Source organism: Thalassotalea sp. ND16A (assembly GCF_000764205.1).
GTDB lineage: Bacteria > Pseudomonadota > Gammaproteobacteria > Enterobacterales > Alteromonadaceae > Thalassotalea_A.
This window is the reverse complement of the sequence record NZ_JQDZ01000012.1, coordinates 1-57,671: the sequence shown is the minus strand read 5'-3', so window position 1 is coordinate 57,671 and position 57,671 is coordinate 1. Positions and strand designations below refer to the sequence as shown.

Sequence of the window (57,671 nt, the reverse complement as noted above, 5' to 3'; positions counted from 1 at the left end):
AGCCAACTGGGAAAATCTGGACGCTAAGTTGCCCAGGTACGACTCTTTTGAACCTAATCGTAAATAGCCTAAATTTAAATACGATCTCGCTAAGCACTAATGCGAAGAAAACCTTTATCATGCTGAATCCAGGTCTAGCCCTTCGCTAACAAAGCATCTAGCCAACGGGTTGGTAATATCCGTTTTAACCAGGTAAATAGCTTAGTTGGGGTAGTAATGCGATACCTTGCCTTTGGTGAGTTACTTTCTAATGCATGAATTAGTGCTTTGGTAACAGCTTTTGGCTCAAGGGTAAAACCACTGGCAGGATTGGTACTGGCTAAACGCTCAATTTGTTTTTGATATTTGCTAACATGAATACTGTTTTGCCAGTCGATGTTTTGCTTAAATGCAGTCAGAGCATTTTTCCTGAAGTTGGTGTTAATTGGCCCAGGTTGTAATAAGCTCACTTGAATATTACTGCCAGCTAACTCTAACCGTAAAGTGTCAGTGAGTCCTTCAATGGCAAACTTTGATGCATTATAGGCACCTCTATAGGGCATACAAACAAAACCTAATACCGAGCTGTTTTGCACAATTCGGCCATGGCCTTGCTGGCGCATTATTTTTATTACTTGTGTGGTTAAATCATGCCAGCCAAAGACGTTGGCTTCAAATTGCTGGCGTAATACCTGAGTGGGTAAATCTTCTATCGCTCCCGGCTGTCCGTAAGCACCATTATTAAATAAATAATCCAATGTGCCGCCAGTCATTGTTAGTACTTTTTTCAGGGTCTCAGTAATCGATTGACTATCGCTAAGATCCAATCGAAACGCGTTAAACCCTTTGCTGTTCAGAGCCTCAACATCGACTTGCTTTCTCGCCGTAGCAAATACCTGGTAGCCTTTTGTCTGCAATGTCAAAGCCGCATCCAAGCCAATGCCAGATGAACAACCAGTAATAAGAATAGATTTTTGACTCATCTTTACTCCACTGTATTTATACCACTGTGTATTGAACCACTGTGCATAAGTATACGGTCACCTCGATGCTTATGCAGATTGACATAATCCTATAGCAACCAAAATGCCAGTTTCATTGGCTTTTAAAAATCAAAACAGGGAGCTTTGCTCCCTGTTTCTATTAAGCTTGGTCTAATACCAATTCCGACAATTTATTGGTCAATTTAGAGCTTGAAAGAGGCGGGAGAACAATCGAAATTTGTTTTGATATAGTCATTCTATATAAAACATATTTTGAGCAGTTATCTCGTCTCTTTCAAGCTCCCGAAGGGCGAGTTTAAAAGGCTTATCTACTGCGTTATTGATTTTAATAAGGGAACAACCCTTCTTTGCAATCAATGCCTTGTACATAAACCTTTTAACTCTCGCTAAATGGTCAATAAATTATCGGACTTGGTATAGGCTTAATCTAGCTTATCAGATGCCACATGATACTGTGGATCTTCAATGTAGTTCACTTCTACCAGGTCACCGGCTTTGGTTAACAAGGTTTTACAATCCGGGCTTAAGTGCCGTAAGTGTAAGGTTTTGCCACGGCTTTTAAAGCGTTCTGCTAAGGTATCAATCGCTTCTAGCGCCGAGTGATCGGCAACCCGAGAGTTTTTAAACTCAACAATGACATCTTTACTGTCGTTGTCAAAATCAAACTGCTCAAGGAAGCTTGAAATAGCGCCAAAGAATAATGGTCCGTTAACCTCGTATACGGTCCAGCCATTTTCATCGGTTGAGCGATTCACAATAACGTGCTTCGCATGCTGCCAGGCAAATACCAGCGCCGATACAATCACACCAACAATTACCGCTATGGCTAAATCAGAGATAACGGTAACCCCTGAAACCAGTACAATAACAAAAGCATCGGCTTTTGGAATTTTGCGCATAATTCTTAGGCTTGACCACTCAAAGGTACCAATAACCACAATAAACATGACCCCAACTAACGCCGCCAGAGGGATAATTTCGATCAGGCCCGAAGCAAATAAGATGAAGCCTAAAAGCGCCAATGCGGCAGTAATACCAGAAGCACGACCGCGACCGCCAGAGTTAACGTTAATCATTGACTGACCGATCATCGCACACCCCCCCATACCGCCAAAGAAGCCATTAACTGTGTTAGCAGCACCCTGCGCCACACACTCACGGTTTGCTTGTCCGTGGGTCTCGGTTAATTCATCAATCAGGCTTAAGGTTAATAGTGACTCGATTAAACCAATTGCTGCCAATACTAGCGCAAATGGCAAAATAATCATTAACGTCTCCAGGGTAAATGGCACTGCTGGAATAGCGAAGCTAGGCAAACCACCGGCTAAGGTGCTGCTGGCATCGCCAGTCATATCTCGCACATAATCAATAACCGTACGCGCTTCTAAATCGGTAAATAACACAATCACGGTAACCACAATAATGGCAACCAGTGACGATGGTACGGCCTTAGTCAATTTAGGTAAAAAGTGGATTATCGCCATAGTTAACACGATTAAACCGGCCATGGTATATAGTGCACTGCCCGTCATCCATTCGAGTTCACCGGCAGCGTTGGTGACTTTAAACTGACCCAATTGTGCCAAGAAGATAACAATAGCCAAACCGTTGACAAAGCCAAGCATTACCGGATGTGGCACCAAGCGGATAAATTTACCTAACTTAAAGATACCGGCGAGTATTTGAATAATACCGGTGAGCAGCACCGCCGCAAATAGATACTGCACTCCGTGCAGAGCAACAAGGCTGACCATAACCACAGCCATGGCACCGGTTGCGCCAGAGATCATGCCCGGACGACCACCAAAAGCAGAGGTGATTAAACCCACCATAAAGGCGGCATATAAACCCACTAAAGGATCAACACCAGCAACAAAGGCAAACGCCACAGCTTCTGGTACCAATGCTAAAGCAACGGTCAAACCTGATAATACATCGTTTTTCAGGCTAGTAACTTTACTTGCATGTAATTCAAACATTTTTTACTCACGGTTGTGATTGTGGGTTTAGCAGCTATATATACACTGCAGTAAATATAGCTGTTAAACGAAAATAGTTCTGAAAAACTCAAACTTTGCGGTAACGTAGAACAAGTTAAAGTTTTTACTCAAATTTCAGGGGCGAGATGTTAAAGATTAATGAGGTTATTGTCAATCTGCTTGAACAATAAGCTAACGATTTACTTATCGTTAATTGGACTATGAGGTTGAACGTTGCGACTGAATTTGGCAGAGATATATCAACACCTCTGCCAATGACTTATATATGTGGAATCACTAATTTAACAATGGCGTTAATGTGATCGTCTCGGTCATTGAGTGCGGCAATATATTGAAATTTTTCACCACCGGCATCGATGAATACTTTTCGGCTTTCCACTTCCAACTCTTCAAGCGTTTCTAAACAATCAACACTGAACGCCGGGCTTATTACCGCCACGTGTTTAATGCCCTGTTCGGCAAAATCACTTAAGCATGGATCGGTGTATGGTTTTAGCCATTCCGCCTTACCAAAACGGGACTGGAAACTAATTTGATACTCATCATCAGACAAGCCTAACCTTTCAGTCACCAGACGCGTGGTTTTTTGACAGAAACAATAATACGGGTCGCCATTGGTGTGAAACAGCTTGGGCATACCATGATAAGAAAACAGCAACTTTTCCGGCTTACCATGTTGTTTAAAGTGATCAGTAATACTATTGGCCAACGCCTCGATATAACCACCATTATCATGATAACTGGCAATAAAATGCAACGAAGGTACCCATCGCCACGACTGGATTTCTTTGCTAATCGCATCAAACGTTGAGCCGGTAGTTGGGCCGGCATATTGTGGATATAGCGGCAGCACCACTATTTTGTTGATACCCTGTTGTTGAAAGCCACGCAGCGCTTCGGTAATTCCCGGGTTGCCATAGCGCATCGCAATGGCAACTTCAACTTCATCACCGTATTGTTGCTGAATTTGTTTTGCTACTTTTAGCCGTTGTGCTTTACTGATTGCCAATAAAGGCGAACCATTTTCGGTCCAAATGCTTTCGTACAATTTTGCTGACTTTGCCGGGCGAATTCTTAAAATAATACCGTGTAAAATAATCATCCAAATAAATTTGGGGATCTCCACCACTCGCGGATCGCTTAAGAACTCACGCAAATAACTGCGTAAAGCGGATGCGGTAGGTGCATCCGGGGTACCTAAATTACACAACAACACTGCGGTTTTTACCTTACCGGTATCTGCTGGGCCATGTTTAATTTTATCGGTATGTAATTTTTTATTATGGGCAACAAAACGCGACATTAATTTTCTCTATTGTTAGTTTCATCTATTATTAGTTTTATCACATTCAACATTACTAAATGCTGATGCCGGGTAATGCTGTTATATTTAGTTGCTGTTCTATTGCCTTAGTTAATTGTTCAGACTGAGGTTTAGTTCTTGAATTAAAGCGTTGGATGGTTTTGCCATCAGCACTCACTAAATATTTATAAAAATTCCAATAAGGCGAAGCCGTTTGTTCTCCTAAGTGAGCAAAAATGGGATGGGCATCACTGCCTCTGACTTCAATAGTGGCAAACATTGGAAATGTTACCCCATAATTGACAAAGCATACCTTTGCCGTGTCTTGTTCTTCGTCTTCTTCCTGGAAGAAGTTATCGGAAGGAAAGCCTAACACCACTAAACCGTGGTCTTTGTACTCCTGGTATAAAGCTTCCAGCGCTTTAAATTGTGGGGTAAAGCCGCAATTACTGGCAGTATTGACGATAAGAAATGTTTTACCGGCAAACTCTTTACAAAGATCCAAACTCTGTTTCGAATTTAATTTACGCACTGTGTGCTGCAAAAAGTCTGGGCACTGCTCAGCGTCTGCTAATACCACCGGCACCGGCATCGGCACAACAGAATGTTGAAGCTGTTCTTCGGCGTTAACACTAAAGCTGGTGATTAACGCCAGTAGCACGGTGAAGATAAATTTCATAAGTCGCCTTTTACGATAATCAATTGTCACTAAAAACATCAATACCTATCTATTCGACAATGGTATCTATGGTTAAGTTTAACACTTCGTTAGCGCTTACTTTAACATTCGCCACTTCACCTTTATAGTCACCCGCTTTCGTCCCTGGTGTACCGGCATGTGAAATCACCGCAAGAACATTAACCATGTCTACAGTCGATATTGTCATTTGCGGACTCATCGCTTTGCTGTCATCTAAAGTGACGGTCATTGGTAAATCACTGGCTTTCGCTTTTACCGCCGCTAACGGCATTCTCGAACCGTTACTGGCAATGGCATAGATAAATAATGTTTTATCACTGCCTTGATTAAGTGCGCTAATAATTTTCGCAGAGACATCCACTCTAACTTGAATGCTGGCGGTAACCGCTGTTGCTGCAACCGTATTTCCTGACGGCTGCGGATTTACAACAGCACTGTCCTGGTTTACTTGTCTTGCACTATTACCTGCACTGCCGCCTTCACTGGCGAGTTTACGCGCCTGTGCGATACCATCGAGTAATGGGCCTTGATTTGCCCCGGCACCGCCAGTATCAATAATTTGTTGCCATACCGATGCCGCTTGTAGATATTGTTCATTAAAGTAATGATCCATACCAATTAACATCAAGGTCGTTGGGTCATTTGGGTCCAGCATTAATGCTCGGTCTAACAAGGCATTAATTTCATCATTGCGTTGTTGCTTATTTTTGTAGTATTTTGCTTGCGCCTGCAGGGCAATCACATCGGCTTGTTCACCTTCAATCTCTAACACTTTACCAAAAGCAATAAAGGCACTGTCGAACTCAGCAACGCTGGTTAACAATTGTCCTAACTGGAACCAGGCATCCGCATTTTGTGGATTATCTTGCACTTCTTTATGCAAGTTTTGCATCTGGGCAATCACAACTTGTGCTTGTGACTGCTCACCTTGAGGGTGATTGGCTGGTTGGCTGGCCGCCAATTCAACGTCAGCATAGGCGCCATGTTGATGATAATATGCCGCAGAAAAGGCAACGATAAATAGCGTCATCATAGCTGGCCAAAGCAGCGAGGTCTGCTTATCTTTGGCCTGCTGTTCTTTTGCCGTGGCACTCATGTCCAATAATAAACTTTGATCTAACTCTTCTTTTAAAAACTCAAAATTCTCTTCATCAATACCGCCCTCACGGTAATCTTTTTCTAACTCTTTTAAGTGTTCATGATAAAGATCTTTATTGGTTTGGCCACGCATATTGCTTTGATCAGCACTGTACAAACTGCTTTTGAAAAAATGATGCCAAAGTATTAAACAAGCCAGGAGCAAGAATAGCCCGGTAAAAATCCAAAGTGTTGTCATGATATGTTTATCTTTCCTGTATTTCTAGGGTCTGTTGACCTTTCGAGTTCAAATTTTGTTCAACTAAGCGTCTTCTGATCGCGGCACTTGTTATGTAGCTTAGTTGTTCTAAGTAAATCACTAGTAACAAAGAGCAGGAGTCGCTTAGTTGGACCCGAAGGGCAACGGTTTCTTTGGCATTTCTACCGCGTTGTCACAAGTTCAAGTAGACATAACTACGTCACACTTGCTCCGCCTTGTATAAATGCCAAATAAATCGTTGCAAAAATGAACTCCAAAGGTCAGCAGACCCTGGTCACTGCCAGCAATGACTAGTCTTTTAAAATTGATTTTAATTGTTGTTTTTGTTCAGCGCTTAAATGCTCTGGTTCGGTATCTTTACGACGGGTAAATAAGAACACCACATAAGCACCAATTAAAATGAAGACAATCGGCCCAAACCACAAAATATAGGTGATTGAGCTCACTCTTGGCCGATATAACACAAACTCACCGTAGCGCTGCACCATAAAGTCCATAATTTCCGTATCGGTTCGACCGTCAATTAGCATGTCGTAAACTTCTTTACGCAAATCCTGGGAAATTGGTGAATTGGAATCGGCTAAATTTTGGTTTTGACATTTCGGACAACGCAGCTCATAGGTTAATGAGGCAAAACGTTTTTTCGTCACTTCATCGGGAAATGTGTACGTATCAATGGGACCGGCACTAATGCTAAAAGTAGCAAAAAAAATCATGGCGGAGCTTAACAGCACCATCAATGCTTTTGAATTTTTCGTCAATATATTCACCAGATTATTCGTTTTCATCCGCTTATTCTCCTTTCGCCATTTCATCTTCAATGGTATTGATTAATGGTAAAAACTGGCGTTGCCATACTCTCGGCTCTAGCACTCCGGCAAAGCGTTTTCTGATCACCCCATGGTGGTCAATCACAAACGTTTCCGGGGCGCCATACACGCCTAAGTCGAGTCCAAGTTTGCCAATATCATCAAAAATGGAAAACTGATATGGGTTTTGATAATACTTAAGCCATTGATTGGCATCCACACGGTCATCTTTATAATTGATGCCATATAAACTAAAGCGATCATCTTTTGCCAATTTCACCAAAAATGGGTGCTCCACTTTACAAGATGGACACCAGGTAGCCCAGACGTTTACCAGTTTAATGCCCGGATTAAAATCAGCATTGGTTACCTGTTGTGACTCATTTTCTAATCGCGTTAAGGTAAATTGTGGAAACGATTTACCGATTAATGCCGACGGCATGCTTTGCGGGTCTAGTGACAAACCGCGATATAACAGCAGCCCCAACAATAAAAATAAAATTAATGGAATTAAACGAATGATTATTTTCATCGATTATGCGCTCGCTTGTGTGGCGGCAGCAGCAACGGTTGCACCGTCGGTGGCGACAGGGGCTGCTGACTTATCCCCCAACGCTACTTTTTTCTTGCGACGGTAGCGTTTGTCTAACATGGCAAACACACCACCTAGCGCCATAAATATTGAGCCCAACCAGATCCAGCGGACAAACGGTTTGTAATGCACACGTACTGCCCAGGCATCACCACCAAGAGGATCGCCCAAGGCTACATAAACATCTCTAAATAAACCGGGATCAATTGCCGCTTCCGTCATGCCCATAGTTTGCACCCGATAACTTCTTCGTTCCGGTTGCAGTAAGGCGATATGTTCATTACCATCAAACAAATTTATTTGCCCTTGTTCCGCAGAATAATTGGGGCCTTCAACGTGGGTAACGCCATTAAACTCAAGAGTATAGCCGGCGACAGCAACTTTGGTGCCCGGTTGCATTTTCACATTGGTTTCCGACTCATAAGTCGACACTAACGTGACACCTACGATAGTTACGGCAATACCGGTGTGCGCTACCGCCATACCTAAATGACTTAAGCTTAATTTTCTTGGTTGCCAACCACCGTTTGGCAGTTTAATTTGGTTTTTCACATCTTTTGCGGCGACCAAAGCTACCCAGCACGCCAGTGTCATACCAAAAGCAACCCAGCCATCGAACGCACCCGCATACAACAATGGAAATGCCAGACCAAAGACAATTGAGAAAATGGTGATCATCCCTAACTGGTTTGACAGTTCGCCTTTTTTCGCTTTCTTCCAGCGGATCAGCGGGCCTATCCCCATAAACACAAACAAGATGCTCATAATTGGCACAAACACCGCATTGAAATATGGCGGGCCAACAGAAATTTTGCCCATGCCCAGGGCATCAATTAATAACGGGTAGAGAGTCCCCATTAATACGGTTACGCAGGCGGCAACCAAAATCACATTACATATTAAAATTGCCGTTTCACGCGAGACTAAATTAAAGCGAGAGAAACTGCCGACATTTGAGCCACGTATGGCGTAAAGCAATAATGAGCAACCTACGGCTAAGGCCAGTAACACCAGGATAAAAGAACCACGCTCCGGGTCTGCCGCAAATGAATGCACAGAAGTAAGCACACCAGAGCGTACCAGGAAGGTACCCAGTAAACTTAAACTGAAAGTAAATATCGACAACAACACGGTCCAGTTTCTAAACGCGCCGCGTTTTTCGGTAACGGCCAACGAATGAATTAATGCCGTGCCCACTAACCAGGGCATAAATGACGCATTTTCTACTGGATCCCAAAACCACCAGCCGCCCCAGCCAAGTTCGTAATAAGCCCACCAGCTGCCTAAAGAGATGCCTAAGGTTAAAAACATCCAGGCACCTATGGTCCAGGGACGAGACCAACGAGCCCAGGCGGCATCCATTTTGCCACACATAAGCGCCGCAATGGCAAAAGCAAAAGCCACTGAAAAACCAACGTAGCCCATATAAAGCATGGGTGGATGAATAATTAAACCAACATCTTGCAGCAGTGGGTTAAGATCTCTGCCTTCCATCGGCATATTGGGTAATAATCTCTCAAACGGGTTTGACGTTAATAACGTAAAGGCGATAAAACCTACCGCTATCATCCCCATGATCGCTAACACGCGAGAAACAAACGCTTGATCTACATGTTTCGAGAATGAGGCTACCGCCATGGTCCAGGCCGTTAATGAAAACACCCATAGTAACAGTGAACCTTCATGCCCGCCCCATACGGCACTTATTTTAAAATAATACGGAAGATGGGAGTTGGAGTGACTGGCGACATATTTAACCGAAAAATCATCTAACACAAAGCTGTAGGCAAGCAGCACAATACTTATTGAGGTGAAGGCAAACATACCAAAGGTAAGAGGTTTGGCGTAAGTGATTAACCGCTGGTTTTGTTGGTATACACCAACGAGTGGCACTATTGATAAACAAATGGCAAATGCCATGGCAATAATCAGTGCAAAGTGGCCTAGTTCTGGGATCATGTAAAACTCCAATCTTAATACCTTCAGCAAGCATTAAGAAAGCTATCAGATAAACCTGCCACATAATTCAAGAAACTGTGCGGACACGGCTATATTCATTCAAAAGTGCCTCATTATACCCAGTTATAGGGGATTAAAAAAGACAAATTGGTTCGTTCTAAATGCCGGAGAATTAAAATATTGCAAGAATTTGTTTCAAATCAAAATTAACTTCGTTAACAGCACGAATTAGCACCTATGCCCGAATTTTTTACTCTGCTATCTTCTTATTCATCGCGCAAACAAGTAGAATCGACTGCAATAATTAAAATTATCTTTTAGGCGCAATATTGGCAACTCAGCACAGCGTATTATTAGCTGCAGATAAATTAACTTGCATACGCGAGGACCGACTGTTATTCGATCAATTATCGTTTGACGTAAACACCGGTGATATCATCCAGGTTGAAGGCGCTAATGGCACCGGCAAAACCAGCTTGCTGCGCATACTCGCTGGTTTGTCACAGCCTTATGATGGTAAAGTCCTCTATAAAGCAGAAAACATTCATCACTGTCAGGAAGACTATAATAGTGACTTGATCTTTCTCGGCCATTTGCCTGGGGTAAAAGGCGAGATGACCAGCGAAGAAAATTTACAGTTTTATCTAAAATTGCATGGCTTAGATCACTCATTAGCGGAACAAACGTTGGCAGAAGTGAACCTGTTTGGCTTTGAAGACGCCCTCGCCTCCCATTTAAGTGCCGGCCAACATCGTCGTATCGCATTAGCACGATTGTGGCAAAGCAACAGCAAAATCTGGATTTTAGATGAGCCATTTACCGCTATCGATAAAGCCGGAGTAGAGAAACTCGAACAGCTGTTTTTACGGCACGCAAAAAATGGTGGTGCGGTAATTTTAACTACCCATCAAGACTTATCCATTCATAGCAATGATTTCAAAAAAATCATTCTAGAACATCAGTTTATCTAGAGGCGAAGATGCAAACATCCTACAGCAGTGCCTTTGTTAATATTTTAAAGCGTGATTTAACCATTGCCTTGCGCCATCGTGACGACATCATTAATCCGTTATTATTCTTCATCATTGTGGTATCGCTATTTCCTCTCGGCATTGGTCCGGTCAGTAATACCTTAATGAAAATAGCCCCAGGAGTTATTTGGGTGGCGGCGTTGTTAGCAACCTTGTTATCGCTGGAGCGCTTATTTAAAAATGATCATAGCGACGGTTCGTTAGAACAATTGCTGCTCAGTCCCTGTCCGACCTTTATTTTGGTGTTGGCAAAGATATTCGCCCATTGGTTGATCACCGGCTTGCCGTTAATCATTATCGCGCCACTTTTGGGGGTGTTACTTAATCTGCATCAAGATAGTTACACCGCCTTAATGTTAACCTTATTACTAGGCACTCCAGTGTTGAGTTTACTTGGCGCAATTGGTGTGGCGTTAACGGTAGGGTTAAAGAAAGGTGGCGTGTTACTAAGTTTACTGGTGCTGCCGTTATATATACCAGTATTAATTTTTGCCACCAGTGCCATCGATGCCGCAAGTATGAATTTACCTTATAACGGACAACTTGCTATAATAGCGGCGATATTTTTCGGGTCATTAACCTTGGCCCCTTTTGCAGTAGGTTCTGCCTTAAAAGTGAGTACCAATTAAAATGTGGAAATGGTTACACCCTTACGCGAACCCAGAAGTGTCTTATCACTTTACCGGTAAGTTGATCCCCTGGTTCAGCGCCATTAGTGTTATTTTATTAGTGTTTGGCCTTGGCTTGGCATTAGCATTTTCGCCAGCAGATTATCAGCAAGGCGAAAGTGTTCGTATTTTTTATCTGCATGTACCTGCAGCAATGCTTTCGATGGGCATCTACCTGGGTATGGCGATTGCCGCCTTAACTGCCCTGGTTTGGCAAATGAAACTGGCAGAAGCCTCTATTGCCGCACTGGCACCAATTGGTGCAACGTTTACCGCGATAGCCCTGTTAACCGGTGCTGCCTGGGGTAAACCTATGTGGGGCACCTGGTGGATTTGGGATGCACGTTTGACCTCAGAGCTGATTCTGTTGTTCTTATATTTAGGGGTAATTGCGCTGCAAAATGCCTTTGAAGATAAATCTCTGGCGGGAAAAGCCGCGAGTGTATTAGCGATTGTTGGTGTGGTAAACTTACCAATAATTCATTATTCAGTAGAATGGTGGAACACCCTTCATCAAGGTGCCACGGTTTCTAAATTTGAAAAGCCATCGATGTCTACAGACATGTTTATTCCGTTTATCGTCTGCTTTTTTGGTTTTTCGTTTTTAGTAGCGCGTATTTTTGGCGAACGATTTCGTGCCGAAATTATTGCTCGCAACTCGATGCGTCCCTGGGTTAAAACCCTGGTGTTAGAACAGGAGAAAACTAATGGCGTTTGACTCATTGAGGGAGTTTTTCAATATGGGTGGTTACGCGTTTTACGTGTGGTTATCCTACGGTTTTTCGGCTCTGGTACTGATTATTTTAGCAATCAATAGCAATGGCATGGAAAAACAGATATTTCAACAAATTAAGCAACGCTTAAAACGCGAAGAAAAGCTTAAACAAGCAGCGCTTCGTCGCAAAGAAGGTAAGTAGTATGAATCCTCGTCGTAAGAAAAGGCTAACCATAGTCACCAGTATTCTCGTAGGTGTTGCCGCTGTAGCGGGCTTTACTTTGTACGCGCTTAGTCAAAATATTGATTTATTTTATACCCCAACTGAAATTGTCCAGGGTAAAGCAGATAGCGGCATTAAACCCACCGTTGGTCAGCGTATTCGCGTTGGTGGTTTAGTGGTAAATGGCACGGTAAAGCGTGACCCAGAAAGCCTGCATGTTGAATTTAAGCTCATTGATACCGGGCCGATGATCACCGTGACATACGATGCAATTTTGCCGGACCTATTCCGTGAAGGCCAGGGCATTGTTGCTCAAGGTATTCTGATCAGCCCCACAGTACTGGAAGCCAGTGAAGTTCTTGCCAAGCATGATGAAGAATACATGCCTAAAGAAATTGCAGATGCGGTAGGTAAAAATCATAAAAAACTTGAGTACAATAATAATTAACCCTGTTTTTAATTGAGTATATCCACAAAACCTGCATTGCTTATTTCATCATAAGTTTTGCAGTTTTTTCGTTTTATTATTCTAAATATATCTTAAAAACATCCACACTATAATCAATTGAAAGGTGGTCGTGTTCACTACCGCCGATATAGTTCAATAAAAATGTCTCGATATTGCAAAATGGCTTAGTTAACTTCGCTACGAGCAAAGTTAGCACCAAGACAAAACAACATAAAATCAATAACTTACCCTTGATGTCAGAGCATAATTTAACACCTTTATGACACTCCTTGCGTAACTGTTACAAGCTATTCTCTTCCGTAACAAAATCACCATAAGATGTATTCGAATCTTATCGAACAGATAAAAAATATATTTCGATATCAAAAAAATACTTCCCCTAGGAGTTACAATGTTTAAGAAAAACCCAATCGCCACAGCGATGATGTTAAGTGCTACAGCGACTGCTTTAGTATCAATTAGTGCACAAGCCGAAAATGCGGCAACAGAAACTGCTGACGTAGAGCGTATTGAAGTTACCGGTTCACGTATCAACCGCACAGATATGGAAACGGCATCACCCGTTACCGTAATTACCGCAGATGCGATTGCTAAAGGTGGGTTTAACTCGGTACAAGAAATTTTAGCGGTTCAGCCTACCGCTGCCGGCATGAGCTTAGGCGCTTCATCAAACAATGGCTCTGGTGGTAAAGCGACAGTGAACCTTCGTGGTATGGGGGTGCAAAGAACATTAGTACTGCTAAATGGCCGCCGCATGGTTGCCTCGGGAACAGGTGCTGATTCATCAGTGGATTTAAACACCATCCCGGTATCAATGATCAAATCGATTGAAATCTTAAAAGATGGTGCCTCTGCCGTATATGGTTCAGATGCTATCGCTGGTGTTGTTAACATCATCACTAAGAAAGATTATGAAGGTACAGAAGTAAGTGCCGACTTGAGCTCAACCGATAAAGGTGATGGCGAATCTGGTGGTTTCAGTATTTTACATGGTCGTGAACTTGGTAATGGTAACTTAGTAGTAGGTTTCCAATACTCACAACGTGGTGAAGTAATTCAATCGGATCGCGATTTTGTTCCTGAAGGCAACTCTTCATTTGTTCCAGAAGGTTCTTTAGACGGCAAAGTACCTGATGGTGAAGGTGGCTTTAACGATCGTGAAGAAGGCTACGATTATACCACATCGAGTTACGCACAGACTCCAAATGATTTATATAGCTTATTTGCAAGCTATAACTCAGAAATTGCTTCAGATACCGAACTATCCATTGATGCTATGTACACTCGTCGTGAGTCGAATCAGCAAATGGCGCCACAGCCGGCGAACATCGACTTGGATACAGATAAGTTAGATGACAAGTACACAGATCAATTTAAAGACCCAGACACTGGCGAAGTTCCAGATGAGTTAAACTACAGACGTCGTATGACTGATGCTGGTCCTCGTATCTATGGTCAAGAAACCGACACTTACCGTTTATCTGTAGCTCTTGAAGGCTACCTTGATAACGATGATACCTGGAATATGTCGGCGACCTACGGCCGTAATGAGTCGAAAGATGTGGTAGAAAACTCTATCCACGCCGGTAACATGGAAGAAAGCATCTATAACAATCAAGACGATTGGTTCAGCGGTGATGAGATGGACCGAGATTTCTTGGTTGATGACGGCATTATCTACACCGAAAATAATGAAGGTGGTAACGAACAATTCACTTTAGCAGCGGGTTATAGCGGTATTAGTGAAACTGACATCGGTTACGCCTTTGGTGTTGAGAGTCGCTTTGAAAGTGGCTATTACACTCCGGATGAAGTGACACAAGCGGGTGAAAGTACTGCTGCACAACAAGATCCTACTGAAGGTGATTACACGGTAAACTCAGCCTATGCCGAAGTCTCAGTACCAGTTACCGAGCAATTTGCTGTAGAAGCTGCTACTCGTTACGACCGTTATTCAACTTTTGGTGGTGCAACAACATGGAAACTAGGTGCGACTTATCGCTTTACTGAACAATTCATGATCCGCTCAGTTGCTGCAACAGGGTTTAGAGCACCTAGTGTTAGCGAATTATACGCCGGCAACTCCGGTTCATTCGATTACTTAGCTGACCCTTGGGGCCATGCTCAAGATGCGCAAATTCTAGTGAACTACACTGGTGATGAAAACTTATCTCCAGAAGAAAGTGAATCATTCACATTTGGTGCGGTTTGGGAAATCACCGAAGGTGTTTCTACCACGCTTGATTACTGGAAATTTGACATTACTGATGCGATCAGTCGGGTTGATGTACAAGCAAAACTAAATGAATGTGCTGCTGGCGATCAAGCAGCTTGTGATGCTATCAATATTACCGGTGATGGCAGGGCGAATGACTTAGATACGTTAACATCGCCACTGACTAACATTGGTGAGCAAAATACATCAGGTATCGATTTAAATGTCAGCTTTAATTATGACATCTTTAAGGTAATGCTAGACACAACTTACTTATTAGATTTCACCCAGGACGATATTGATTACACCGGAAAAATTGATGGTAACATCGGTGGTTATTCTGAACTGAAATCAACGCTAACGCTGGGTGCTGAGTTCACTGAAGACTTCAGTGTGCAGTATAGCGCGCAATACATTCAAGGAATGGACGGTGAATACTACGGTGATGCATTCTCAACCGATGATGTGGTCTATCACAACGCTTCATCATCGTACTTCTTAAATGATAGCTGGTTAGTGAATGGTGGGGTGAAAAACATCCTGGATACCGAGCCAGAAGAAGTTCCTGGTGGTAATGATATGGAAACAGTGCCAAGCATTTATGACGTAGTCGGTCGTACGTTCTTTGTAAGCACTTCGTACAAATTCTAAGTATTAAGTTAAATTAAAGTTCACTAAATAATAACAGAAGAGAGCAAGCGTTTTAATGACTCACCTTATGTGTACGCTTGCTCTTTATTCTTAATGGTTTTTGGTGTCACCATATCTACCTGGAGCATTCTTGGTCTACTATACCAAAGCGAAAAAAAACCTTTCTAATCTGTAATTAATTAGTAAAATTTTTAAAGTAATTAACCGGTAATTTAGTGCTCATCGGCAGAAAGTAAGTAACCTTTACCCCAAATGGTTTTCACTTGCGTTTTGACCACCCCCTGACTGATCAACTTATCTCTAAGACGCGACAAACGCACATCGACAGAGCGCTCCGAGCCATCATACTCACGGCCAAGCAATAATTTATAAATATCATCTCTGGTCAACACTTTGCCCGCATTAAACATCAGCAGTGAAAGCAGTTCAAATTCAAATACGCTAAGCAATATATCATTACCATTTACTTCACATTTTTGTTCACCTGGCGTTAAGGTAATTTCACCGACGGTCAGTTTCTGTCGATTCTTGCCATGATGTTTGTCTCTAAGACGACGTAGCAAGGCGTCCATATTTGCCGAGAGCAGTTGTGGGCTGACTGGCTTGCTAAGATAGGCGTCGGCACCGACATTAAATGCCGCTAAATGTTCGGCCTCACTATTATTGGAAGTTAAAAATAATATCGGGCCAGTATAAGTTGCCCGTAACTCGTGACAGACTTTATAACCGTCTTTACCGGGTAAGCCGACATCTAAAATAATCAAATCTGGCTGAATTTTTATTTGGCTGCGGGCCGCTTGATCACCACGAAATACCTGATGTACCACATAGGATGATTGTTCTAGGTACGATTTTAACAACGATGACAACACTTTATCATCTTCAACGAGCATCACCGTTGAAAATTCAGTGATTGTGCCTGACTCTGCATTCATGGAAGGTGTAAACCTCAATATTATTAGAAATTTTAAGTACTAAAAACTGGACCGTACTCTGCCTGACCAGACTTTATATGAATTAATTTCTAATAACTGTTTACAATTGTAACTCGAAATAACAGACAGTCCCCCTCAACAGGCGTCCTGCCTGTCAGGTATAAACACTTCCACACACAAAATATTAGCCGCTTCTGGCTACGAGCTACGGGCAGAGTTGATATTGTTACACGATAGGTGAATTCATCAAATACACAGCCCGAGGCCAGTAGCTAGTTGCTAGAAGCCTGCCAAGTATAAGCACTTCCACATACAAACCTACTCTAAAGGCTTTCCTGCCTGTCGTGGATAAGTACGTATATGTACAAAATATTAATCGCTTCTGGCTACGTGCTACGGGCAGAGTTGATATTGTTACGCGATAGGTGAATTCATCAAATACGCAGCCCGTGGCCAGTAGCTCGTTGCTAGAGGCTAGTTGCTAGAGGCTAGTTGCTAGAAGCCTGCCAGGTATAAGCACTTCCACATACAAACCCACTCTAAAGGCTTTCCTGCCTGTCGTGGATAAGTACGTATATGTACAAAATATTATCGCTTCTGGCTACGAGCTACGGGCAGAGTTGATATTGTTACGCGATAGGTGAATTCATCAAATACGCAGCCCGTAGCCAGTAGCTAGTTGCTAGAAGCCCTCCCCCCAAAAAAACTAGTGCCTGCCGGATATAAGCAATTTAATAAGGCCACACCAGCGGGAGTTTAGAACAGCTCATCTTCAATATTGTATAAGTGCTCTGCGCCACTTAACGCCGATGCGGTTAATGATAAACGACGTGGCAGTATACGAGCAAAGTAATGACGAGCGGTTAATACTTTCGCTTGGTAAAAATCATCACTGCTGGCTTTTGCTAATGACGCTTCAGCCATTTTTGCCCACATGTAAGCCAAAGCGGTATAACCGAATACATGCAGATAGTCGGTCGCCGCCGAGCCCAATTCATTTTTATCTTGTGCAGCTGCCGCTAACACCCCTTTGGTTAACGTATCTAAATCTTCGATGGCTGCAGCCAATGGTTTGATAAATTCAGCCATTTCAGCGGATGCATTCGCGGCAATGTAGTCACGAACCTCATTGACGAAAACGTCCATGAATTGGCCGTTGTTACTGGCAACTTTACGACCAATTAAATCCATTGCCTGGATGCCATTAGTGCCTTCATAAATTTGGGCGATACGAGTGTCACGAACTAATTGCTCTTGCCCCCACTCACGGATAAAACCGTGGCCACCAAAAACTTGCTGACCAGCAACGGTATTTTCCAAACCAATATCGGTAAAGAATGCTTTCGCCAGTGGTGTCATCAACGCGGTTAAGGCATCGCCCTTTTGTTGGACTTCACCGGTCGCATATTTGCTTAAATCCAGTTGCATTGAAATGTAAGCGGCCAATGCCCGGTTGCCTTCATTCAAGGCTTTCATATTTAGTAACATACGACGAACATCGGCATGAACCATGATTGAGTCCGCGTCTTTAGTCGGGTTTTTCGCACCAGTTGCGCTGCGGCCTTGTAAACGATCTTTGGCGTACTCTAACGCATTTTGGTACGAACGCTCACCGGCACCTAACCCTTGAATACCCACACCGATACGTTCGTAATTCATCATCGTGAACATACATGCCAGGCCTTTATTGAGTTCACCCACCAGATAACCTTCGGCACCATCAAAGTTGATCACACAGGTAGAAGAAGCATGAATACCCATTTTGTGCTCAATCGAGCCACAAGTAACGTTATTCGCTTCGCCTAACGTGTCATCGTTATTTACCTTGAACTTAGGCACGACAAATAATGAGATACCGCGCGGGCCTGCTGGCGCATCGGGTAATTTAGCCAGGACTAAATGAATGATGTTTTCGGTGAGATCGTGCTCACCACCGGTGATAAATATTTTGCTGCCAGTTATTTCGTAGCTGCCATTGTCTTTCGGTACGGCTTTGGTTTTGATAATGCCAAGGTCGGTTCCGGCATGTGCTTCAGTTAAACACATTGAACCGGCCCATTCCCCCGAATACATACGGGTTAAATAGCGCTGTTTGATCTCTTCGCTCGCGTGTTTCGCTAACGATAAACCCGCACCAGCACTTAAACCCGGGTACAAGGAAAATGAAATATCTGCCGCACATAGCATTTCTTCATGCAGAGCAGTTATCATCTTCGGCATACCCATACCACCATATTCTGGGTCACCACCAAGAGCAGTCCAACCACCTTCAGCATAAGTATTCCAGGCTTCCGTATAACCAGGAGCGGTAGTGACCACGCCATTATCAAAACTGACACCAACTTCATCACCTTCACGAGAAATAGGAGCAATCACTTGCTCTGCAATTTTTGCACATTCTTGTAAAATGGCATCTGCCGTTTCTTTGTCTACAGTTTCCGCTAAGGCAGGAATGTCTTGCCATAACTGCTCAGCTTTTAACACATCAAATAAGACAAAGCTCATATCTCTTAACGGTACTTGAAATTCTGCCACGTGGCCTCCAATTATTTACATTACGTTTAAAGGTATAGATGAATATAAATAGCATTCCAGAGAATAATTCAAACCATCAATTAAAACACCTGTTTTAATGTTGCATTATTAAATCCCCGCTGTAAAGTGTAAAAGTTGGCAATCAGGGAATATTTGTTAAAGAACAATTAAAACTGTGATCGATAAAGGACTAGTTGATGCTATTTTTACGTTTCAAATTAAGCTCTGCCGGTGATAGCACATACAAATCTTGCGCATAAAAGCTTGCACTATTGGCTTGTTGCCACCAATCTGTCCATGGTTTATTGATTTCAGCGTCATTGAGTAAGCTGTTCTCGCTAATGGCTTCAATCAGACTGCCGGTAGACATTAACAACCCATATGGCGTGCGACGTTTGACCATTTGCGGCATTAACTTGGCCGGGTCATCTAATCCCATACTGCCCACCAGTTCAAAGAAACTTTCCAGCGTATTATGGTGGAAATTTTTCACTCGTTCACTTTTATTGGGAATATTTATCGCTTTGCTGCGGGTAGGATCTTGGGTGGCAATACCGGTTGGGCACATGTTGGTATTGCAATGACGAGTTTGAATACAACCAACAGCCATCATCATGGTACGAGCGGCATTAACGGTATCGGCGCCCATGGCAATTTTTGCTAGCAAATCAAAACTGGATGCGGTTATGCCCGAACCAATTATTTTTATCTTTTGCCTCAGCCCACAGCCAATCAGGGCATTGTGAACAAAACTCACGCCTTCGAGGCAGACCATGCCCAGCCGATTGGAATATTCAATAGGCGCGGCCCCGGTACCGCCTTCAGCGCCATCGACGGTAATAAAGTCTGGGCAGATTCCCGTCTCGACCATCGCTTTACACAAGCTAAGAAACTCAACCGGATTACCAACGCAAAGTTTAATACCAATCGGTTTGCCGCCACTCAGTTCCCTTAATTTGACAATAAAGTTCAACAGCTGTTTTGGGGTTTTACATTGCGGATTTATTGCTGGAGAAATACAATCTTTGTCTTTGGCAATATGACGAATCGCCGCAATTTCATCAGTAATTTTGGCTGCCGGTAACACACCACCATGACCGGGCTTTGCCCCTTGCGATAATTTAATCTCAATCATTTTTACTTGTGGCATGTTTGCCGTTTTGGCAAAACTGTCGGGGTTAAAGTTACCTTCATCGTCCCGGCAACCAAAAAATCCTGAACCAATTTGCCAAACAATGTCGCCGCCATGTTTTAAATGGTACGGGCTGGCGCCCCCTTCGCCGGTATTATGAAAGCAGCTGGCTTTAGAAGCACCCAAATTCAGTGCTTCGATGGCATTAGCGCTTAGCGAGCCAAAACTCATCGCCGAGATATTTAAATACGATGCGTCATAAGGCTGGCTGCAATCAGGACCGCCAAAACGCACGCGCTTTGCCTCTTCATTAACCTCTCTGGGGTGTAATGAATGCCACAAACTCAGGTAGTTTCGTTCCAGTAAATTTCTTTGACTACCAAAGGCGATGGTATCGCGGACATTTTTCGCCCGTTGATAGACCAATGAACGCTGTTCTCGATTGAACGGCCGCTCTTCAGTATCGTTGGCAATAAAGTATTGCTGAATTTCAACCCGATAAGATTCAAGAAAATAGCGAATGTAAGCGACAACAGGGTATAAGCGATTTAACGTGTGTTTACTGAAATAGATGTCATGAAAGCCAATGGCAGAATAGCCTAGCGTGATTAACAAAAATACAATTGACCAAACGTTCCCCAGGGTAAAAAGCAAATAAAAGGCGAACAGATTTCCTATCGTTGCTATCAACCAATATATTTTTTGCATTATGGTCATACGCTATCCCTTGGTTTATACATTTTAACTTTTATAAGTATGTTCAGATCCAAAAAAAACTCCACTAGATAAGTGGAGTTTTTATTATTAAGTCGAACTAAACAAGTAAGAGGCTCGGTGTTATAAGTTCTCTTCGGCAAACTGGGCCAGGGAGCTACGCATCACGCCATTGAGGTTTATCGTTGCACTGCCGGGATAATTCTTAAATCGTTCAACGATATAGGTTAAGCCCGAGGTTAATGCCGTTAAATAGTTACTGTCAATTTGCGCGAGGTTACCAGAACAAATTAACTTAGTGCCTTCACCACAACGGGTGATAATGGTTTTCAGTTGTGCGGCGGTTAAATTTTGACATTCATCCAGTAAGACCACGGCATTTTGAATGCTGCGACCACGCATAAAGTTTACTGACTTAAACTGAATATTGGCTTTCTCCATGATGTAGTTCATGCTACCACTCATGCTCTCATCTTGTTTGTGCAGTACCTCAAGAGAGTCGGTAATTGCCGCTAGCCACGGTGCCATTTTCTCTTCTTCGGTGCCCGGTAGAAAACCAATAGATTCCGCAATTTCCGGGGTCGAACGAGTGACAATAATTTTATCGTATAATCCTCTTTCAACCACCATTTCCAGCGCCGTAGCTAAAGCTAACAAGGTTTTACCACAACCGGCAGGACCAGTTAATATTGCCAAGTCTATGTCGGGGTCTAACAAGGCGTCCATCGCCATGCCTTGATAAATATTTTTTGGATGGATACCCCAGGCATTACGTCCCATTAAGCGTTCATGACCTAAATCCATTACTGCCATTTTTTCATCATCAAGGCTAACAATTTTACCAGCAAACGTTTCCGCTTCATCAATCAAATATTCATTAACAAATGCGGCCGGGACCAAATTTTTATCCAGTATATGCTGGGTATAACGGCCATTAGTTTCACTTTCGCAGTTATCAATTTGCGGCCAGAAATCGCCTTCAAACTTATGATAGCCCTTAGTTAAAAACTTAATATCATCAACCAGCTGATCGGTACGATAATCTTCAACATAAGCTAAGCCTGCGCCCTTGCCTTTTAATCGCATGTTGATGTCTTTAGTGACTAAGACAACCCGTTTATCTTTACGGTTTTCTTGTAAGTACAAGGCGGTATTAATGATGCGATTATCATTTTCATTGGGGGATAGATCGCCCGCTTTTTGCTCCAAATTAAAATCATTAAAAATAGCGAGGTGACCCGGGGTTTGTTGGGTTTCACTTTGGGTGGCTATGGGCACGCCGGCGAGCACTTCTTCGGGAGTGGCGTCTGCGAGTGTGTCTTCTAATGCTCTGATGGCGACTCGGGCATCGCGGCTAACGTCTTTATTCCTGTCTTTGATGCTGTCCAGTTCTTCTAAGACAGTCATAGGAATTACCACGTCATGCTCTTGGAACGATAAAAAAGCAAACGGTTCGTGGAGGAGAATATTGGTGTCTAGTACATAGATGGTGCTTTCGTCATTCATAATATATCCTACAGTAGCTTTAATATTAACTGAATGATGTTGCTGGTTACCGAAATTTAACCCGGCGATTTACATAGCATCACTCGCTAAATTTGTTGTTTTGCGTCTGTAAAGCAGCTCCCTTGATTAACCTATCCATAACACCACCATGACATTTTATTTTGTTTGATTCAATATAGATTGATGAAATATCGGTGAATTTTTTTCATTTAATTCTATCCTTATATACGGCGTTGTTGTTTAGCAATGGTATTACCTTGCTCTGCTGGCAACAAACAAAGTGAAATCGATAAAATAAATAATGAAATAACACCGATAAATCGTTAACATAGCGGCCTTTTTGACCATACCCCGTTATTTTGGAGAGTTTTTTTATGTCATTTTTTCTCGGTCAGCGTTGGATCAGCGATACAGAATCAGACCAGGGCTTAGGTACCGTAGTAGATGTTGCCGGTCGTTTTGTCTCAATTTTGTTTACCGCCACCGGCGAATCTCGTCAATATGCCATAAAAGAAGCGCCATTAACGCGAGTGATTTTCAACGTCGGCGATGTGGTGCCATCACACGAAGGCTTTTCTATCACCATCAAGGATGTCATCGAAGACAACAATTTATGCACCTACGTTGGTAACCGCCTCGATACTGGCGAGGAGGTAAAGTTAAAAGAAATGATGCTGGATCATTTCATCAAGTTTAACAAACCACATGACCGTCTTTTAAACGGCCAGTTTGATCGTCTCGACCGCTATCAGTTGCGTAAATCGTCGTTAAACATTCGCTGTGAGCAACAGCAATCGGAATTAACCGGTTTAACCGGCGGCAAGGTCAGTTTGATCCCGCATCAACTCTACATTGCCGAAGAAGTCGGTAAACGATTTGCACCACGCGTGTTATTGGCAGATGAAGTCGGCTTAGGGAAAACCATAGAAGCCGGTTTAATACTGCATCAACAACTGGTATCTGGCCGAGCTGAGCGCGCAATCATTGTCGTGCCTGAATCATTGATGCATCAATGGCTGGTGGAAATGCTACGCCGCTTTAATTTGAAATTCAGCATTTTTGATGAAGAACGTTGTCAGCAATATGCGGAAGATGAAAATCCGTTCAGTAGTGAACAACTGGTATTGGTAAATCTGGACTTCCTGGTCAACAACCCGGAGCAATTTGAAAACATCGCCAATGAAGATTGGGACTTGATGATCGTCGATGAAGCCCATCACCTAGCCTGGTCGGCAGAGTCTCCTTCGATTGAGTATCAATGTATTGAGATTTTGGCCGAGAGCATTCCTGGCGTGCTGTTACTCACGGCAACGCCTGATCAACTTGGCCATGAAAGTCATTTTGCCCGGTTACGCCTGCTCGATCCAAATCGTTTCTATAACTATCAGGAATTCATCAAAGAAGAAGAACAATACGGTGCAGTTGCCGATGCCGCCAATGCCATTCTGGATGATGAATTACTCAGTACTGAACAACAAAATACGCTGACTAGCTTATTGCAAGAAAGCGATGTCAGTTCAGCCATTAATGCATTGAGCACTGAAGTGGATGATGCGAGTAAAACCGCAGCACAACAAACCTTATTGGCACAGTTACTCGACCGGCACGGCACCGGCCGAATTCTGTTTAGAAATTCGCGCAATACCATAAAGGGATTCCCTCAAAGACAGCTGCTTGCTACTGAATTGGAATTGCCTGAGCAATATTTTCAGGCGCTACAAGAATATATTGTCAGTGATGACGATGACGTGCTATTGACTAGCGCCGTGAGCAAACAAATATTTACCCCGGAAGCGCTATACCATTTAAACCATCAACAACAGCATTGGTGTGATTTTGATCCACGGGTCGAGTTCTTAATCGACTTGCTAAATCAGGACAGGCAGCAAAAAATACTGGTGATATGTGCGCATGCACAAACGGCAAAAGATTTAGAAGAAGCACTGCGCGTCAAGGAAGGCATTCGCGCCGCAGTATTCCACGAAGGCATGAGCATTTTTGAGCGCGATAAAGCCGCCGCTTATTTTGCTCAGGAAGAAGACAGTGCGCAAGTATTATTGTGTTCTGAGATTGGCTCAGAAGGTCGTAATTTCCAATTTTCCCATCATTTGGTGTTGTTTGATTTACCGCGTAACCCCGACTTATTGGAACAGCGCATTGGTCGTTTAGACCGGATTGGTCAAACTCAAACCATACGTTTGCACGTGCCTTATTTTGCCGATTCACCACAAGCATTATTATTGAACTGGTACCATCAGGGGCTTAATGCGTTCGAGCATACCTGTATTACCGCCCGTGCCGTGTTTGATAAGTTTGGCCGAGCGATGATGCAAACGGCCTTACAAGGAAGTTGGACAGAGGATGCAATTGCCAACATCATCAATGCCAGTCATGAACTGCATTTACAAATCAAAGCCGAGCTTGAATCAGGGCGTGACAAGCTATTGGAGCTGAACTCTTCTGGCCAAGGTAAAGCCGAGCAATTGGTTGTTGATATCGAAAAACAAGACAATCAGCATGAACTGGCCCAGTATATGTTTTCAGTCTTTGATGTTTTTGGTCTGGAGCAAGACGATAAGGCCGATAACGCCATTGCCCTGCAACCAAGCGAACACATGCTCAGTGCAAACTTTCCTTGCTTACCTGAAGGTGGTGCCACAGTTACTTTCGATCGCCAGTCGGCGTTAAGTTGTGAAGATTATCAGTTTTTAACCTGGGATCATCCTATGGTCAGTGGCGCGATGGATTTGGTGTTAAGCGATGAAATTGGCAATGCCAGCATCGGCATTTTAAAAAATCCGGCGATCCCGGTCGGTACCTTCTTCATCGAATGTATTTTCACTCTGGAAGCCATGGCGCCAAGCCAATTACAATTAGGCCGATATTTGCCAACTACGCCGGTACGAATTTTACTGGATAAAAATGGCAACAATTTATCGGATAAAGTGGGCGAAAGTGTCCTCGATAACCAACTGAGTCCGGTGAAAAAACAAACGGGGTTACAATTGGTGAAAGCATTAAAAGGGCAAATTCCACTGCTGGTTGAGAAAGCCGAAAGCTTTAGTCAGTTAAAAGTTGCTGACCTGCAACAACAGGCCTTAGCCGCAATGAACCAAACATTAGACGAAGAGCACCAAAGACTAACAGCACTGTCGGCAATCAACCCGAACGTGCGTCAGTCTGAGCTCGATTTTATTCGCCATCAACAAACCGAACTGACGCATTTTATCAATAATGCGCAGTTAAAATTTGAAGCTATACGTCTGATCATTGTTAGCCATTAGTTGTAGCGAGTGGAGCAATGAATTGCTCCACTTTGCATGACACAATAAAGAGCAAGTAGTAGTTTATGAGTGCCAATCCTGATTTTGTCTACAAACCGCCAATGGATCCGTATCTTGATATTATCTATCTCGATGAAGACATCGTGGTGTTAAATAAACCGAGCGAATTATTAACGGTTACCGGGCGCTTGCCTGAACATCAGGATTGCTTACAAACCCGGGTAAACCGGGTGTTGCCAACGGCGACCATAGTGCATCGTTTAGACATGGCAACCTCCGGCATTATCATCATGGCCTTGAACAAACCCAGCCATGTCGCCATTAGTCGTCAATTTCAGCAACGACAAACCGAAAAGTATTATATCGCCAGAATCTATGGACACTTGCCGGAAAAAACCGGGGAAATCAATTTGCCACTGATATGTGACTGGCCCAATCGGCCAAAACAAATGGTGTGTTATGAGCGGGGTAAACAGGCGATCACACAATACAAGGTATTGAGTGAAGATGAGAAGACCACTCTGGTTGAGCTCAAGCCGATAACCGGACGTTCCCATCAGTTGCGGGTGCATATGTTATCGCTCGACACGCCCATCCTTGGTGATCGACTGTATGCGACAGGTGAAGCGATCAGCATGAGTAACCGTTTGCAACTGCACTCTCAATATTACGCAATTTTCCACCCGGTGAGCGGCGAGAAAATTGAATTTACCGTGGATTGTCCGTTCGTTTAATTAACCTGAGTTCAGTTTACTTAACCTGAATTCTGGACGATGAGTACTGCTTATCCTCATTTCAGGTTAGCTTTGGTTACTGATCAGCTCGTATGCCGCTTGTATGTCTTGCGCTTTTTGTTTGGCATCTTCCATTAATTCTGGCGGTAAACCTTTGGCAACCAACTTATCAGGATGATGTTGCGACATTAACTTGCGGTATGCTTTTTTCACTTCCTTTTGTTCAGTATTGGCATCCACCCCTAATACTCGATAAGCATTGTGTAAATGTTGTTTGGCCTGCTGTGGCGAATGCGCATGCCCCTGTTGATGAAACTGCTCTCCGGCAACAATGCGATCGAGTAAGGCATCCAATTGTTGCGCCGAAACACCAAGACTTTTGGCTATTTTATGTAAAATTTTCCGTTCTTCCGGGTGCAAGTCACCATCGGCAAACGCGGCCTGAATTTGGATTTCGATAAACATTTGCAGCAGATCATGGCGGCCAAAACAGGCACTTTTTAACTGTCTTAACTGCGCACTTAAATCAAAAAACTCTTTTTTGCCTTCGACAAATGCATTTTGGGCAATTTGGGTGGTCTCTTTATTCAAGCCCCAACGCTTCATTGCGCCGCTGGCAAAAGCAATTTCATCCTCGCTGACGCGACCACTGGCTTTGGTAATGTTACCCATCACCGCAAACGTCGCCTTAAAAAAGGCATTTTGCCGTTCATTTTCATTTTGTTTATTAAAAGAGTTGAAGTCCATACTCAACCCTTTATCAAATTGGTGGCCTAACCATAAGCCAAAAATTGCGCCAATAAATCGACCGGCCATAAAGCCGAGCGCAAAACCAAAAACCTTTCCCCAAATTCTCATTACTTGCCTACTATAAGTGCATTTATTTGTGCTAGTCGTTGTGGTGTCCCTATATCACTCCATAAGCCGTGATACAAAGATCCTGATATTTTGTTATCTGTCATCGCGTTTACTAAAATGGGCGCTAATGGCGCTTTTTCAACACTAAGACCGGAAAATAATTTCGGTGAATACACTCCGATGCCGGAATAGGTATATTTATTGTTCAGCGCTTTAGCCGATCTTAACCGATTATCAACCAGAGCGAAATCGCCATTGGGGTTGTGCTGCGGATTTTCGACCAACAATAAGTGCGCAAGTTCCCCTTGCTGTAATACCGGTAACCGGGTAAATGGGTACTGACAATAAATATCACCATTGACCACTAAAAATGGTTCATCACCCAGTAAAGGCAGCGCTTTGACAATGCCACCGGCGGTTTCTAACGCGCCATCGTTCTCGGCACTGTATTGAATGTTCACGCCAAAGCGTTTGCCATCAGCAAAAAACTGCTCAATTTGTTCACCCAGCCAGGCATGATTAATGACGATGTCGGTAATGCCTGCCGCTTTTAATCGATGTAAATGATGTTCAATTAACGACCTGCCGGCAACCTTTAATAATGGCTTCGGACACCTGTCGGTAAGTGGTTTCATCCGCTCGCCCCGCCCTGCCGCCAAAATCATCGCTTTCATTGCAACGCTCCCGCTTGCTGTCGTTCAGCCAGTTTCGCCAAACCGGGTAACACTTTGTGTTTCACTAAATCCGATAAGAACATTAATTCTGGATATTTGGCCGCAATGTCGACAATGTAAGACAAGGTTAACGGGATGTCATTCAAATACCCGGGTTTAGCATCGCGATGATACAAACGCGCAAAAATGCCACTGGCTTTGATATGACGTTGTAAACCCATTAAATCGAACCAGCGCTGAAACTGCTCACCATCGATTGTTAACGAGCTTTGTTGCTGAATTTGCTCAACATAAAAATTCAGTAATGGCGCAATCAGTTCATCATCCCAACGCACATAACAATCGCGTAATAGTGATACCAAATCATAGGTAAACGGGCCGATAACGGCATCCTGAAAATCGATAACGGCTAACTCTCCGTCATTGCCGAACATAATATTTCGACTGTGGAAGTCACGATGAACTGTCACTTGCGGTTGTTCAATAGCACTGCTGATTAGCAGATCAAAGCATTGTTGCAGTTGTTGCTGCTCATGCTTTGATAACTGAATATGTAAGTGTCTTTGCAGCAGCCAGTCAGAAAAGATATCCAGTTCCATTTGCAAAAATGGTTGATCATATTCAGCTAAGCTGCAGCCTTTGCCGGGCTGCACTTTTTGTATATTCGGCAGCAGGGCAATGGCTTGTTGATATAAAGTAGGCATAGTCTCGGGGTTGAGCTTATGGCTTAACAAGGTATCGCCAAAATCGGTAATACAGATAAAGCCGTTTGCTTGATCATAATGGATAATTTCGGGCACCTGGATGTTTTGCCTGGCAAAACCATGGGCCAAGCCAACGAACGCCAGATTATTGATTTTATCCACCGGGCTATCAACCACAATGAAGTTTTGCTCAACCAACTGCAAGCGGTAATAAATTCGAAAACCGGCATCACCAGTTAATGGCTGAAGATAAATAGCTTGATCAACAAACAGTTGCTGCAGCCACTGTTCCAGCTGTTGTTTTCTAAGCAAAGATGACAAGAATAATTCCACAAAGGTTTTGGTTTAGACTGCTCAATATAACCAAATAGCGAATTAATGAAAATTGTTATTCGCCAAAAACATAAAATTTCTAGCAAAGGTTGAATTTATTGGTCCTATACTGGTCATAATTCAAAATCTAGGTTTCAGAGTACTTTCAATGGCGTCGGGTATATATAGAAACAAATTATTATGATGCTTAAAGAAAAGCTATGATAAACTATTATACTGGTCTGGATAAATCTTATGCAGACCAGTATTTGCTATATGGCTGAATTTAACGAATATTAATTCTCAGCAAATTAAAAAAATAAATAATATTACCTGTAAGCATTTAAAATGATAACCAACACAGGTATTAGCAGCATTTTATAACTCGGACTATGCATGCCACTTTCCCGTAAATCACTTTTTATCATTAGTTTTTGCTTTAGCAGTACTGCTATGGCCGCAGCAGAACCACAAACACTAGTTCCCTACGTTGAGTGCCCAGTTCCGCTGCCAGAGCCTATTGTGTTAACCAACCCGGAACTGTTAGATGAGCAAATGATTTCAATAGAGTCAAAAAACTCTTATGTCGAAAAAAATCAATCCGCTCGATTTAGTGGTGCGGTAAAGCTTGCAGCCGGGGATAAAAAGATAGCTGCCGATGAAATATTGATTGATAGAAAAAATGGCCAGATAAAAGCTTCCGGGCATACCCGCTTTCAAAATAATTCATTGACTGTTGAGGCCGAAAGCCTGAAAGGTAACTCAGTAGATAACACGGTGGTGCTAACCAATTCCAACTATCAACTTAATGGCGCCCCTGGTAAAGGCAGTGCCGGTATACTGGCGATAAGTGAACAAGGGGTAAGGTTAAAAGACGCCAATTTTACTACCTGCACCGATGTAGTACCGGACTGGCAAATTTTTGCCAGTGAAATCAACTTAAACCGCGAAGAAGATAACGGCGAAGCCTGGAATAGCGTATTTAGGGTAAAAGATGTGCCGGTTTTCTATTTGCCCTATTTTAGTTTTCCATTATCGGATCAACGCAAAACCGGTTTTCTCTACCCGCAAATATCTACCTCGAGTAAGTCAGGCTTTAAACTCGGCCTGCCCTTTTATTTGAACATCAGCGAGAATATGGATGCCACCATCACGCCTTATCATATGTCAAAACGAGGCACCCAGCTTAAAACCGAATTTCGACACTTGACCGGCCAGCTAAATACGCAGATTAATTTTGATTATTTAGATAGTGATGATGAGTTAGCCAATAATGATGACGCGCGTTATCTAACCCGAGTGCAACACGCCGGCACGTTTAGTGAAAATTATCGAGTGCATGTGGATTATGGAGATATCAGCGATGATAACTACCTGGTGGATATCGGCAGTGATCAATTCAGCAAAAATGATGCCTATTTATTGCAGGTTGGCGAGTTATCTTACTTTAGTACGAACTGGCACAGCTCGATTAAAGTACAAGACTTTAAAGTTTTAGGGCAAAACAGTGAAAGTTATTCAACCTTACCGCAGCTGGAAGCCGAGCTTTATCAGCCGTTAGGATTTTTAAATTCAACCCTTAATGTCTATGGTGAGTATTCTCATTTTGATATTTCAGACCCGACTCTACCCACGGCTGATCGACTGCACCTAGAAACCGGGCTTAACATTCCCTTTTCAAAACCCGGCTGGTTTATTAATTCCGATCTACGCATTATGCACACTATTTATCAGCAAGATAATATTGATCAAATTAGCCAAACCCTGAACTTGAACCTTGAACAAGAGGTAAAACGTACCTTGCCGAAAGTGAGGATACATACGGGCCTTAATTTTGATCGGCCAACAACACTATTTTTAGAAGAAAAAATACAAACGTTTGAACCACAAGTTCAGTATTTATACGTTCCCGAGAAAAATCAGGACGATATCTATATTTACGATACTTCGGCTTTGCAAGATGACTTTTATGGCTTGTTTCGGGATAAGCGCTTTAGTGGTTTAGATAGAATAGCGCAAGCTAATCAAGTATCGGTGGGTGCCACCACGCGAATATTAAATAGTAATAATACGGAACTTTTCCGTTTAAGCTTAGGTCGTATATTCTACTTAGATGAAGCTAATCTTAGCTTTAACGAAGATGGCGAAGACGAAAATGCTTCGGCAGTGGCAGGAGATTTATTTGTCCAGTTAGCAAAACGCTGGCAATTACAAACCGACATTCAGTACGATACTAAGCAAAGTGTAACGGATCGAAGTCAAGTGAGCATCGATTATCGAAAGGATGCTCTTAATGTATTTCAGTTAAGTCATAGATACATACGCAACATCTCTGATGTTGGCATCGAGCAAGCGTCGGCCCTGGCAAGTTTTCCAATCAATAAAGACTGGCAATTTGTCGGTCGGGTAACGCATGATTTAATCAGAAAGCGTTCGTTAGAGGCTTACGCAGGCTTACAATACGAGAGTTGTTGTTGGGCCGTACGTTTTGCTGTGCACCGAAGTATGAATACCAACTTAGATGACGATGAACTGAATCAGGGAGATCTCAATGCACTTGCGCAAGACACACGCGATGAATTTGATAATGGTTTTATGTTACAGTTCGTGCTGAAAGGATTAGGTGGAAAACAAAAACCACTTGGTGTTGATGATATGTTAGAATCAGGCATATTTGGTTATAAACGGCCATATTTTCTAAGTAATTAGTAACAAAACGATTTAAAAATTAAATATATTCAAAGTAATTAACCGTAGATTTTATTCAATGAAAACAATAATTAGATTTGCCTTTATCATTTCAGGCTTAGCCCTTAGCGCTGTTGCTTTATCAACACCTGTTAATGCAAAAGAAAAAGAACTGGACAAAGTTGTCGCGATCGTAAATTCGGGTGTCGTACTCGAATCAGACGTTAATGAACTGGTCGGTAGTGTCAAAAAACAAGCATTGCTTGAAAAGCAAAGCTTGCCTTCAGATAAGGCCTTGCGCACCCAGGCCATGGAAAAACTCATCAATGACAGCTTGTTATTACAAATGGGTGAGCGCATGGGGGTGCAAATCAGTGATGCCCAACTTGATGGTGCTATTGCCTCAATTGCCAAAGAAAACGCCGACATGAGCACTGAGCAATTTCGTCAAAAACTGGTAGCGGATGGCATTAATTACGAACGCTACCGTGAAGGCATACGGATTGAAATGATCACCAGTGAAGTACGTCGCGGCAGTGTCCGTCGCCGTGTTGCCATTACGCCGCAAGAAGTGAGCAATTTAGTCGATTTAATGAAGCAGCAAACTAACGCGGATGTGGAATACAATATGGGCCACATTTTGATCAGTTTTCCTGATGATCCCACTCAGGAAGATTTGGTCGATGCGAAACAACGTGCCGATAAAGTGATTGAGTTATTAAACTCGGGCTCCGACTTTAAAAAAATTGCCATTGCTTCATCCGGTGCACCAACCGCGCTTGAAGGCGGTGATTTAGGCTGGCGCGGGATCAATGAAATGCCAACATTATTTGCCGAATTGGTTGATGGTCAAGAGAGTGGCTCGGTGTTTGGTCCGGTTCGTACTGGTTTAGGCTTTAACATCATTAAAATCCTTGATATTCGCGGCAAAGAAAAAGTTGAAATTAGCGAAGTAAAATCTCGTCATATTTTGATTGAACCATCGATTATCTTATCGGAAGAAAAAGCAGAACAAATCCTGAAAGACTTCTTAACGCAATTAGCAGCTGGCGAAGCAGACTTTGATGCCTTAGCCCGTGAACATTCAGATGGCCCTACCGCAAGTCGTGGTGGTGATTTGGGTTGGGCAGACCCTACCGGCTACGATCCAGTATTTACAAAAGCCTTGGCAACATTAGAAGTTGATGAGTACCACAAGCCGTTCCGTTCATCATTTGGTTGGCACTTGGTTCAGCTTACCGGTCGTAGAATTCAAGATGCTACCGAACAAAACAACTCAAATCGTGCTTACAACCTTATTTTCAATCGTAAATTTGGTGTTGAGGCCATTCGTTGGATGAAAGAGACGCGTGATGAAGCCTACATTGAAGTTCTTGATGAAGAAGGTTAAGCCAAATGGTTTATAAAATTGCCATTACTCCCGGTGAACCCGCCGGCGTTGGTCCTGATCTTTTAATTCAGTTGGCACAGCAAGACTGGCCGGTGCAAATTGTTGCGATTGCTGATCCACAATTATTAGCCGAACGGGCGCAGAAGCTGGGTTTGGAGCTTAAGGTAACGATTTACGATACAACAGCAGAAGCGAAACCTCATAAGGCTGGCCATATTAAAGTGCTGCCGGTAGATCTAGTGGAGCCTTGTGAACCTGGGGTATTAAATGCCAATAACGGTGCTTACGTCGTAGAAACCCTAAAGCTGGCCTGTGAACACAATATGAATAGTGAATTTCAGGCCATCGTCACCGGTCCGGTTCATAAAGGCTTAATTAACCAGGCCGGTATTCCATTTAGTGGTCATACCGAATACTTTGCCCAACAAGCGAATTGTAACGATGTGGTTATGATGTTGGCAACCGAAGGCTTGCGCGTGTCATTGATGACGACCCACATTCCGCTTGCCTATGTAGCAAAAGCGATAACTTATGAGCGGATTCAAAAAATCACTCGTATACTAAACAAAGATCTAAAAGAAAAGTTTGGTATTAAACAGCCTAAAATTTACGTCTGTGGTTTAAACCCGCATGCTGGTGAAGATGGGCATTTGGGCCGTGAAGAAATTGAAATCATTATCCCGGCATTGGAATCGCTACGCAACGAAGGCATGCACATCACCGGGCCGTTGCCTGCCGATACCATATTTCAGGAGAAATACCTGAGCGATGCCGATGCAGTACTGGCGATGTATCATGATCAAGGCCTGCCGGTATTAAAGTACAAAGGCTTCGGCGCAGCAGTGAATATTACCTTAGGTTTGCCCTTCATCAGAACTTCAGTAGATCACGGCACGGCAATTGAATTAGCCGGCACGACGAAAGCCGACAGCGGCAGTTTTAGAGCTGCTATAAATCACGCAATTGAATTGGTACAACATCATCAATGAGTAATAAAAATCATTTAGGTCATACCGCGAAAAAACGCTTTGGGCAAAATTTTTTACACGACGATGCGGTGATCAGCCGCATTGTTGATGCTATCGACCCGAGTGCAGGCGAAAATCTGGTAGAAATTGGTCCTGGCCTTGGCGCCTTAACCGAACCTGTTATTGAACGTGCTGGTGACATATCTGTGGTTGAGCTTGACCGAGATCTGGCGCACCGATTGCGACACCACCCTTTCATCGCCAAACATTTAACCATTCATGAAACCGATGCCCTGAAGTTTGACTTTTCCAGCCTGGCAACAGAAAAACAATTAAGAGTGTTTGGCAATCTGCCCTATAATATTTCAACGCCATTAATTTTTCATTTATTGTCTTTTAAAGATTGCATCAAAGACATGCATTTTATGTTGCAAAAAGAAGTGGTAAATCGAATGGCGGCAGGTCCAGACTGCAAGGCATATGGCCGCTTATCGATTATGAGCCAATATTTTTGTCAGGTAATGCCGGTGATGGAAATCGGTCCTGAAGCGTTTCAACCGCCACCAAAAGTAGACAGCGCCATAGTGCGATTGATACCACATAAAGAAATTACATATCCGGCTAAAGATGTTAAGTGGCTTGAGCGAGTCACCCGTGAAGCATTTAATCAACGTCGTAAAACCATTCGAAATAGTTTCAAAAAACTGATCAGTGTCGAACAATTGCAAGAACTGGGGATTAACCCGGGGCTGAGACCAGAAAATTTGAGTTTGCGTGATTATATTGATGTGGCAAACTATCTGACGGATAACCCGCCAGCGTTATAAATTTATTAAGTGCTAAGGTGTAATTGATGGAAACAACACAGGCAAACCCTGGACAGCTAGTGAAGGTCTCGACTCAGGTTGACTTTATTGAAGAGCAATCGGATCAATATCAAGACAGGTTTGTCTTCAGTTACACCATTACTATTGAAAATAATAGTGATAAAACCATGCAATTAATCTCCCGCAGCTGGCTTATTACCGACGCCGATGGCAACAAGGTATCGGTTGAAGGTGACGGCGTTGTCGGCCAGCAACCGGTGCTACAAAGTGGTCAACGTTATCGCTATTCCAGTGGCTCTATCTTAAAAACCCCCATTGGCACCATGGAAGGCTTTTACACCATGAAAGATTTGCAGGGCAATCAACATAAAGTCGAAATTCCGGTTTTTGGCCTTTCTGTTCCCAATATCCTCAACTAAGCGCATGGCAATTTATCTGGTCGGAGACATTCAGGGCTGTCACCAAGAGTTGTGCCAGTTGATGGCGAAAGTTAATTTTGATACAAGCTGTGATCAATTATGGTTTACCGGTGATTTAATCGCTCGCGGCCCAGACTCTTTAGCGACCATCAGGCTAATAAAAGACTTAGGTGATAGCGCCGTGGTCGTATTAGGCAATCACGATCTGCACTTGCTTGCTGTTCATGCTGGCATCAAACCCGTGAAAAAAAATGACCGGTTAGATGATCTGCTTAATGCACCAGATCTCGATGAGTTGATGGACTGGCTTGCGCAACAACCTTTAGTGGTGCAATTACCCAACGAAAATGCTTTTATGAGCCATGCCGGATTGTCACCGCAATGGACTGCGCAACAAGCATTGCAACAATCAAGCTTTGTGCAACAACGGATTTCATCTGATAATCGTGATCACTGGCTAACTTTAATGTATGGCAATGAACCAAATTCATGGTCGTTGGCAACCACCGAAGAGCAACAGTTTCGATTCAGCGTTAATGCCCTGACTCGCATGCGCTTTTGTATCACCGGCACCGGCGCTCTTGATTTTACTAACAAGTATTCGCCAGAAGATAACCAAGATCGAAATTTAACCCCCTGGTATGAGCTCTCCACGCAATTAACCAGATGTAAATGGGTGTTTGGCCATTGGGCCAGTTTGGATGGCAAGGTGACAAACTCCAATGTATACGCGCTCGATACCGGCTGTGTATGGGGTGGCGATCTCACGATGCTACGCTGGCATGACAAACGGCTGTTCACCGTTGCCGCCATCACTTAAAAACTCAATATTAGAAATAAAGCACCGTCATTCCGCAATGTTGTTGTGCGGAACCCCCTCCAGTTAAAGGGTGGCTTTATTAAAGGCTCATTTTGAATTTAGGAGATCCCACCCAAAAGCACGGTGGGATGACGGCGCTTTGTCTCTACTTCTTATTGTGGCACTGACCTGCCGGTCATGATTGAGTTCAGCATTTATATTTGTTAACCCCAAGTAACTTTGACGTACTCTAATTACCAAGCGATCCACTTAAGCAGGGTCACTCTGCTTTCTAATTCAGTACCATGTACTTCATTTTTCATTTCCCAAAACCTAAAATTCTCCTTTTGTAAAATCAAATAAACTCATATACTTAAAATATTATTCCCTATTCGAAGCGATCAGCGAGTTTTTATGGCCAGAGAGCAATTTGGTATTTGTGCCGAGCCAAACCTACACAGCTATTATTTAATGTTTAATGTATTGGATAATAAAAATAATTTTATTCGTAAAGCTTTAGCGGCATTACCGGCTTTATTTGAAGATTATGCGGATCAATTTTCTGAGTCCAATTTAAATGCAGTGATCGCTATCGGGGCTAATTATTGGCACGAATATTATCCGCAAGCAAAGCCACAAGGGTTAAAACCTTTTAGCCACTTGCAAGTGGAAGACAGGTACGCGCCGGCAAACAATTATGATCTGTTTATCGAAATTCGCAGTGACAGAGCCGATGTCAATCATGTGGTGAGTATCAATGTCTGTGAGTTGCTCAATGATGCAGTGGAGTTAGTAGAGCAGGTAAAAGGTTTTCGCTATTTAGACGGTCGTGATCTAACCGGTTTTGTCGATGGCAGTGAAAATCCGAAAGGCATGCATAAACGTGAAGTGGCTTTAGTGAGTGATACTGAGCAAGCGGAATTTGCCAAAGGCAGTTATCTACACATTCAACGCTATAAGCATAACTTACCCCTGTGGCAAACCTTAAAAGAGAAGCAGCAAGAAGACATTATTGGCCGTACCAAACGTGATGACATTGAATATGCGTCTGAGGATAAGCCATTAACCGCCCATATCAAACGCACAAATTTAAAAGACAGCGATGGCAAATCGCTTGAGATCGTACGTCAAAGCATGCCCTATGGACATATGAAAATTCAGGGGTTATTTTTTGTCGCCTACTGTCATACCCCAGAAAATTTTGAATTACAGCTAAAAAGTATGATTGCCGGTGACGGCCATGGTAACTTTGATCATTTATTGAAATATACTCAGGCAGAGACTGGCGCAGCCTTCTTCGCTCCATCGTTAGACTTAATTGCCGCAATCGCCGAAGACTAATAATATTGATACTTTACCGTCAATCAATGCTTCAATTTTCAAGGCAAAACAATGGTTAATAGCCCGCTATTGACCTTTGATTTAATTCATGGATTGATTAACTTAGAATTGCCACGGATGGCATAAACTCTGTTACCGCAGAAAATCGGAAAAAAGTGAGTATTGAGCAAGTGCTGCTTATCCCGTTCAGGTTAACTGATAACCGGTCTTTTTAAGCAGCTACAGCGCTCTTTGATGCGTTTTAAGATAATTTCTCTAAGATTGGCTGAGCAAAAAGAATTTTGCATGACCACATCTGCGGTCTGCTCAACCTTGCTTGCAAGTTTTTTAATAAAGCTTGCTCCTGCTTTTTCGCCAAGACCAATATTTTCTGCCAGCAATAAAAAATCATGAAAAGTGTAATAGCCATAACTTTCATAACTGGAACTAAAATTGCTGTCTAGCTCAGAATGAAGCAATGATAGCGTCATATATTCACCATCATATGCAGGATAAGGTGCAATCGACAATACATCGTAAATGGGAGTGAAATTATTCATTGTGGTGGTATTAGACGTTGGCTCTCTATACATCGAGAAGTTTTTCAAATGTAGATCACTGTTGCCAACGATAAATGAAAACAACACCTGGTTAAACGCGTTCAGAAGAACTGTTTTTTGGTTGCCAGATGCCTGGTATAATTCTTTCAACGTGTTCTCATACGAGAGCGAGTCATCGCCTTTATGTTTTGGGTGAATATTACAAAGTGATGCACCATCTTCGATAAATAACCGTTGCCCACTTGCGGTTATATCAAATCGCTTAGTGACGTAAGCCCGCTCACCATTTTCAAATGGTATCAGTGAGCAATCAGCAACATCTAACCCTACCGCTCTGGCAAGGCACATAATAGCGTGTTCATTTTCAGCGAGTTCAGGGAACTTCTGCGGGGATGGTTTTACTATGTATAAACCATTTTCAACGACAGGTTTCAACACTCCGTTCTCTAATGTCATAAAAAGTTTGCGTTGCACACCAGAAATAGAGACACCATCAGTATAGTCAATGGCTAAATCTTCAAAAGACTCACTAGTGCCGGTTATCGACAAGCCATTATCAGGGTATTTTGACAAGCCAAACATTGATTTTAAATGAGCCCGACTAAATCCGTTATCCATTTGCTTAGTGGATACAAACTTTAAGCTCCCTTGACAAACCGACTTGGCCATTAGTCATTCACCTCTACTTTAATGATGGATATAGCGCCAATAATTTCGGCACCATTGGCAAGCAATAGGCCAAACTCATCAGCCCTATCTAATCGTGCTTTTGAGCTTTGGTGAAACTTAACCCAGCCCTCACTAAGCAAATTGGTGAAAAATGGCGGCAGAATATCAAACTCATACTTTAATTGTTCAATAGGAAACCTATGGCCAATGGGGACCCCAGATTTCACATACTCATGGTCATAAACAAATTTAAAGGTTTCGATTAATCCTGCTCTATATTCAAGGATCTCCCCCGCGAGTACACCATTGGCATAAACCAGGCCTTTACGGTTCAGGTTAGCCATTAACCTGTCCTATATAAATACTCTTACCAAGCACGCCAAGTACCGCTGTTAGGGTCGATACTTTTGCCGATTGGGGGTCTTTAAGCAGCCGGGTTAAGGTGTTTGCTGAAATATCTGCGAGTATGGCAATGTCACTCAACAGTACCTTGTGCTCTTTCGAATGAGAGTCTACCAGTGGTTTCAGAGAATCCAGTGACTGATAGTTTTGTTTTATGGTCTGCTCAACAAGCACAGCTTTCACCTGGGAAACCCGCTGTTCAAGTTCAGTTAATATCATTATTGCTTTCTTGTTATCCATAATCACCACACAAGTAGAAAATTAGTTAACTAAAATAATAGGCACCATTAAAGGTGAAATCAATCAAAAACATCTTATATATTGATTTCAAGCATTAAATAATAAAAAATCACAATAAATGATAAAATAAAACATTAAAGCACCATTAAAGGTGAAATAATACAATAAAAACTAAAAACCACCACTTATTGTGATTTAAGTATCCGGCTGGAATAACGGATCACTCATAACATTCTCTATATATTCTAATACCATCGTTAATTTATATTTAGTCGCTCTGCTAGTATTAAATCCACTTTAAAGGCTTCCTTGCCTGTCGTGGATATGAACATCCGTGTACAAAAAAGCCCCAAGCATGTATTGTAAACAAACTTGGGGCCTCAACAGTGCTGCTTGTATCTTATAGCAACGAGCTACTGGCTACTGGCTACGAGCAGCGGGCAGTTCGCATTAGCGATCGAAAGAGGTATTGTCTTTAACATCGCGAAGTCTGGAAAGTTGGCATTCTCATGGCATAAAATATCATGCCCGAAGCCCGAAGCCAGTAGCACATATAACAAACGTTACCCTAACTTGAAACCTTACTCAGCCTGCTTGTACCTAGGCCACCTTAATACATCTTCTGAAACAACAAATGCAGCTTTTCTTTAGTTTCTTCAATATCACCAACGGCTGTTGGTGCAATAAAAATAGTGTCATCACCAGCGATAGTACCCAATACCCCATCGGCTTTACTTAAAGAATCCAATAAACGAGCAATTAATTGTGCTGCGCCGGGGCTGGTACGAACAATGATCATCACATCGTTGCTTTCAATATCTAATACTAATTGCTTAAGTGGGCTTTTCGCCGTTGGCACGCCAAGCTCGGCCGGTAAACAATAGACCATATCTTGTCTGGCGTTACGGGTGCGTACCGCACCAAACTTACTCAACATTCTAGAGACTTTCGACTGACTTATATTGTCAAAACCCTGACTTTTAAGAGCATCAACGATGTCACCTTGCGAACCAAACTGTTCTTGTTTCAATAAGTCTTTAAATGCATTAACTAATGCTTCTTGTTTTTGCTGTGCGCTCATAAAGTCGTCTTTTATTGTTAATATCTGGTTAACGGTAAGATTTATGTACAAATCATGGGGATCTAAACTAAAGTATCATATCAGCCTTTGCCCTGTCATGACAAAATAGTTTGTAATTTACGGCGCAATTCGGTATCTTTTGTCCGTTTTTAGAAAATAAAGTAATTACTCCAAACATCTGAGGTAATTGCTCACCACAAATTATCTTAGGAGTGTTTCAATGAAAGTTGCTGTTTTAGGTGCTGCCGGTGGTATCGGTCAAGCTTTATCATTATTATTAAAAACTCAATTACCTGCGGGTTCTGAGTTATCTTTATATGACGTTGCTCCAGTAGTTCCAGGTGTTGCTGTAGATTTATCACACATTCCTACTGACGTAACGGTTAAAGGTTACGGTGCTGACGCTTTAGGTGATGCATTAACAGGTTGTGATATCGTAATTATTCCAGCCGGTATGCCACGTAAGCCAGGTATGGATCGTGCCGATTTGTTCGCAGTAAACGCCGGTATCATTAAAACTTTAGCAGAAGGCATTGTTGCTAACTGTCCTAAAGCCCTAGTTGGTGTAATCACTAACCCGGTAAACGGCACTGTACCGATTGTTGCTGAAGTATTCAAAAAAGCAGGTACTTACGAAGCTAACCGCGTATTTGGTGTAACAACACTTGACGTTATCCGCTCTGAAACTTTCATTGCGGAATTAAAAGGCTTATCAACTTCTGATGTGAAAGTTCCGGTAATTGGTGGCCACTCAGGTACTACTATCTTACCTCTGCTTTCACAAGTTGAAGGTGTTGAGTTTAGCCAAGACGAAATTGATGCGTTAACGCCACGTATCCAAAATGCCGGTACTGAAGTTGTTAATGCAAAAGCTGGTGGCGGCAGTGCCACTCTTTCTATGGGCGCAGCCGCTGCTCGTTTTTGTATGTCGCTTGTTAAAGGCTTACAAGGTGAAGACGTTATTGATTACGCTTACGTTGAAGGCAATACCGGTGACGCAACCTACTTCGCCCAACCGGTACGTTTAGGTAAAAACGGTGTTGAAGAATACTTACCTTACGGCGAGTTAAGCGCCTACGAAGAAAAAGCGAAAAACGAAATGTTAGCAACCCTTAATGCTGATATTAAAGAAGGTGTTGATTTTATCGCCTAATTTGCGATGAATGAACACCTAGCAAAAGCCGGTCGATTGACCGGTTTTTTTATTTTGAACATGAACAACTTGAGCAATGGGTATCAAAGCTTAAATCTCTGGGTATCGAATTTGTGCAAGAGCCAACAGCACAAAGTTATTTATGGCGAGAAGCGGTACTACACCCATCGCCATTCAAAGTGCAGGATTTCAGTGGGAATTAAAAGTTACACGGAAAATAACGAATGAATGAAGCAGAACGTAAACAGTTAATAAAAACATCCTGGCAATTACACGCTTTAGTGGAAGAAGGCTACCTGAATAACCCGGCGATTAAAGGCGAGCAAGAGTGGTTAGAGAAACAACGAATACTGTTGGCTGACATGGCGATTCATTTATTACAGACAGCAATCACCCCGGGAGACATAGAGCTCGATAAGCTAAAAAACAATCTGCATTCAATTTTAACCATAGCTGACCAGTTTTTGCCAGATGCTGAACTGAAAAGTGCAACAGATAAGCTATATGATTAATCCATAATAGTCATCTCTGTCTACCGTCAATAAATTTTGTTCTACACTTAGCATTTGATTAACAGCACTTTGATGGACCAGCATGCTTGCAAAATTTATCAGTTATGCCTTGCTACCAGTATTTTATATACAGGGTATTACGGTTAAGCGAACGGTGCCCGTGCTGCCAGAGCCTATCGGTTCGCGACGTGGCCAGAATGGAGTCGGCAGTCCCTTAAAATTATTAGTCCTTGGTGATTCTGCGGCGGCCGGTGTTGGCGTGACTCATCAGCGTAAAGCGCTGCTTGGCAACCTGATAGATAATTTAAAACTACACCATCAAATTGATTGGCAACTGCATGCCCAAAGCGGTGCGACTACGGCAGATACCATTTTCGAGTTAGACAATATCGGAAAACAAAAACTCGATGTGATCGTGACTTCACTAGGCGTTAATGACGTAACATCGGGAATGAGGGCAACAACATGGCTGAGCAAACAATTACAGCTAAGACAGAAATTAATTGCAAAGTTTGATCCCAAATTACTAATCCTGACTTCACTGCCACCGATGGGGGACATTCCGGCATTGCCACAGCCGTTACGTTGGTTTGTTGGCGAAAGAGCCAAAGAGTTTGATCAACTGTTAAAGAACAGTTGCCAGGGGGTAACTCAGCACTTATCAGTAGACGTCGGTAACATCGATGGCATGATTGCCGATGATGGCTTTCATCCAAGTGCAAATTTATATAAAGTCTGGGGCAGCAAGTCGCGACGCTAATTCGGCAACGGATATAACGGTTAATTATACCCGTTTACCAATACCCTTGGCTTGGTATTATGCGTTTCTATCAACCGATAAATGCGCCAGGGCGATTAGGGCTTGCTTATAGTCACTGTCGCTAAGTATATCTAATGCCGCAATCGCTTTTTCAGCTTCGGCTTCGGCCATCTGCTGGGTAAAGTCTAATGCACCAGTTTCTCGCATCGCTGCTAACACTTGCTCAAGATGCTCCATACCGTTGCCCGTTTCAATGGCCTCACGGATCATCAACGCTTGCACCTCATTACCATGATGCATTGCGTGCAACAATGGCAATGTAGGTTTACCTTCGGCTAAATCATCGCCGACGTTTTTACCCATTTTTTCGGCATCGGCAGTGTAATCGAGTAAATCATCGATTAATTGGAATGCGGTACCTAAGTGCATACCGTAAGCCGTCATCGCTTTTACCATGTCTTCACTTTGTTCGGTTACTACTGCAGCAAGGCGTGTGGCCGCTTCGAATAATTTAGCGGTTTTGCAATAAATCACCTGCATGTAACTGTCAACCGTAGTATCAGCATCATTGCAATTCATTAATTGCAGCACTTCACCTTCGGCGATGACATTGGTGGCATTGGATAGCACTTTCATAATCGACATGTCATCAAGGGTTACCATCATTTGAAATGAGCGGGTATAAAGAAAATCACCTACTAACACGCTGGCGCTGTTACCAAATAACTCATTGGCGGTTTCTCGGCCTCTACGCATCGCCGATTCGTCAACCACATCATCATGAAGTAATGTGGCAGTATGGATGAATTCAATAATAGCCGCTAAACAAATATGCTTGTCACCGCTATACCCCATCGCTCTTGCAGCCAATACCGTTAACAATGGGCGCATTCGCTTGCCCCCGGCGTTGACGATGTAAATACCTAACTGATTGATCAGTGCCACATCTGAGTCTATTTGCGAATAGATCAGCGTATTCACCGCATTCATGTCTTTAGAGGCAAGGTCCTGGATTTGGTTAATATTCATATTTAATTGAACTTTTTAATATTTTTCAAGCGGTTAGTCGTAGAATTTGAGTTATACTCTGCTATGGTTGATGATTTTACACTATTTTAGCCAAGTTCAAAGTTTTCAATGTAAATAAAGCTGAAAAAAACGTCGTTTTCTCCCCCTGAAGAAGTCAGCTGTATAGCTGAAATTACAAAGCTAAATGTTTGTAATTTATTTTTCCTAACTAATTACCGGAAAATGCGTAAATAGACTTGCGAAGCCGTAAATCTTCGCGTAGAATCCGCGACCTATTATTTTAATTTGTGCGTCTAATATCATTGGCGCAGTACGGAGTAGCAAATGTACGCTGTATTCCAAAGCGGTGGTAAACAACACCGTGTAAGCGAAGGTCAAACTGTTCGCTTAGAGAAACTAGAACTAGAAATTGGTTCAACTGTAGAATTCGAAAATGTATTAATGGTTGCTAATGGCGACGACATCAACGTAGGTGCACCTTACGTTGCCGGTGGCAAAGTTACAGCTGAAGTTGTAAGCCAAGGTCGTGGCGATAAAGTTAAAATCGTTAAATTCAAACGTCGTAAGCATTCACGTAAGCAGCAAGGCCACCGTCAGTGGTTTACTGAAGTGAAAATTACTGGCATCAACGGTTAATAGGAGTAATTAACGATGGCACATAAGAAGGCAGCAGGTAGTACTCGTAACGGTCGTGATTCAGAAGCGAAACGCTTAGGTGTTAAACGCTTTGGTGGCGAGTCAGTTTTAGCGGGTAACATTATCGTTCGTCAACGTGGTACTAGATTCCACGCTGGTACTAACATGGGTATTGGAAAAGACCACACATTATTTGCTTTATCAGATGGTAAAGTACAATTCGATGTTAAAGGTCCTCAAAACCGCAAGTTTGTATCAATTATTGCTGAATAATAGCGATAAGCGAAACAGATATAAAAAACTCGCTAGCTAGCGAGTTTTTTTTTGCTTTATATATTGATTATTTGATCTATGTAAATAAGGCAATATTTCTAATTAGTGTATTTTTCATACACTAGTTATACTAATAGCAATCGCATTGCTTTTTAATGCGATGGCTATAAATACATACATTTATGTTTGGAGCTTAATTAAAGCTAATGAAATTTGTAGATGAAGTAGAAATTCGCGTTGAAGCTGGCGACGGTGGCAGCGGTTGCGTAAGTTTTCGTAAAGAAAAATACATAGAATACGGCGGACCTAACGGTGGTGACGGTGGCGACGGTGGCGACGTATACCTGATCGCCGATGAAAACCTGAACACCCTTATCGATTATCGTTTTGAGCGATTTCATAATGCCCAGCGTGGCGAAAATGGCAAAAGCCGTGATTGTACCGGTAAAGGTGGTACAGACTGTACTCTTAAAGTACCTGTAGGTACCCGCGTGATCGATGTTGATACTGGTGAGCAAATTGGTGATTTAACCAAACATAAACAAAAAATTATGGTGGCCAAAGGTGGCTGGCATGGTTTAGGCAATACCCGTTTTAAAAGTAGTACCAATCGTGCCCCGCGCCAAAAAACCTTAGGTACGCCAGGTGAAATTCGTAACTTGCAGCTCGAGCTCATGCTCTTAGCCGATGTGGGTTTATTAGGCCTGCCAAATGCCGGTAAATCTACGTTAATTCGTAGTGTTTCGGCAGCAAAACCGAAAGTCGCAGATTACCCGTTTACCACCTTAGTGCCAAACTTAGGCGTAGTGCGCTTAAATTCGCAACGCAGTTTTGTGATTGCCGATATTCCGGGTTTGATCTCAGGCGCTTCTGAGGGGACAGGTTTAGGCATACGTTTCTTGAAGCATCTTGAACGTTGTCGAATTTTAATTCATTTAATTGACGTACTTCCGGCAGATGAATCCGATCCTGCTGAAAATGCCTTAACCATCATCAATGAATTAGAGCAATACTCTGAAAAGCTTGCCGGAAAACCAAGATGGTTGGTGTTTAACAAGCTTGATTTACTGCTTGAAGATGAAGCCGAAGAAGTAATTCAACGTGTCACTAAGGCCCTTAACTGGGAAGGCGATTATCATGCTATTTCGGCATTTAATCGTGAGGGTACCGCCGATCTTACGCAACAGTTGATGACCTTTATTGAAGCGTTACCAGCGGACACGCTTGAACCAGAAACGGAAGCTGAAGAAGTCGAGTTTAAGTGGGATACTTATCATCAAGATGCCATTGATAACTACAACTACGATGACGACTTAGACGATGAAGACTGGGACGAAGACGACTACGATGTAGAAGTTGAATACCGTAAATAATCGCGCGATTCGTCGATAATAAATAACAGGCCAGATTTTAATCTGGCCTTTTCTTTTTTAGCGCTTTTCTATTCTGGATTTTACCAAATGAATTTTGGCTCACTAACGTGGTGCAGCCGGCAATCAAGCCCCAAAGTACGGAACTGCCCCCCCAGAGTGAGATATCTGAAGCGGTAACCAAAAATGTAATGATTGCCGCTTCCGACATTTTTTTGTCAGACAAGGCTTGTTCAATACTACTGGTGATGGTGGTGAACAAAGCGATGCCGGCCAATGCATAAATCAATGCGGATGGTAGCGCTGAAAATACTGCCATTAAGTAAGCCGCTGAAATCGCCATTAACATATAGAAGCCACCAGCAAAAACCGCTGACCAATAACGCTGTCCTGGATCTTTATCCACCTCTTCAGTCATACACATCGCAGCGGTTATTGCCGCTAAATTTATCGCATAACCACCAAATGGTGCGGTTAGCACGTTTACCAGTCCGGTTACGCTTAAAATAGAAGAGACAGGAGTTTTATAGTTATGCGCTTGCAACACCGCAATGCCAGGCAAATTCTGGGCTGCCATGGTGACAATAAATAATGGTATGCCAATACCAAGCAGCGCCTTGATATTAAATTCAGGTGAGATGTATTTAAACTCACTCACTTGCAATGAAAGTTCACTAAGCGCGACCAGTTCAAGTTGCCATGCCATGACGATACTGCTCAATAATAGCAACAACATCGCATATTTTGGCATGATCTGCTTAGCAATTAAGAAAGTGACAAACATCGCCACCACCAGTAAAGGTTCGTTATTCATTTGATTAAAGACATCAATACCAAAGTTCACTAAAATTCCCGCCAACATCGCCGACGCTAATGGAAATGGAATTTTATTGCTTAATTTTTCAAACCAGCCGGTGATGCCACTTAAAAAAATCAGCAATGCCGAAAAGATGAAGCCAGCGATCGCTTCATTGAGAGTAAAACCTTGGCCAATGGTAATGAGTAATGCCGCACCAGGAGTTGACCAGGCAATTAATATCGGTACTCGATAAAAGAGCGATAAACCGATAGAGGTTAGCCCCATGGATAATCCTAAGGTTAATATCCAACTTGCTGCCAGGCTAACATCTCCGCCCAGGGTAATAACCGTCTGATAAATCAGCGCTGCAGAGCTGGCAAAGCCAATCACCACAGCCACCAGACCGGTGACAGATGCGCTTAAAAGGCGATTGACTAGCATAATAAATACTCCGATAATAACATTTCGCTGTGCGCTTTAACGCACAAACTATCATTGTATGTTATAACGCACAAGAGAATAATGACTAAAAATATAAACAATGCAGTCGGCATCCAACTAAAATTAGCAAGAAAAGATAAGGGCTGGAGTCTCGATACCGCCGCTGTACATACCGGGGTTTCAAAGGCGATGCTCGGGCAAATTGAACGGGGCGAGTCAAGTCCTACCGTTGCCAGGCTATGGAAAATTGCCAGCGGCTTTCATTTACCGCTCACCTCTTTTCTTGGCACAATTGAAGATGATAGTTTGACAGATAACGTGTTAAATACCGAACAAGGTATTTCAGTTACCACCTTGTTCCCCTTTGATAAAATAACAAAAAGTGAAGTGCTTTCGTTAATTTTGGCGCCATCGCATCAGCAAATGTCATCACCTCATAATGCTGGCGTGATCGAACACATTCTGGTCATTGAAGGAGAAATGGAATATTTTCTCGAGCAACAATGGCACCCGTTAAGGGCAGGCGAAGTAGTAAAATTTTCGGCCAATCAACAGCACGGCTATCGTAACCTCTCGGCAACCCCAGCAAGGTTTCATAACCTCATTTGTTATACCGACGAAGAAAAATTTTAGTTTGCGCCAATAAAGCACACCCTTTATGTGGAGTAGAATTGTTGCTCAAGGCTAAAGTTATTTGTTATTCTATCGGCAAATTTTTACGCTAAATTTAATTCACTTTTAAGGCTCTTAATGACTATCCTATCTATGATTGTTGCCCACGCCAATGGCCGGGTAATTGGCAAAGACAATCAAATGCCCTGGCACATGCCTGCCGACTTAAAGTATTTCAAACAAACGACGGTAAAAAAGCCGGTGATCATGGGCCGTAAAACGTTCGAATCAATCGGTTTTCCCTTGCCTGGGCGACGAAACATTGTCATTTCTCGAGACAGCAATTATCAAGCCGATGGCATAGAAACGGTAACCTCGGTAGACGCCGCATTAGCGCTTGTAACCGACGTAGAAGAAATTATGGTCATAGGGGGCGGCAGTATCTATGAGCACTGCTTAAAGGCCGCACAACGCCTGTACATCACTGAAATTGACCTAACCGTGCAAGGCGATACGCTATTTCCTGATTACAATGCCGAAAACAACTGGCATTGTGTTAGTGAAGATGCCCATCCTGCCGATGAAAAAAACCTACATAACTACAACTTTAAAGTGTACGAGCGTATCTAATAGCAAGTTGAGGTAACAGCAAATGTTATCTGTTAGTGCATTTCGATATTTTACAACCGACCCTGTGGTCGGTTATAATGTGATACCAATTTGAATAAGTATGTGTTCTACTTTTTCATGAGGTAAAACGGATAAATACAATGCATAAAATTTAGTAAGTAGTTATTCTCGGCTTTGGCATCCTGCGTCGCTCTACCTGCAGCATCCAAGCTTTCGTACTTATCAATTTTATAAAGCCGTAGTTATTCGTTTTAACCATTAAAAATGAGCAGATATTTAATCAACTTGGTATATTAATTAAGTCAAGGTAGTAGTCTATGAGAGATGCAGAACAAACCCGTCAGAAGATATTAGAAATCAGTGCCGATGAAATCCATAAGCATGGTTTCACTGCCACCAGTTTGTCTGCCATTCTCCAGCGCTGCAAAGTTTCCAAAGGCGCTTTGTATCACCATTTTCCCAATAAAATGGAATTGGGTTACGCCGTTTTTGAAGAGATCTACACGCCAATGTTTTTAGCACTGTGGCAACCTGCGGTAGAGGTTGATGACCCGATTGCAGGGTTATCTGAGTTTTTCAAATTGATGAGTACCGAATCGAGCTGTGAGGAGGTTGTCTGCGGCTGTCCGTTAAATAATCTGTGCCAGGAAATGTCTGCCATTGATGAAGGTTTCCGACTGAGAATTCTCAATATGCAGCAACAACTCAATCAACTTATTGCGATAAACCTGCAACGTGTATCGGCGCAATTACGCCCCGACATTGACTTCAGCCAGGTTGCCTATTTTATCGTTGCCAGTTTTCATGGCTCATCCAGCTTGAGTAAAAGTTCACAAAACAAAGAATTGTTTAGCAAAGTGATCAACGAGCTTTGTCAATATATTGCTAATCTGCGAAATGGCTAACTTTCCGAAATAATACCCCCCTGTTTTAGCACTAAATAGTATAAGAAATATTAAATAACCACTTACAAACCGCGCGGTCGGTATGTACAATAAGGGAAATTATGACACTTTGAATAAGATACAACAAGGAATGACCATGAAACGATTTTTCGCAATTTCCCTATTACTCATTATCAGCTTTAACAGTATCGCGGTTGAGCAAGGTTTATCGCCCTATAAGGTCATTGCCAATACCGGCAATCAACTATTTACTCGTATCGCCGATGAGCAACAACAGTTAAAAGCATCGCCACAGCTAATGCGTGACATCGTTGAGCAAGAGCTAATGCCGGCAATCGATTACAAATATGCCGCATTCAAAATTTTAGGCAAACACTTGAAAAAAATGAGCCGAGCGCAAAAGCAAAATTTTATTATTTCGATGCGCAGTTATTTGGTGAAGACCTATGCCAACGCACTTCAACAATACCACAATCAACACGTCACTTTTGAACCGGAGCGCCCGACTAATGGCGCAAAAATAGTGGCGGTTGATGCAATTATTGCAGATGCCAATGCACCAGAAATCACCATTACTTTTCAAATGCGTCAAAACCGAAAAACCAAACAGTGGAAAGCGTATGACATGATAGTAGAAGGCATTTCATTATTAACCAGCAAACGAGCGGAAATTAATAGCCGTATTGCCAAAAATGGTATTGAGCAAGTTACCTTGGAATTGGCCGCAAGAGGAGAGTAACTGAGGCCGTAAAGTAAGTTAAATCAGAACTTAATCCATAAATGCGGCTTATTTGGCAACAGATATTTTCACCAGATTACTCTCGGCCAGCAACGATTTTACCACCAGAATTTTATCAACCCTCGGGTGGATAGCAAAATTCAGCCGAAAGCGATTTTTAGCTAATTGTTTTACTTCTTGCTTACCGGTGTCAATGTTGATGCGAGTCATAACGGTGGTAACATCGGTTCTGCGGTTGAAATAGAGATATCCATTGGCAATCTGCCATAGATTGGGGCTGGCTGAGCCCACTTTACCGAGCAGTTTAGTTGCTTCAAATTCTTTGTCATTGTTTAATGACAACAGCCAGGCTTCGAGGTTTTCCTTAATGGCGATGTAGTTATTTTCACCATATTGCCGTATCGCTATATAGCCCTTTAACCAAGCGACTTTCTTTTTTGCTTGCAGAGAGTACAGGTATATAGAGTGAAGCTTATCTTCAACACTGGCATAGAAAAGCTTATCGCCATCAGGGTGCCAGGTTGGGTTATGCACCAGCTCCAAATCACTGGTGATAAAATTCAGGGACTTGCTTTGCAGGTCGAAAATAAAGATACGCTTTCCGATCACCCCCGCTAGCTTTGATTCTTGTTGGTTAATGACAAGTGCGGAAATTTTGCTGTCCGGCGAAAATGAGCTAAGCTGCTCTACCGGCAAATTTTTCTGTTGTTTTTGCAAAACCAGTTTATCGTTTTCTAACGAGATAAAGTATAGCGTGTCGCCGTTGGCATTATATAGCGGAAAGTCTTCGGCACCGGACAAATCGATATGCTCACTGGCGAGCATGGTTTGCTGGACAAAAGGATTTGGCTGTTCTTGAATGTCGAGAAAATTACCATTGTGTTGACGCATGTAATAGCACTCATTGCCACAATGATAAATTACGTCATTAATAAAATCAGCATTAAGGGTTTTTACCAAAAAGCTGTCTTTAGCAATGCTGTACTCAAATAACTCGCCCCTGAAGCCGGATAAGATCAAACGGCTATTGTCACCACTCCAAACCAATCGGTTGGCATGAACAGGCATGACCCGGTTAGCCAATAGCGTTCCGGTGTTAATATCGAGTATCAGCAATTCGTGCTTGTCGGCGCTAACCCCTCTTAAAATTGCTAACAACTTGCCATCAAAAGATTCTTTGGCAAAATAGTCACCTGCGCCAGCAACACTAGGAGAAGTAATGGCGTTGAGTTTTCCCGTGGCTAAGTGGTAACGTGAAATCCCTTGCGCAGAAAAATTTCGATAGCCACTTTTAACATAGACAGCATCATTGCCGGCAGACCAGGCTATGACATACTTTCCCTGTAACGCTGCGGAGTCTAACACTTCACTTGCCAATACCGCATTGTCCTGATCGAGTGAAGCCAAATAATGAAAACTGCCGGCGCTATCTGAACGAATGTAAATAATTGAATGGCCATCGGGTGACCATAAGGCGTTGGCATAATTAGCATCCCCCCAGGTCAATCTTTGTATGCGTTTGCTTTCCAGGTTTTTGATATAAAGGTTTAGTGCATCGTTATTATTTGCCCGGTGTGAAAACACCAGCGCATCTTTAACCTGACTATAGTCTGCGCTTAGCTCTGAGCCAGACATATGTGTCAGAAACTCTATTTGCGGCTGTGCTTGTGCATGCGAAGATTTATCGTCTGGGTGAAAAAACCATAGTGATAATAGGGTTAAGGCCAGCAGGCTAATGAAGGTGAGCAGGTAAGAACGTACACGCTGAGCTTGCTTAATAGGTGTGTGTTCGATTATGTCAGTAACTTCGGCGATTAAGGTATAGCCTTTTAAAGGCAGTGTTTTAATGTATGTCGGGTTTCTGGCATCATCGCCGAGAGCCAGTCGTAACTTCTTCACCACAGCTCTGATAGCATCATCACTGACATGACGATTCGCCCAAATATTCGTTAATATTTCTTCCCGGCTGACGACACGGCCTTTTTGAGTCAAGAATAAACGGAGCAACTCAAATGACTGAGGCTCCAGCTTTATTTCAACTCCCTGTTTAAAGAGTTTCCCTAGTGAAAAGTCAACAACAAATTCGCCCACGGTTTTATTTGTTTGATCGCTGCTACTAATCAATTTTTGTCCTTTTATCAAACAGTTACTTGATGTGGCTTTTTGTGACTTCACCCTGAGCGGAAAATTCACAACAAGTCATAAAGCTTCCTTTGTTGATTTTTATTGAGAATGATAATTCTAAGTTATTAAAACATATAGCCGAGACTTTGTACGGAAAACCGTAAAAGAAAACTCACAAAAACATATAAGGAAAATAGATGAAATACCCGTTTTTAATACTGCTACTGTTAAGCTTTTTCTATCCATCATTCGTTATTGCTGAAACGCCAAGCTCTCCCGACCAACTTGCTCAGGCGATAGACAGCATTATGAAAAAGACCCGCACTAAAGGGGTTGCCGTCGCGATGATAGATGGTAATGGCAAGGTTTGGTCGTACACCTCCGGCCTGGCCGATACAAGGGCAAATAAAACCATCAGCGAGAAAACTCAATTTAGAATTGGCTCGATTTCGAAAATGTTTGTCGCGATGTCGGTGTTAAAGTTAATTGAGCAAAATAAACTCTCTCTGGACGATACTCTCGCCAGTGTTGCCCCGGAAATTGAATTTAAAAATCGGTGGGAGAAACAAAAGCCGATAACGGTTGCTCACCTGATTGAGCATACTACCGGCTGGGATGCACCTCACTTTCCCGAATTGGCGCATAATAGCGCGGCGCCTATCAGTACCTTGGATGCTTTGGCACTACATCCGCACTCTCGAGTATCGCGTTGGGTGCCGGGTAGCAGAACCGCATATAATAATATCGGCCCGGTTGTCGCTGCTTATATTGTTGAAAAGTTATCAGGAATGAGTTTTGAAAAATTTGTCCGGCAAAGCTTTTTAACGCCTCTATCGATGTCAGATACCGACTATTTTTATACCGATAATTATAAGAATAATGCCGCGGTGTTGTACCGGGGAAACCAACAACAGCCCTATGCGCACATTGCATACCGGGCATCTGGCGCGATGAATTCAAACCTCACAGATATGACATCATTCGCCCGTTTTTTACTGACCAGAAAAAATCAACTTGAGTCAGGCATTTTAACCACAAAGTCTTTCGATATGATGGAAAGACCATATAGTTCGCTCGCGGTTCAGGCAGGGTTGGAGTTAGGCTATGGCTTAGGCACAACGATGTTTCACCACAATGGCTTTCTTTATTACGGCCATGAAGGTGCAATGCGAGGAGCAAATAGCCTTATTGCCTATCAAAAAGAGCTGCAAATGGCGCACGTGATCATGACCAATAGTGAATCAGCCGCAGTCGCTGAAATTCATCAGCTGTTGGCTGAATATGAAACGCAAAATACGCTAAAAAAACCGCTAAAACATGAGCGTCAAGCGACTCAGGATGAATTGGCTTTAAGCGGTTTTTATCGACTGATTAACCCGGTCAGTAAGCGCAGTGAATTTCTTCAGGGACTGCTGCCGTGGCAGCTTGAGGTGACTAGCTTGCAGGCATGGATTAAGCCGTTATTGGGGGGCAATAAAAGAGAACTAATTTTTTCATCAGCTGCTGGTTTTAAACAAAATACCACAGGTATGGTTGCCCTGATAAGTGGGCAAGATCCACTTGCCGGTAAGGTGTTGCATTATGGGCCACAGACTTTCAAGCAGGTTAGTTCCTTACGTGCGTATTTGCCGATTGTCATTCTTGCTCTCTGGTTAGTTTCTGCATTGATTTCACTAATATTCTTGTTCATCTGGATACCACGCCGATTACTTAACAAACTGGATAAGGGGGCAACCATTCAAGTCAGGAGCTGGCCATTAGCAGGGGTCATTGCCTTAGCACTATTGGCAATTACTCTTATGAATGCAAATAACAGTTTGCAACCGTTCATGTTAACCGGAACCGTTAGCTTCCACTCGCTAGTTATTATGCTGATGACCTTGGTCTTTGCCAGCACAAGCCTTTACAGCGGCCATATCCTTTTCAAAAACAGAAAAGAAAAAATGAACCGATTTGTCTACTGGCACTCCGCGCTCCTAAGTCTGAGCAGTATTTGCCTGACGTTTTACCTGGCGTATTACGGCATGATCGGCCTCAGGCTTTGGACATAAAACTGTCCGCACAACTCATCCAAATCAGTGCCTTAGGTGAACCTTTGGCACTGATTTGGCGATACTGAGAATTTATACCTTGATGAAGATTTTGTGCTTAAACATCCAGGCCAGCAATAACCATTGTAGAGCAAGGACGGCAATGATTGCCCAAAGAGCCTGCCAAGGTGCGCTTAATGCATTGATAAATCCACCAAATAGACTGTTGGCAATATAATCCCATTTAACCAGGCTGGTGGCCAAATAGATGATAATTGAGTTCATCCCAATGATGGCGAAAGGTTTTGCCCAGGCTTGCCAGTTTTGCATGTCGATTAGGTAGTAAAAAAAGGCTAAAAATAACACGCTCCAACCCGAGGTTACCAAGACAAAAGAAGGGGTCCATAAAGTTTTATTCACCGGCAGTATCGTGTGCAATAACCAGCCTGATGCTAATGCAATAATGCCAATGAGTACTAAGTTTCTCAGTAATACCTTAGGTAAATGTTTTTCGGTCATCATTAATCTGCCAACAAAGACACCGACCATGCCATTAATCACCGAGCCTAAGTTAGACAGTATACCTTCCGGGTCTACCGCTAAGTTCTGATAACGAATACCCGGTAAAAACGTTTGATCGACCCAGGCATTTAATGAATGAGTGGGCCCGTAGTTACCTGCGCCGTAGCCATCAATGGAAACGAAGGCGAGCATTAACCAATAACCAAAGAATAAAGCTGCGGTAACAATAGCTTGTGTCTTAACCTGACAGTGCCAAACCAGCATAGCGCCAACAAACCAGGCTAACCCTATTTTTCCAAGAACACTGGCATAACGTATGTCATCAATAGCTGCTGGCATCCCCGTGCCCCAGCCATGATTGTAAACAATGCCCAATCCAACTAACAATGCCAGACGTTTTATCGCATGCCGGTACTTTTCACGCTGTTGTGTTTTGCTATAAGACGAAATAGGTTTGGCCGCGATGCCTAAACTGACACCCGACAATAAGATGAATAATGGAAAGATCAAGTCGTAAAAAGTAAAACCGTGCCACTTCGAATGGAGCATTTCGCTTGCCGCCAGTTCAAAAAACGACAGCCCCGTAATGACAAAAAGCGCCGCAAATAAGCCTTCGGCTCCCAAGATCCAGAACATATCAAAGCCTCGCAACGCATCAATGGACAGTAATCTTTTCGGTTTTTTTGGGGAGTCGATTTCTGCGCTGGCAAGCTTGCTTGTGGTCATAAATATTTTGGGATTTTACTTATCGAATGCGTGTCATGCACTCTACACTATTTACTGAAATATGAATAATAATTTACAAAATATCAATATTCAAGCAACACCAATCAATAAACAATGTTAATTGTTTGCTATAACCTAGTTGTCAACGGCAGGTATCATTTGACCATGCCGAGGAATCGTTCTAATCTGCATTAACCTACGTTTGAATGTGGCATGGCGATTAATAACCGACTACAATCAAAAAAACACATAAAAGATGCACTATTATGCTAACAAAAATTCGAATTTTTATCCGAAACCTGCAACAAGACAGTGTTGTAAATAATACGCTTTCATTAGAAATTGCCACCGCAGTGTTGCTGTTTGAAGTAATGCGCGCCGATCATAAATACGAAGATGAAGAAAAAGTGAAGGTGGTTGAATTATTGCAACAGCATTTTCAATTAGACAAAGTCGAGGTCAATGACATTTTGGCACTGGCCGAAGACGAGTCTCATCATGCCAATGATTTTTATCGCTATACCACCTTAATTAATGAGCAATACGAACTTGCTGATCGGATTAAAATTGTCGAGTTGTTATGGCAAGTCGCCTATTCAGACGGCCATTTAGACGTTATTGAAGAACATATTATCCGTCGTATTGCCGATTTATTGCATTTACGCCACGGTGAATACATTCAATGCAAATTAAATGTTCAAAACCAGCAAAGCAATGATTAAAGAAGATCGTAATTGCTGTTTTACCCGTGTTACAATTGCGCCCTAACTCCCCGTATAGGAACACAAATGGCAAGCATAGGTAAAATAAACACCCTCAAAGTATTAAAACTCACCGATTTTGGTGCCTACCTTGATGGTGATGATTTAGGTGAAATTTTATTGCCAAATCGATACCTGCCAGAAGGGTGTGCTGAAGGCCAAGACGTTGCTGTTTTTGTCTACTTCGACTCTAACGATCGCCTTATTGCGACCACCGAAACGCCAAAGGGTCAGGTAGATGACTTTGTCAGTTTAAAAGTGGTGCAAGTGAATCAAATGGGCGCATTTTTAGACTGGGGCCTGCCAAAGGATTTATTAGTTCCGTACAACCAGCAACATCGCAAAATGGTGGTGGATAAATACTATCTGGTTAAAATTTATCGTGATTTACACACCGATCGTTTGGCGGCATCGAGCAAGCTCGATAAATATTTAGATATTTGGCCGGCAAATTATGAAATCGGCGAACGGGTGGATATTACCGTTGGCGATAAAACCGATTTAGGCTTTAAGGCGATCATCAACGAAAGACACTGGGGTTTACTGTACGACAATGAAATTTTCCAACCTTTGCGTGTCGGTAAAAAAACCATAGCCTATGTGAAAAACATGCGTCCCGATGGCCGCGTAGACTTGACGTTAACTCGCACCGGTATCGGCAAAGTGAACGACTTTGCGCCGGTTTTTATCCAGTACTTACAAGACAATGCTGGTGTCAGTACAATCATTGATAAAAGTTCGCCAGAGCTTATCCAACAAACCTTTGGCGTGAGCAAAAAAACCTTCAAAAGCACCGTAGGTAATTTATTAAAGAAAGGCCGGGTAACGATTGCAGCCGATGGCATCCATTATGTTGCCAACCCACAACCGAAAAAGCCGGCAGCAACAAAACCTGATACTCGCCAAAAGCCAGAACATAAAACCGGGCAAGCAAAGGCTAAACATAAACGTAGCCATGATAAGCCAAGGGCAAAACCGGCTAGCAAGAAAACTGACACTAAAGGAACTGCAAAGCCGCAAGAAAAGTTTGACTGGAGTAAGCGCTCAAAGAGCTAGTATGCAGATATGACAAAACCACGAAAATAGGGGCATTCGCCCGTTCTAAAACACTTACACAAACCTGATCATCAGGCTTTAGGTTATTTCTGCATTCAACGATACTGGTTGCATTTGCTAAGTAGCAAGCGCAGAGCCGTTATCTCCAGCAGCGTAGATTTCGGCTG

At 42.7% G+C, this 57,671-nt stretch carries 52 protein-coding genes (1 of these 52 running past the window's edge); 29 read left to right on the top strand and 23 right to left on the bottom strand.

Annotation, left to right across the window (positions count from 1 at the left end):
- Positions 1 to 67, top strand: partial view of a GFA family protein gene (locus tag ND16A_RS16440; protein WP_033076122.1) — the 3' portion only. The gene continues 341 nt to the left of window position 1, outside the view; only the last 67 of its 408 coding nucleotides appear in the window; its start codon lies off the left edge, out of view; the stop codon is at positions 65 to 67.
- 67 nt (positions 68 to 134) lie between these two features.
- Here the strand turns inward: ND16A_RS16440 and ND16A_RS16445 are convergent, their stop codons facing one another.
- The 8 genes from ND16A_RS16445 to ND16A_RS16475 all read right to left on the bottom strand — a co-directional run bounded on the left by ND16A_RS16445 (position 135) and on the right by ND16A_RS16475 (position 9,703).
- Positions 135 to 962 carry an SDR family oxidoreductase gene (locus ND16A_RS16445; RefSeq protein ID WP_033076121.1) on the bottom strand — a complete coding sequence of 276 codons (828 nt, stop codon included), beginning with the start codon at positions 960 to 962 and terminating at the stop codon, positions 135 to 137.
- A 443-nt stretch (positions 963 to 1,405) separates the two neighbouring features.
- Positions 1,406 to 2,962: a SulP family inorganic anion transporter gene (locus ND16A_RS16450; protein WP_033076120.1), complete on the bottom strand. Its 1,557-nt coding sequence runs from the start codon at positions 2,960 to 2,962 to the stop codon at positions 1,406 to 1,408.
- A 280-nt stretch (positions 2,963 to 3,242) separates the two neighbouring features.
- Positions 3,243 to 4,286, bottom strand: a complete 1,044-nt coding sequence (gene hemH / locus ND16A_RS16455; RefSeq protein WP_081945438.1) for a ferrochelatase — start codon at positions 4,284 to 4,286, stop codon at positions 3,243 to 3,245.
- Between the two features lie 55 nt (positions 4,287 to 4,341).
- Positions 4,342 to 4,878: a glutathione peroxidase gene (locus tag ND16A_RS0118675; RefSeq protein WP_052072834.1), complete on the bottom strand. Its 537-nt coding sequence runs from the start codon at positions 4,876 to 4,878 to the stop codon at positions 4,342 to 4,344.
- Between the two features lie 136 nt (positions 4,879 to 5,014).
- Entirely contained in the window at positions 5,015 to 6,322 is a 1,308-nt protein-coding gene (gene ccmI / locus ND16A_RS16460; protein WP_033076119.1) for a c-type cytochrome biogenesis protein CcmI, read from the bottom strand.
- A 311-nt stretch (positions 6,323 to 6,633) separates the two neighbouring features.
- On the bottom strand, positions 6,634 to 7,131 hold the full coding sequence (locus ND16A_RS16465; RefSeq protein WP_081945436.1) for a cytochrome c-type biogenesis protein: 498 nt from the start codon (positions 7,129 to 7,131) through the stop codon (positions 6,634 to 6,636).
- Positions 7,132 to 7,135: 4 nt separating this feature from the next.
- Positions 7,136 to 7,684 (bottom strand): DsbE family thiol:disulfide interchange protein, encoded by a 549-nt coding sequence (locus tag ND16A_RS16470; protein WP_033076118.1) that lies wholly within the window; start codon positions 7,682 to 7,684, stop codon positions 7,136 to 7,138.
- A 3-nt stretch (positions 7,685 to 7,687) separates the two neighbouring features.
- A complete protein-coding gene (locus ND16A_RS16475) occupies positions 7,688 to 9,703 on the bottom strand; it encodes a heme lyase CcmF/NrfE family subunit (protein ID WP_033076117.1) in 2,016 nt (671 codons plus the stop codon).
- A gap of 326 nt (positions 9,704 to 10,029) precedes the next feature.
- Here ND16A_RS16475 and ccmA point away from each other — a divergent pair, with 326 nt between their 5' ends.
- The 6 genes from ccmA to ND16A_RS16505 all read left to right on the top strand — a co-directional run bounded on the left by ccmA (position 10,030) and on the right by ND16A_RS16505 (position 15,675).
- Positions 10,030 to 10,674 (top strand): cytochrome c biogenesis heme-transporting ATPase CcmA, encoded by a 645-nt coding sequence (ccmA, locus tag ND16A_RS16480; RefSeq protein ID WP_033076116.1) that lies wholly within the window; start codon positions 10,030 to 10,032, stop codon positions 10,672 to 10,674.
- Positions 10,675 to 10,682: 8 nt separating this feature from the next.
- Positions 10,683 to 11,363 carry a heme exporter protein CcmB gene (ccmB, locus tag ND16A_RS16485; protein WP_033076115.1) on the top strand — a complete coding sequence of 227 codons (681 nt, stop codon included), beginning with the start codon at positions 10,683 to 10,685 and terminating at the stop codon, positions 11,361 to 11,363.
- A gap of 1 nt (position 11,364) precedes the next feature.
- Complete coding sequence (locus ND16A_RS16490; protein WP_033076114.1) at positions 11,365 to 12,120, top strand: heme ABC transporter permease; 756 nt, start codon at positions 11,365 to 11,367, stop codon at positions 12,118 to 12,120.
- Entirely contained in the window at positions 12,110 to 12,319 is a 210-nt protein-coding gene (gene ccmD / locus ND16A_RS16495; RefSeq protein WP_033076113.1) for a heme exporter protein CcmD, read from the top strand. Before ND16A_RS16490 ends, ccmD begins: the two co-directional genes overlap by 11 nt.
- Before the next feature lies 1 nt (position 12,320).
- Positions 12,321 to 12,788, top strand: coding sequence for a cytochrome c maturation protein CcmE (gene ccmE, locus ND16A_RS16500; protein ID WP_033076112.1), 468 nt, complete (start codon positions 12,321 to 12,323; stop codon positions 12,786 to 12,788).
- 412 nt (positions 12,789 to 13,200) lie between these two features.
- Positions 13,201 to 15,675: a TonB-dependent receptor plug domain-containing protein gene (locus tag ND16A_RS16505; protein WP_033076111.1), complete on the top strand. Its 2,475-nt coding sequence runs from the start codon at positions 13,201 to 13,203 to the stop codon at positions 15,673 to 15,675.
- A gap of 212 nt (positions 15,676 to 15,887) precedes the next feature.
- Here ND16A_RS16505 and ND16A_RS16510 read toward each other — a convergent pair whose 3' ends face one another.
- From ND16A_RS16510 to ND16A_RS16525, 4 genes are all read right to left on the bottom strand, one after another.
- The gene (locus ND16A_RS16510) at positions 15,888 to 16,610 is read right to left on the bottom strand and encodes a response regulator transcription factor (protein WP_052072816.1); all 723 of its coding nucleotides are present in this window, start codon (positions 16,608 to 16,610) and stop codon (positions 15,888 to 15,890) included.
- A 756-nt stretch (positions 16,611 to 17,366) separates the two neighbouring features.
- Positions 17,367 to 19,145 (bottom strand): acyl-CoA dehydrogenase C-terminal domain-containing protein, encoded by a 1,779-nt coding sequence (locus ND16A_RS16515; RefSeq protein WP_033076110.1) that lies wholly within the window; start codon positions 19,143 to 19,145, stop codon positions 17,367 to 17,369.
- 190 nt (positions 19,146 to 19,335) lie between these two features.
- Complete coding sequence (locus ND16A_RS16520) at positions 19,336 to 20,994, bottom strand: FMN-binding glutamate synthase family protein (protein ID WP_033076109.1); 1,659 nt, start codon at positions 20,992 to 20,994, stop codon at positions 19,336 to 19,338.
- A 120-nt stretch (positions 20,995 to 21,114) separates the two neighbouring features.
- Positions 21,115 to 22,497, bottom strand: a complete 1,383-nt coding sequence (locus ND16A_RS16525; protein WP_033076108.1) for a PhoH family protein — start codon at positions 22,495 to 22,497, stop codon at positions 21,115 to 21,117.
- A gap of 374 nt (positions 22,498 to 22,871) precedes the next feature.
- On the opposite strand from ND16A_RS16525, the gene rapA reads away from it, so the two are divergent.
- Together rapA and ND16A_RS16535 are read left to right on the top strand one after the other, a co-directional pair.
- A complete protein-coding gene (gene rapA / locus ND16A_RS16530; protein ID WP_033076107.1) occupies positions 22,872 to 25,781 on the top strand; it encodes an RNA polymerase-associated protein RapA in 2,910 nt (969 codons plus the stop codon).
- A gap of 65 nt (positions 25,782 to 25,846) precedes the next feature.
- Positions 25,847 to 26,515 (top strand): pseudouridine synthase, encoded by a 669-nt coding sequence (locus ND16A_RS16535; RefSeq protein WP_033076106.1) that lies wholly within the window; start codon positions 25,847 to 25,849, stop codon positions 26,513 to 26,515.
- Positions 26,516 to 26,581: 66 nt separating this feature from the next.
- Here the strand turns inward: ND16A_RS16535 and djlA are convergent, their stop codons facing one another.
- From djlA to ND16A_RS16550, 3 genes are read right to left on the bottom strand one after another with little or no spacing between them, the layout of a single operon-like run.
- Positions 26,582 to 27,373, bottom strand: a complete 792-nt coding sequence (gene djlA / locus ND16A_RS16540) for a co-chaperone DjlA (RefSeq protein WP_033076105.1) — start codon at positions 27,371 to 27,373, stop codon at positions 26,582 to 26,584.
- A complete protein-coding gene (murU, locus tag ND16A_RS16545; RefSeq protein ID WP_033076104.1) occupies positions 27,373 to 28,047 on the bottom strand; it encodes an N-acetylmuramate alpha-1-phosphate uridylyltransferase MurU in 675 nt (224 codons plus the stop codon). Before murU ends, djlA begins: the two co-directional genes overlap by 1 nt.
- On the bottom strand, positions 28,044 to 29,072 hold the full coding sequence (locus ND16A_RS16550) for an aminoglycoside phosphotransferase family protein (RefSeq protein ID WP_052072815.1): 1,029 nt from the start codon (positions 29,070 to 29,072) through the stop codon (positions 28,044 to 28,046). The genes murU and ND16A_RS16550 overlap by 4 nt, the downstream gene beginning before the upstream one ends.
- Before the next feature lie 444 nt (positions 29,073 to 29,516).
- Here ND16A_RS16550 and lptD point away from each other — a divergent pair, with 444 nt between their 5' ends.
- The 7 genes from lptD (at position 29,517) to ND16A_RS16585 (ending at position 37,495) form a co-directional block, all read left to right on the top strand.
- Positions 29,517 to 31,772, top strand: coding sequence for an LPS assembly protein LptD (gene lptD / locus ND16A_RS16555; RefSeq protein WP_052072814.1), 2,256 nt, complete (start codon positions 29,517 to 29,519; stop codon positions 31,770 to 31,772).
- A gap of 58 nt (positions 31,773 to 31,830) precedes the next feature.
- A complete protein-coding gene (gene surA, locus ND16A_RS16560; RefSeq protein WP_033076102.1) occupies positions 31,831 to 33,141 on the top strand; it encodes a peptidylprolyl isomerase SurA in 1,311 nt (436 codons plus the stop codon).
- Between the two features lie 5 nt (positions 33,142 to 33,146).
- A complete protein-coding gene (pdxA, locus tag ND16A_RS16565; protein WP_033076101.1) occupies positions 33,147 to 34,130 on the top strand; it encodes a 4-hydroxythreonine-4-phosphate dehydrogenase PdxA in 984 nt (327 codons plus the stop codon).
- Positions 34,127 to 34,936, top strand: a complete 810-nt coding sequence (rsmA, locus tag ND16A_RS16570) for a 16S rRNA (adenine(1518)-N(6)/adenine(1519)-N(6))-dimethyltransferase RsmA (RefSeq protein ID WP_033076100.1) — start codon at positions 34,127 to 34,129, stop codon at positions 34,934 to 34,936. The genes pdxA and rsmA overlap by 4 nt, the downstream gene beginning before the upstream one ends.
- Positions 34,937 to 34,962: 26 nt before the next feature.
- A complete protein-coding gene (gene apaG, locus ND16A_RS16575) occupies positions 34,963 to 35,355 on the top strand; it encodes a Co2+/Mg2+ efflux protein ApaG (protein WP_033076099.1) in 393 nt (130 codons plus the stop codon).
- A 4-nt stretch (positions 35,356 to 35,359) separates the two neighbouring features.
- A complete protein-coding gene (locus tag ND16A_RS16580; protein ID WP_033076098.1) occupies positions 35,360 to 36,175 on the top strand; it encodes a symmetrical bis(5'-nucleosyl)-tetraphosphatase in 816 nt (271 codons plus the stop codon).
- A 393-nt stretch (positions 36,176 to 36,568) separates the two neighbouring features.
- Entirely contained in the window at positions 36,569 to 37,495 is a 927-nt protein-coding gene (locus ND16A_RS16585; RefSeq protein WP_033076097.1) for a Dyp-type peroxidase, read from the top strand.
- 191 nt (positions 37,496 to 37,686) lie between these two features.
- On the opposite strand, the gene ND16A_RS16590 is transcribed toward ND16A_RS16585, so the two are convergent.
- The 4 genes from ND16A_RS16590 to argR all read right to left on the bottom strand — a co-directional run bounded on the left by ND16A_RS16590 (position 37,687) and on the right by argR (position 40,426).
- Positions 37,687 to 38,703, bottom strand: coding sequence for a HipA domain-containing protein (locus ND16A_RS16590; RefSeq protein ID WP_033076096.1), 1,017 nt, complete (start codon positions 38,701 to 38,703; stop codon positions 37,687 to 37,689).
- Entirely contained in the window at positions 38,703 to 39,047 is a 345-nt protein-coding gene (locus ND16A_RS16595; protein WP_033076095.1) for a HipA N-terminal domain-containing protein, read from the bottom strand. The genes ND16A_RS16590 and ND16A_RS16595 overlap by 1 nt, the downstream gene beginning before the upstream one ends.
- Positions 39,040 to 39,324, bottom strand: coding sequence for a hypothetical protein (locus ND16A_RS16600; protein ID WP_152593775.1), 285 nt, complete (start codon positions 39,322 to 39,324; stop codon positions 39,040 to 39,042). The genes ND16A_RS16595 and ND16A_RS16600 overlap by 8 nt, the downstream gene beginning before the upstream one ends.
- A 631-nt stretch (positions 39,325 to 39,955) precedes the next feature.
- Positions 39,956 to 40,426, bottom strand: coding sequence for a transcriptional regulator ArgR (argR, locus tag ND16A_RS16605; protein ID WP_033076093.1), 471 nt, complete (start codon positions 40,424 to 40,426; stop codon positions 39,956 to 39,958).
- Positions 40,427 to 40,646: 220 nt separating this feature from the next.
- On the opposite strand from argR, the gene mdh reads away from it, so the two are divergent.
- The 3 genes from mdh to ND16A_RS16620 all read left to right on the top strand — a co-directional run bounded on the left by mdh (position 40,647) and on the right by ND16A_RS16620 (position 42,851).
- Positions 40,647 to 41,579, top strand: coding sequence for a malate dehydrogenase (mdh, locus tag ND16A_RS16610; RefSeq protein WP_033076092.1), 933 nt, complete (start codon positions 40,647 to 40,649; stop codon positions 41,577 to 41,579).
- 224 nt (positions 41,580 to 41,803) lie between these two features.
- A complete protein-coding gene (locus ND16A_RS16615; RefSeq protein ID WP_033076091.1) occupies positions 41,804 to 42,091 on the top strand; it encodes a hypothetical protein in 288 nt (95 codons plus the stop codon).
- An 82-nt stretch (positions 42,092 to 42,173) separates the two neighbouring features.
- Entirely contained in the window at positions 42,174 to 42,851 is a 678-nt protein-coding gene (locus ND16A_RS16620) for an SGNH/GDSL hydrolase family protein (protein ID WP_033076090.1), read from the top strand.
- A 57-nt stretch (positions 42,852 to 42,908) separates the two neighbouring features.
- On the opposite strand, the gene ispB is transcribed toward ND16A_RS16620, so the two are convergent.
- Positions 42,909 to 43,880, bottom strand: coding sequence for an octaprenyl diphosphate synthase (gene ispB / locus ND16A_RS16625; protein WP_033076089.1), 972 nt, complete (start codon positions 43,878 to 43,880; stop codon positions 42,909 to 42,911).
- A gap of 324 nt (positions 43,881 to 44,204) precedes the next feature.
- On the opposite strand from ispB, the gene rplU reads away from it, so the two are divergent.
- The 3 genes from rplU (at position 44,205) to cgtA (ending at position 46,162) form a co-directional block, all read left to right on the top strand.
- Positions 44,205 to 44,516: a 50S ribosomal protein L21 gene (rplU, locus tag ND16A_RS16630; RefSeq protein ID WP_033076088.1), complete on the top strand. Its 312-nt coding sequence runs from the start codon at positions 44,205 to 44,207 to the stop codon at positions 44,514 to 44,516.
- Between the two features lie 15 nt (positions 44,517 to 44,531).
- Positions 44,532 to 44,789: a 50S ribosomal protein L27 gene (gene rpmA / locus ND16A_RS16635; RefSeq protein WP_033076087.1), complete on the top strand. Its 258-nt coding sequence runs from the start codon at positions 44,532 to 44,534 to the stop codon at positions 44,787 to 44,789.
- A gap of 206 nt (positions 44,790 to 44,995) precedes the next feature.
- On the top strand, positions 44,996 to 46,162 hold the full coding sequence (cgtA, locus tag ND16A_RS16640) for an Obg family GTPase CgtA (RefSeq protein WP_033076086.1): 1,167 nt from the start codon (positions 44,996 to 44,998) through the stop codon (positions 46,160 to 46,162).
- 37 nt (positions 46,163 to 46,199) lie between these two features.
- On the opposite strand, the gene ND16A_RS16645 is transcribed toward cgtA, so the two are convergent.
- Positions 46,200 to 47,402 (bottom strand): benzoate/H(+) symporter BenE family transporter, encoded by a 1,203-nt coding sequence (locus ND16A_RS16645; protein WP_052072813.1) that lies wholly within the window; start codon positions 47,400 to 47,402, stop codon positions 46,200 to 46,202.
- Positions 47,403 to 47,480: 78 nt separating this feature from the next.
- On the opposite strand from ND16A_RS16645, the gene ND16A_RS16650 reads away from it, so the two are divergent.
- The 4 genes from ND16A_RS16650 to ND16A_RS16665 all read left to right on the top strand — a co-directional run bounded on the left by ND16A_RS16650 (position 47,481) and on the right by ND16A_RS16665 (position 50,285).
- Positions 47,481 to 48,032: a helix-turn-helix domain-containing protein gene (locus ND16A_RS16650; RefSeq protein ID WP_033076085.1), complete on the top strand. Its 552-nt coding sequence runs from the start codon at positions 47,481 to 47,483 to the stop codon at positions 48,030 to 48,032.
- Between the two features lie 117 nt (positions 48,033 to 48,149).
- Positions 48,150 to 48,641 (top strand): type 3 dihydrofolate reductase, encoded by a 492-nt coding sequence (gene folA / locus ND16A_RS16655; protein WP_033076084.1) that lies wholly within the window; start codon positions 48,150 to 48,152, stop codon positions 48,639 to 48,641.
- Positions 48,642 to 48,958: 317 nt separating this feature from the next.
- Entirely contained in the window at positions 48,959 to 49,546 is a 588-nt protein-coding gene (locus ND16A_RS16660; RefSeq protein WP_033076083.1) for a TetR/AcrR family transcriptional regulator, read from the top strand.
- A gap of 136 nt (positions 49,547 to 49,682) precedes the next feature.
- On the top strand, positions 49,683 to 50,285 hold the full coding sequence (locus tag ND16A_RS16665; RefSeq protein WP_033076082.1) for an MlaC/ttg2D family ABC transporter substrate-binding protein: 603 nt from the start codon (positions 49,683 to 49,685) through the stop codon (positions 50,283 to 50,285).
- A gap of 48 nt (positions 50,286 to 50,333) precedes the next feature.
- On the opposite strand, the gene ND16A_RS16670 is transcribed toward ND16A_RS16665, so the two are convergent.
- Positions 50,334 to 52,409 (bottom strand): winged helix-turn-helix domain-containing protein, encoded by a 2,076-nt coding sequence (locus tag ND16A_RS16670; protein WP_160173473.1) that lies wholly within the window; start codon positions 52,407 to 52,409, stop codon positions 50,334 to 50,336.
- A gap of 197 nt (positions 52,410 to 52,606) precedes the next feature.
- On the opposite strand from ND16A_RS16670, the gene ND16A_RS16675 reads away from it, so the two are divergent.
- A complete protein-coding gene (locus tag ND16A_RS16675; RefSeq protein ID WP_033076080.1) occupies positions 52,607 to 54,460 on the top strand; it encodes a serine hydrolase domain-containing protein in 1,854 nt (617 codons plus the stop codon).
- A 72-nt stretch (positions 54,461 to 54,532) separates the two neighbouring features.
- Here the strand turns inward: ND16A_RS16675 and nagX are convergent, their stop codons facing one another.
- Complete coding sequence (gene nagX, locus ND16A_RS16680; RefSeq protein WP_033076079.1) at positions 54,533 to 55,687, bottom strand: transmembrane glucosamine N-acetyltransferase NagX; 1,155 nt, start codon at positions 55,685 to 55,687, stop codon at positions 54,533 to 54,535.
- A gap of 266 nt (positions 55,688 to 55,953) precedes the next feature.
- Here nagX and ND16A_RS16685 point away from each other — a divergent pair, with 266 nt between their 5' ends.
- Together ND16A_RS16685 and ND16A_RS0118670 are read left to right on the top strand one after the other, a co-directional pair.
- Entirely contained in the window at positions 55,954 to 56,409 is a 456-nt protein-coding gene (locus ND16A_RS16685) for a tellurite resistance TerB family protein (RefSeq protein ID WP_033076078.1), read from the top strand.
- Positions 56,410 to 56,475: 66 nt separating this feature from the next.
- A complete protein-coding gene (locus tag ND16A_RS0118670) occupies positions 56,476 to 57,504 on the top strand; it encodes a CvfB family protein (protein WP_081945432.1) in 1,029 nt (342 codons plus the stop codon).
- Positions 57,505 to 57,671: the final 167 nt, after the last annotated feature.

What these genes read in the sequence shown, in the direction of transcription:
- ND16A_RS16445 (WP_033076121.1), bottom strand. Translation starts at nt 962, where the DNA reads ATGAGTCAAAAATCTATTCTTATTACTGGTTGTTCATCTGGCATTGGC.
- ND16A_RS16450 (WP_033076120.1), bottom strand. Translation starts at nt 2,962, where the DNA reads ATGTTTGAATTACATGCAAGTAAAGTTACTAGCCTGAAAAACGATGTA.
- hemH (WP_081945438.1), bottom strand. Translation starts at nt 4,286, where the DNA reads ATGTCGCGTTTTGTTGCCCATAATAAAAAATTACATACCGATAAAATT.
- ND16A_RS0118675 (WP_052072834.1), bottom strand. Translation starts at nt 4,878, where the DNA reads ATGCCGGTGCCGGTGGTATTAGCAGACGCTGAGCAGTGCCCAGACTTT.
- ccmI (WP_033076119.1), bottom strand. Translation starts at nt 6,322, where the DNA reads ATGACAACACTTTGGATTTTTACCGGGCTATTCTTGCTCCTGGCTTGT.
- ND16A_RS16465 (WP_081945436.1), bottom strand. Translation starts at nt 7,131, where the DNA reads ATGAAAACGAATAATCTGGTGAATATATTGACGAAAAATTCAAAAGCA.
- ND16A_RS16470 (WP_033076118.1), bottom strand. Translation starts at nt 7,684, where the DNA reads ATGAAAATAATCATTCGTTTAATTCCATTAATTTTATTTTTATTGTTG.
- ND16A_RS16475 (WP_033076117.1), bottom strand. Translation starts at nt 9,703, where the DNA reads ATGATCCCAGAACTAGGCCACTTTGCACTGATTATTGCCATGGCATTT.
- ccmB (WP_033076115.1), top strand. Translation starts at nt 10,683, where the DNA reads ATGCAAACATCCTACAGCAGTGCCTTTGTTAATATTTTAAAGCGTGAT.
- ND16A_RS16490 (WP_033076114.1), top strand. Translation starts at nt 11,365, where the DNA reads ATGTGGAAATGGTTACACCCTTACGCGAACCCAGAAGTGTCTTATCAC.
- ccmD (WP_033076113.1), top strand. Translation starts at nt 12,110, where the DNA reads ATGGCGTTTGACTCATTGAGGGAGTTTTTCAATATGGGTGGTTACGCG.
- ccmE (WP_033076112.1), top strand. Translation starts at nt 12,321, where the DNA reads ATGAATCCTCGTCGTAAGAAAAGGCTAACCATAGTCACCAGTATTCTC.
- ND16A_RS16505 (WP_033076111.1), top strand. Translation starts at nt 13,201, where the DNA reads ATGTTTAAGAAAAACCCAATCGCCACAGCGATGATGTTAAGTGCTACA.
- ND16A_RS16510 (WP_052072816.1), bottom strand. Translation starts at nt 16,610, where the DNA reads ATGAATGCAGAGTCAGGCACAATCACTGAATTTTCAACGGTGATGCTC.
- ND16A_RS16520 (WP_033076109.1), bottom strand. Translation starts at nt 20,994, where the DNA reads ATGACCATAATGCAAAAAATATATTGGTTGATAGCAACGATAGGAAAT.
- ND16A_RS16525 (WP_033076108.1), bottom strand. Translation starts at nt 22,497, where the DNA reads ATGAATGACGAAAGCACCATCTATGTACTAGACACCAATATTCTCCTC.
- rapA (WP_033076107.1), top strand. Translation starts at nt 22,872, where the DNA reads ATGTCATTTTTTCTCGGTCAGCGTTGGATCAGCGATACAGAATCAGAC.
- ND16A_RS16535 (WP_033076106.1), top strand. Translation starts at nt 25,847, where the DNA reads ATGAGTGCCAATCCTGATTTTGTCTACAAACCGCCAATGGATCCGTAT.
- djlA (WP_033076105.1), bottom strand. Translation starts at nt 27,373, where the DNA reads ATGAGAATTTGGGGAAAGGTTTTTGGTTTTGCGCTCGGCTTTATGGCC.
- murU (WP_033076104.1), bottom strand. Translation starts at nt 28,047, where the DNA reads ATGAAAGCGATGATTTTGGCGGCAGGGCGGGGCGAGCGGATGAAACCA.
- lptD (WP_052072814.1), top strand. Translation starts at nt 29,517, where the DNA reads ATGGCCGCAGCAGAACCACAAACACTAGTTCCCTACGTTGAGTGCCCA.
- surA (WP_033076102.1), top strand. Translation starts at nt 31,831, where the DNA reads ATGAAAACAATAATTAGATTTGCCTTTATCATTTCAGGCTTAGCCCTT.
- pdxA (WP_033076101.1), top strand. Translation starts at nt 33,147, where the DNA reads ATGGTTTATAAAATTGCCATTACTCCCGGTGAACCCGCCGGCGTTGGT.
- rsmA (WP_033076100.1), top strand. Translation starts at nt 34,127, where the DNA reads ATGAGTAATAAAAATCATTTAGGTCATACCGCGAAAAAACGCTTTGGG.
- apaG (WP_033076099.1), top strand. Translation starts at nt 34,963, where the DNA reads ATGGAAACAACACAGGCAAACCCTGGACAGCTAGTGAAGGTCTCGACT.
- ND16A_RS16580 (WP_033076098.1), top strand. Translation starts at nt 35,360, where the DNA reads ATGGCAATTTATCTGGTCGGAGACATTCAGGGCTGTCACCAAGAGTTG.
- ND16A_RS16585 (WP_033076097.1), top strand. Translation starts at nt 36,569, where the DNA reads ATGGCCAGAGAGCAATTTGGTATTTGTGCCGAGCCAAACCTACACAGC.
- ND16A_RS16590 (WP_033076096.1), bottom strand. Translation starts at nt 38,703, where the DNA reads ATGGCCAAGTCGGTTTGTCAAGGGAGCTTAAAGTTTGTATCCACTAAG.
- ND16A_RS16595 (WP_033076095.1), bottom strand. Translation starts at nt 39,047, where the DNA reads ATGGCTAACCTGAACCGTAAAGGCCTGGTTTATGCCAATGGTGTACTC.
- ND16A_RS16600 (WP_152593775.1), bottom strand. Translation starts at nt 39,324, where the DNA reads ATGATATTAACTGAACTTGAACAGCGGGTTTCCCAGGTGAAAGCTGTG.
- argR (WP_033076093.1), bottom strand. Translation starts at nt 40,426, where the DNA reads ATGAGCGCACAGCAAAAACAAGAAGCATTAGTTAATGCATTTAAAGAC.
- mdh (WP_033076092.1), top strand. Translation starts at nt 40,647, where the DNA reads ATGAAAGTTGCTGTTTTAGGTGCTGCCGGTGGTATCGGTCAAGCTTTA.
- ND16A_RS16615 (WP_033076091.1), top strand. Translation starts at nt 41,804, where the DNA reads ATGAATGAAGCAGAACGTAAACAGTTAATAAAAACATCCTGGCAATTA.
- ND16A_RS16620 (WP_033076090.1), top strand. Translation starts at nt 42,174, where the DNA reads ATGCTTGCAAAATTTATCAGTTATGCCTTGCTACCAGTATTTTATATA.
- ispB (WP_033076089.1), bottom strand. Translation starts at nt 43,880, where the DNA reads ATGAATATTAACCAAATCCAGGACCTTGCCTCTAAAGACATGAATGCG.
- rplU (WP_033076088.1), top strand. Translation starts at nt 44,205, where the DNA reads ATGTACGCTGTATTCCAAAGCGGTGGTAAACAACACCGTGTAAGCGAA.
- rpmA (WP_033076087.1), top strand. Translation starts at nt 44,532, where the DNA reads ATGGCACATAAGAAGGCAGCAGGTAGTACTCGTAACGGTCGTGATTCA.
- cgtA (WP_033076086.1), top strand. Translation starts at nt 44,996, where the DNA reads ATGAAATTTGTAGATGAAGTAGAAATTCGCGTTGAAGCTGGCGACGGT.
- ND16A_RS16650 (WP_033076085.1), top strand. Translation starts at nt 47,481, where the DNA reads ATGACTAAAAATATAAACAATGCAGTCGGCATCCAACTAAAATTAGCA.
- folA (WP_033076084.1), top strand. Translation starts at nt 48,150, where the DNA reads ATGACTATCCTATCTATGATTGTTGCCCACGCCAATGGCCGGGTAATT.
- ND16A_RS16660 (WP_033076083.1), top strand. Translation starts at nt 48,959, where the DNA reads ATGAGAGATGCAGAACAAACCCGTCAGAAGATATTAGAAATCAGTGCC.
- ND16A_RS16665 (WP_033076082.1), top strand. Translation starts at nt 49,683, where the DNA reads ATGAAACGATTTTTCGCAATTTCCCTATTACTCATTATCAGCTTTAAC.
- ND16A_RS16675 (WP_033076080.1), top strand. Translation starts at nt 52,607, where the DNA reads ATGAAATACCCGTTTTTAATACTGCTACTGTTAAGCTTTTTCTATCCA.
- nagX (WP_033076079.1), bottom strand. Translation starts at nt 55,687, where the DNA reads ATGACCACAAGCAAGCTTGCCAGCGCAGAAATCGACTCCCCAAAAAAA.
- ND16A_RS16685 (WP_033076078.1), top strand. Translation starts at nt 55,954, where the DNA reads ATGCTAACAAAAATTCGAATTTTTATCCGAAACCTGCAACAAGACAGT.
- ND16A_RS0118670 (WP_081945432.1), top strand. Translation starts at nt 56,476, where the DNA reads ATGGCAAGCATAGGTAAAATAAACACCCTCAAAGTATTAAAACTCACC.